A 56,778-nucleotide genomic window follows, 5' to 3' on the forward strand; every position below is an offset into this window, starting at 1 on the left:
GCCAGGTGTATGCGGTGCTCTGGCGGGTGGGCGTGATCGAGGTCAGGGCCTGAGCGCGATGCGCTAACGTCGACGAGTGGCCCGCACCCGCAAGCTCGTCGCAGCCCTCAGCCGCCGTGGCCCGCATCGCGTTTTGCGCGGTGACCTGGCGTTTGCCGGTTTGCCGGGGGTGGTGTACACGCCGGAGGAAGGGCTGAATCTGCCCGGGATCGCTTTCGGTCACGACTGGCTCACCAAGGCCGGCAACTATTCGGGTCTGCTCGAGCATCTCGCTTCGTGGGGCATCGTGGCCGGCGCTCCCGACACCGAGCGCGGGCTGGCCCCGTCCGTCCTGAACTTCGCCTTCGACCTCGGCACCGCGCTCGACATCGTGTCCGGTGTGCGGCTCGGGCCGGGCAAGATCAGCGTGCATCCGGCGAAGCTCGGCGTGGCCGGGCACGGTTTCGGCGGTTCGGCCGCGGTGTTCGCGGCGGCCGGCATGCCGAACAAACTGGCCGCGGCGGCGGCGCTGTTTCCCGCCGTCACCAGCCCCCCGGCCGAGGCCCCGGCGACGACGCTGAAGCTCCCCGGGCTGATCTTGACCGCTCCGGGGGATCCGCAGTCGCTGACGTCCAACGCCCTGTCGCTGTCGCGCGCATGGGACGCTGCCACGCTGCGCATCGTCAGCAAGGCCCAACCGGGCGGACTCGCGGAGGGCCGGCGGTTGACCAAGGTGTTCGGCCTGGCCAGCCCGCACCGGCGCACGCAGCGCACGGTCCGCGCACTGCTCACCGGCTACCTGCTCTACACGCTGGGCGGCGACAAGACCTACCGCGACTTCGCCGATCCCGACGCCCACCTGCCCAAGACGGATCCGCTGGATCCCGAGGCCCCGCCGGTCGCCCTGGAAGAGAAGATCGTCGCGCTGTTGAAGTGATGCGGTAACCGGGCACCTCGGCGGCTGAAGTTCCCGAGCCCGCGCGGCGCGCGGGTGCCGCCGTGGTATCTGTCGTGGATGCGCATCGGGATCGCTCTGGATTATTCGGGCGGCTTTCACCAGGCCGTGGACCGCGTCGTCGAACTCGAGAAGGCCGGCATCGACATCGCCGTGGTGGCCGAGGCGTACGCCTTCGACGCGGTGAGCCAGCTCGGGTACCTGGCAGCCAAGACGAACACCGTCGAGTTGGCCTCGGGGGTGTTGCCCATCTACATCCGCACGCCCTCGCTGCTGGCGATGACGGCCGCGGGGCTGGACTTCGTGTCCGACGGGCGCTTCCGGCTGGGAATCGGCACGTCCGGGCCGCAGGTGATCGAGGGCTTCCACGGCGTCGAGTTCGACGCGCCGCTGGGCCGCACCCGCGAGATCGTGGAGATCTGCCGGAAGGTGTGGCGCCGGGAACGGCTGCAGCACAACGGCAAGCACTACCAGATTCCGTTGCCGCCCGACCGCGGAACGGGGCTGGGCAAGGCCCTTCAGCTAATCAATCATCCTGTGCGCGAACGCATTCCCATCACGATCGCCGCGCTGGGCCCGAAGAATGTCGAGCTCACCGCCGAGATCGCCGAAGGTTGGCAGCCCGTCTTCTATCTCCCGGACAAGGCCGCATCGGTGTGGGGCGATGCGCTGGCGGCCGGTGCGGCCAAGCGGGATCCGGCGCTGGGGCCGCTGGACGTCATGGTGCACGCGTCGGTGGCCATCGGCGACGACGTCGACGAGCGGCTGGCGTGGGTCAAGCCGCAGCTCGGCCTGTACCTCGGCGGTATGGGCGCCAAGGGCCGCAATTTCTATCACGCCCTGGCGACGCGTTACGGGTTCGGCGAGGTCGCCGACCGCATCCAGGAGCTGTACCTGTCCGGCCGTAAGCGAGAGGCCATCGATACGGTGCCCGACGAATTGGTGCGCGGCATGTCGCTGGTCGGCCCTCGCGGATACGTCGCCGAACGCCTGGCCGCCTTCGCCGAGGCCGGGGTGACGACGCTGTTGCTCAGCCCGCTGGCCACCGACCGCGCCGAATCCTTGCGCTTCGTCGAGGACGTGCTGCGGCTGCGCCCGGCCTGAGCCGTCACTGCCCCGCCTGCGGCAGCTGGTCCGCGGCGATCTCGCAGGGCGTCTTCCCGTCGGTGGCCGGAGGCGAAGGCTCGCCCGTCGCTGGAGCGGCCACCGGTGCGGGTGCGTCGACCGGTGCGGGTGCGTCGACCGGCGGGGCAGCCGGTGGTGGCGGATCCGCGGGTGCCGACGCATCGACCGGCATCGGCGCGTCGACCGGTTGAACCGCCGCGTCGGGCTTGGCTTCCTCGGCCTCCTCGACATCTTCCGTTTTCGCGGGCTCGTCGTCCTTGTCGTCGGTGCCGTCCGTTTCGTCGGCCTCGAAGGGGTCCTCGTCGAACGTGGTTCCGTCGCCGAAGGGATCGGCGGCGCCCGCCTCGTCGCCGGCCGAGCCGAGCAGACCGCCGACCGCGTCGACGATCCTGCTGGCCAACCCGAGGAGACCGGCACCACCGCCGCCGAGCCCACCGCCCAGATCGCCCGCCGGCATGCCGGCGCCGTCCCCCAGCGCGGTGCCCCAGTCCGGCTGCGGCGCGGCCGGGACCGGAGCCGGCGCGAGCGTCGCCGCGGTCGGTACCGGATCCGCCGGCGGGCTCGGAGCCGGATCCGCCGGCGGGCTCGAAACCGCCACGGCCGCGGGCGTGACCGCGACGGGCGGGGCGCTGGACACGGACGGCCGCAACGGTTGATAGCCGGGCCCGAGATCACCGGGGGCTTCGAAGCGCGCCGCCGGCGCGGCGGCCATTCTGTCGGTGACCATGTCGTAGGAGGTCGCCACACCGTCGCGCGTCGAGCGCATCGTGGTCAGCCAGTCGTCGCGAATCTCATTGTCCACGTACGGCATTACCTGCCCGCGCACAACCTCTTCGGCGGCTTGGCGATCGCCCATCCCGGCCGTGACCGCGGCGGAGGCCGCCAACCACGCCGGTCGCTGCACCTGCGTGCGGTCGTCGATGGCGATGGTGGTCGCAACCTTCGTGTCGACCAGGTACCACAGGTTGTCGCGCAGGGATTCGCACCGTTGGGCCGCCGCACGCAGTTCCGTGGCCAGGGTGCTGGCCGTGTCGCAGTGGCGCTCCAGGAACCGCGCCGCGGCGTCCCCGCCCGGCCCGGTCCACGCCGCGGCCAGCTCGGCCGCCTGGGCGCGCTGTATCCGCAGGGCTTCCATGACCGCCTCGCCCGCCGACCGCAGTTCGGCGCAGTCGCGGTCGAGGGCGCGCAGGTCCAGGCCGTCTTCGGTGTCGTACCAGTCGCGGACCTGGGCGACGTGCGCCGTCAGGTTGGGATGGTGGTAGCCCACGACGTGGCAGGCCTGCACATAACTCTGGGTGTGCTCGACGGCGGGCAGACCCTCGGCGAGGCGTTCCGCGACGTCCAACCGTTCGGCCATGATCAAGCGATCCGCGCCACGGCATACCGTTCGGCGTCGGCGTAGCGGTCGGCGCTGACCCGCAGGGCCGCGGCGATCTCGACCGACGCGCGCGACCACTGCGCGACTTCGGTGGCCAGGCGCTCCAGCTCAACCCGCAGCGCCTCGCCGCGCGCGGTGTGCGCCCGCCCCGCGCTGGGCCCGCCGAAAGCCAATCGGCCCAGCTGATCGCTGAGGGCGCGGTCGATGATGTCGGCGGCGGTGCTGAACTGGTCGGCGATGCGGTGCGTCGCCGGGACGTCGATCTCGGTACGCGCCACGGTGGCCGGTCGTACTCCCCTGTCGAATCTCATGCCTAGTCCGACGCCCGGGAACGCCCGGTGGTTCCGGCCGCAATCAACGCACGCGCTGACCACCTCCGAGATGCGGTGGGCGCCGCGGCCTCGGGAGCTTCCACCGTGAAGCGATGAGGGGCTTGATTTTCAACGGGCGCAGCAGGATTCGGTGACTGGGTCGGCGTTGGCGGCTATCACGCGCGCGCCGGCCGGACGATACCAGCGCGATATCGAAATTGGTTGAGGCTGAGCAGGATTGACTGCCCTCCTCACGAATTCGGGCTGGGAGCCGGCCAGCCGGGAGACGGCGGCAGGGTGGGAAAGTCGGTGCGGGGATATTCACCGCCGCGGATGAGTTCGGGGTGTGGGGGCGCTTTGGAACGACAGGCATCAGTGTCCTGAGCGATACCAGGCCATTCAGCTGCGAGCCCGGATTCGGCGAAGTAACCACCCTGATGGCCGGTGATCCTCCAACCGCCGAACACATCGGTCGACGGGGCGCGAGCCGGTCCCTGTTGGGCGGGCATTTGCGGGCCGGTGGCGGGCGCCGTCATCGTGATTCGCATCGGGTCGATGCCCGAATCGGGGGGTGGCTGGGCAATGTTCGGGGTGTATCCGTGCCCCTGTGCCTGCGCGGTGCCGAACAGATATTCACAGACCACCACCGTCACGTCACGGCCAGATGTCCCGATGGAAAGGATATGGGCCTGTTCGGTTCCCACCCAGGGTTTTTCCGGCCTGCGGTCGGTCTTCGGCCACCGGAACCGGCTGCCGGTCGGGTTGTCGATCGACTTGTTGGGGTCTACCGCTTGCTTGAATCCCGGGTACAGGAATTTCTCGTCACCCGTGACGGAGGCCAGCAGGTAGGACTCGGTGTAGGCGCGGACCACCGCGGCGGGCGCGGTGGTGAGGTCGATACCCTGCTCCGCGCTCCACACCACGCTGAAGTCGTTCAGCGTCGGTGGCCAGCCGGCGGGCGTCGTGGACGTGGGCGACGCGGCCGGGCCGGGATGATTGCCCGAGGCGCAGCCGGTGACCAACGAGAGGGTTACCGTCGACAGTGCCGTGAAAGTGCGCAGTCCGCGCCGGATGCTCATCATTACTTCCCAGGGGGTTGCGGTACCCCGATGACGTTGTTGTAGCGATCGACCATGTATTGATCCGGCGACATCTTCTCATTCGGCGGCAGCTCAAGTGTCTGAGACAAGACGGGGCCGAGCACATTGTTGTATTGACCGGCGGTGAGATCGGGATGTTTGGCCTGCATCTCGTCGAGCGTCGCGATTCGCCCATTGGGGTGATCATGGTCGTAGACAAGATATTCGGGCGGCAATCCCGAGATGTGCTGGTTTGCCCCGAGCAGCGCATCGAGCATGTGTTCGTCGGCGTTCCCGATGTCCATGGGTTGGATCGGCGTTTGGCCCGGCGCTGTGGGCGCCGGCCCCAACATGTCGTTTTCGAGGTTATGCCCGACCATTCCGATCGTGGGTCCGGCGACTTTGCCCACCCCCGGGACCCAACCGCCGACCGTGCTGGCGGCCTGGACGCTGTCTTCGTAGGCCAGCTTCTTCGAGTCGTATTCCGAGAGTTGTTGGTGGTAACCGTTTTGTTCGTTCGCTTCGTAGGCATTGTGAGTCCCGACATCGACCAGCCCCCGCAACGTGGCGGCGTCGTAGAGCTGGTCGCTGTAACCGTCATGATGCGGATTCAGCGCGAACGAAGAGTCGTGCAGCAACGCCTGGGTGTACGCGTTCTTGTTGAAGTCCCGCGCCGCGGTGGGGTCGCTGTCCATCACCGAGAAGATGCCCTTGGCGAGAGGCAGTGCGCCGGAATGGACGTCACCGGTGCTGTCGAGCGGTTTACCGAATTCCGGCAGTCCATTGGATGTTCCGGCGATGTTGTTGACGTACGGGTCGAGGCCGTGGCCCATCGCTTGGACGAGGTTGGGGTTCACTTGCCCCAAGGTGTGGTTGCCCGGGAGATGCAGCAAGTCCGTGGACGCATGGTGGCCGACGTAATCCGCGTACGCGCGGGCGGTTTCACCGGCGATTTTGGCTTCCGGCCCCTGCGCGGCGTCGCCGGTCCAGGAGAACAGCGAACCGACCGCCTGGCCGTTGTCCTTCCAGGCGTGATGGGTCAGGTTCTGCAGGAACTTGTCGTGATCGCTGCCGGTCATGGTGTCGTGGACGACCTGGTGATCGGGCGACATCGCGGATAACACGTTGGACACCGTGGGGTCCATGGCGGGATCGCGCTCGACGTTTTGGCCCTGGCTGGCCGGGTCGTGCTGCCAGAGCGGGGTGTCCATCATGGCCCCGGCCTTGCGGACCATCGCCCGATCCAGATCGGTGTTCGTCTGGAAGGACTTGTCGCCGTCCTTGACGATGATGGCGATGTCGTTAGTTTGGCGCATGTATTCCAGGCCAGACGAATTCAGCGCCTGCTGAACACTTTCCGGCAGCTGCGCGGCCCCGCCTTTGACCGTGTCCGTCCCCTGTTTCGCACCGACCTGGAGTGGCGTCTTGGGGAACGTGAGGTTGGGGTTGCTCATCAACTGCCAGGAGTTGCCGATCATGCCCTTTTCGTCGCCGAGCCGTTGCTCGGCGGTGTTGAGCGCATCGATCGACATCCCGTGCTCTTGAGCTTGCAGCTGGCTCAACACCGACGCCTGCTCGGCGGTCAACGGCACCTTCCCGGCACGCTGGTCGGGCGTGATCGAGTTCAGCACCCCGTTCACGCGGGCGGCGGCCCCTTTATCACCCCCGAGCGCTCCCTTGACGTCTTGTTCGGCTTGCTCGGGCGTCTCGGCCTCGTGACCGTCGACACCGAGGACGTGGCCGGGGTCGTACCCGTCGTTCGCCAGGTTGGTCTGCGCCTGGTGTAGCGAGTCGGAGTAGTTGTGCCGTGTTGCCTGCAGCTGGTCGAGCGCGTCTTTGGTGTCGCTCACCGCGGAGGCTTTGAGCATCTTGATGATCGTGTGCAGCTCCTGCTGGCTCGCCGCGTCCGGGTGGTCCTGGAGATCTTTCATCGCCAGGTCGATCAGTTGATCGAGGTGCTCCAACTGGCCTTCCAAGGTGGCGATCTCTGCGGCGCCGCTTTTCTGCGCCTCGGCCAGCGCGGCGGCGATGTTTTCCAGGTCGGCGCCGATCTTGGGCAACTGTTCGGACTGGGCTCCCAGCGCCTGGGTCGTGCGCTGGACTTCGGCGGAGGCGTTGATCGGGTGATCCCCGTTCTGGCGATTCCAGGCCGCCTCGAATCGCTTGCGGGCTTGCTCGAAGGCATGGTCGGCCTCGGCAGTAGAGCGCCCGCCGCCATGAAAGGCGTTGGCCAGGTTGGAGATCTGCCCCGGCTGGCCCGCCTGCAGGGTCCGGTTGATCTCCCACGGATCACCGCCGGCCCCGGCCACCAGCTCCCCTTTGGTGAGATACTTCAGCTGCACCGCACCTCCACGCCGCGCCGCGATCGCCGGCCGACCGCTTTCTGCGCACGCCGACCAGCGAAGCGAACCCCGATTCGCCGCGCACCGCTACCGACGAGCATCCCCACCCCTTCCGCGCTGGCGACAAGATTACTGCCCCAGGCCTGGGGATCAATTCAGTCGAGATCGCCGGTGGCGTGGTAATGCACCCGGAGTCCGGCCGCAAGTCAGCGCGCGGAGCTGACCGCCTCGGCCACCCGATTCGCGACGCGCTGCGCGACGTCCGCCTCGGGGGCTTCCACCATGACCCGGATCAGGGGCTCGGTCCCCGACGGCCGCAACAGGATTCGGCCGGTGTCGCCGAGTTCGGCCTCGGCGTCGCCGACCGCGGTGCGCACCGCGGGCGCCGCGGCGGCGACGTCCTTGTCGGCGACGCGCACGTTGATCAGCACCTGCGGCAGCGTCTTCATCGGCGCGGCGAGCGTGGTCAGTGACGAGCCGGTCTGCACCATCCGGTTCATCAGGCGCAGCCCGGTGACGATGCCGTCCCCGGTGGAGCCCAGCGCGGGCATCACGATGTGGCCGGACTGCTCGCCGCCGAGGCTGTACTCGCCGGCCCGCAGTTCCTCGAGGACGTAGCGGTCACCGACGCCGGTGGTGCGCACGGTGATCCCGGCGGAGCGCATGGCAAGGTGCAGCCCGAGGTTGCTCATCACGGTGGCCACCAGCGTGTCCGAGGCCAGCTCGCCGGCGTCCCGCATCGCCAGCGCGAGCACGACCATGATCGCGTCGCCGTCGACGAGGTCGCCGTTGGCGTCGATGGCCAGGCAGCGGTCGGCGTCCCCGTCGTGGGCCAGGCCGAGGTCGGCCCGGTGCGCGATGACCGCCGAGCGCAGCGAGTCCAGGTGGGTGGAGCCGCAGTTGTCGTTGATGTTCAGCCCGTTGGGGTCGGCGTTGATCGCGATCACCCGGGCGCCGGCGGCGCGGTACGCCCGCGGCGCCACCGACGAGGCCGCGCCGTGCGCGCAGTCGACCACCACGGTCAGGCCGTCGAGCCGCAGCGTGCTGGCCTTGCTCAGGTGGCGCAGGTAGCGGTCGGCGGCGTCCTCGGCGTCGATGACGCGGCCGATGCCGGCGCCGACCGGGCGCAGCCCGGGTTCCGCCGTCACGAGCGCCTCGATCCGGTCCTCGGTGTCGTCGTCGAGCTTGCGGCCGCCGGGGCCGAAGATCTTGATGCCGTTGTCGGGCATCGGGTTGTGCGACGCCGAGATCATCACCCCGAAGTCGGCGTCATACGCGCCGGTCAGGTAGGCCACCGCCGGGGTGGGCAGCACCCCTACCCGCAGCGCGTCGACACCCTGGCTGGTCAGCCCGGCGATCACCGCGGCCTCCAGCATCTCGCCGCTGGCCCGGGGGTCGCGCCCGATCACGGCGACGCGCCGGCCCGGTCCGCCCGAGCTCGCCAGGTGCCGAGCGGCGGCGGCGCCCAGCGCCAGCGCCAGCTCGGCGGTCAACTCCCGATTGGCGACCCCGCGGACACCATCGGTGCCGAATAGTCGGCCCATGCGGACAAACCTCTCACAATCGACGGTTTAGCACCTAACGTGCCCGTTCTTTTCTGACCGAAACGGGGCGCGTTTGCGCGCAGACACGCCGAAGAAAGCGCGTGCCTTCCCCGTTTGAGGCCCCGTTGCGGCCAGAAAGTGATGGTTGATCAGCGCTTGCTGTACTGAGGCGCCTTGCGGGCCTTCTTCAGGCCGTACTTCTTGCGCTCGGTTGCGCGCGGGTCACGGGTGAGGAACCCGGCCTTCTTCAGCGCGGGCCGGTCCTCCGGCTGCGCCACGATCAGCGCCCGGGCGATGCCCAGACGCAGCGCACCGGCCTGGCCCGAGGGTCCGCCGCCGTGCAGCAGGGCGAAGATGTCGAAGCTCTCCGCCCGGTCGACCGTGACCAGCGGGGCCTTGATGAGCTGCTGGTGCACCTTGTTGGGGAAGTAGTCCTCCAGGCTGCGGCCGTTGAGGTCGAACTTGCCGGTGCCGGGGACCATGCGCACCCGCACCACGGCCTCCTTGCGGCGGCCGACGGTCTGGATGGGCCGGTCGAAGACGAAGGACTCGGCGGCCGCGGGGGCGGGCGCCTCGGCCGGAACGTCCGGGGTTTCCGGGGTGGCCGTGGTTTCCAGGGCCTCGGTCGTTTCGGTCACTGGGCCACCTGCTTGATCTCGTACGGAACCGGCTTCTGAGCGGCGTGCGGGTGCTCCGGGCCGGCGTAGACGTGGAGTTTGCGCTGGATCTGACGGCTGAGCTTGTTCTTGGGCAGCATGCCGACGATCGCCTTCTCGACGACGCGGTCGGGGTGCTTTTCCATCAGCTCGCCAGTGGTGCGCGAGTGCAGGCCGCCGGGATACCCCGAGTGGCGGTAAGCCAGCTTGTTCTGCAGTTTGTCGCCGGACAGGGCGACCTTGTCGGCGTTGATGACGATGACGAAGTCACCGCCATCGACATTGGGGGCGAACGTCGGCTTGTGCTTGCCGCGCAACAGGGTGGCTGCCGCGACGGCAAGGCGGCCAAGCACCACGTCCGTGGCGTCGATGACGTACCACGACCGCGTGGTGTCACCCGCCTTTGGCGCGTAGGTGGGCACAGCGCTTACCTTTTCTTTCTCGAGGTGGATCCCGGGTCGAGCCGGGTGCCGGTCAGGCGTTTGCGGTGGGGATATCTCGGCGACCGACATTGACCCGAGGCCCCGGCGTACCGCACGCCAACCGAGCAGCTTACCGACGGGTGTCCCCGCAGGTCAAAACGACTGTGTGGTCCCGACGGCTCTCCCCCACCGGGACCACACAGACGACTATGGGCGCGGCTACCCTCCCCAGACGTGGCCCGCCCGCCGATCGGCGTCCGCCACCTGGTCCGCGCCATCGCGCACCGCGTTTCCGAGATCTACCAATATCTCGTTGAGGGCGGTCGCGGCCTGGTGCCACTTCTGCTGCTCAACCTGGTAGGCGGCCGCAGCCTCACGGGTCCAGAGCTGCTGCAACGGGGCGATCTGCGACCTCAGTTCATCCAGCGCCGCGTTGAAGCGGGCCGATGTGGTGTGGATCTCCTGGCGAACCGAATACTCGATTTCGCCGAAGTCGTAGGAGAGCGCCGATTCCACGGATGGTCCTTTCGGTCAGAGTTGTCCGCCGGCGGCGGTGATGTGGCTTGCGTGGTCGTGGCCGGCCGCCTGCAGACTGGCCGCGTTGTGCCGAATGGTCTCGGCGATCGCGTGCAGGACGTGATAGAGCCGCAACGACTCGGCGTTCCAGCGATCCACCACGTCTTTGAACCGCCCAGCCGCGGCCCCGCCCCAGACCGATGGCGGCACTCCGCTCACGCGGCCGATGAACGCTTGCAGCATGGCCCGGATTTCCTCGTTGCGGGCGTCCGTCATGCCCGCAACGGACCGCATCAGGTCGAAATCGGCGTTTAGTGTGTTCGCTGCAGCCATATTGAGTTCGACCCTGACGACGCGCATTTGGTTCCACTCGATTCGCGATTCATCCGATGGCGTGGGCGGACCGCACGGCCTGCTCACAGGCCACCCGGACGGCGTCTTCCATCCCGGGCGGGCTCTGGCATCCGAGGCTGATCCGGACCGGGCCGTCCAGCAGCACCGTCCACCGCACGTGATGGCCGGCGCGGACCTCGCGGTACGTCACCGCCGTCCTGCCGGCGCTGGTCCCGGAGGGATTGAAATCGACAAACACACCTGCGGGCTCGGCGTCGATCGCGCGTTTCAACCGCTCGGCCGTGCCACTCAGCGTCTCGCCGACGACCGGCGACTGCGTGAGGTGCAACGCCACTTCGGGATCGGACGGGGAGGTGACCTGCACCCGCGCCGATCCCGGCCCGGCGACCACCCGCTGGGTGGGCCAATCCGCGGGCACCGTAACTGCGACCCGGCCTTCCACCAGGAATTTTGTCGGCACGGCTTCCGCCTGCGGCGGAATCACCGGGGCGTGCCGGTCCACGGTGACGACCGCCGGGGCCGCAGCGGCCAGCACCATGGCGGCCGCACCGAGGCCGCTCAGTGTCCGTGCGCGAGATCGGACACGATCGCCGGGTCCGCGCGACTCAGTCGGCTCGTCGTGATGGGACGCGACCGATCGGGCCAGCCGGGCCAGCCGGGCGTCGTCGATGCACACCACCGTCTGCCCGTTGCCGCGCGCGGCACCAGCGATCGACGCCGCAAGGGTCGCCGCCCCGGCCACGGCCCCAGGCGTGTCGATGAGGACAGTGACCGCGGGCGTGCCGGCGACGGTGGCCGCCACCTCGTCGGCGACAGGACGCGGTTGCGGCCGACGCGGTATGGCCACGACTTCGGCGCCACCGATCACCACCATCCGCTCGGTGATCTCCACGACCACCGTCGATTCCGCATCGGCACCGGCGGCCCGCGCCAGCAACCACGACCGGGGTCGCGCCAGCACGCGATCGAACACGGTCGCCGCTGCCGCGCTCACCATCCCGACACGCGACGACGACCACCAAGATGGATAGACCACGACGACGTCGTTGCCGCGCGCACAAGCCGCCGATCGCAGCGCGTCACGCCACAGCGAAGCAACGGCGACCGGGTGCTCGCCCACCACCGTGACCCGATCGTCTATGGCACCGAGCGCCGCCCCGACGATCTCGGACCTCTCGTGCTCGGCGACCGCGCTTGCCCCGCAACATAATCGGCGGACCGTGCCTGGCCCTGCTTCGATGACGATGCGATGTGCGTTCAAGGCGCACTCCAAGCCACCTGGACGAGCTGTTCGTCGCCCGCGCCGGTGTGCAGAACACCGCGTCCGGGCGGCAATAGCGCTGGGCGACCGGACCCGAACGGCACGTGCTCGCCGGGAGATCCGCTCATCATCAGTGTCGTGCAACCGAAATCACGTACGGCCGCGAGCAAGGGCTCGAATAACGCGCGCTCCGCCCCACCGCTGCGCCGCGTTATGAGCAGGTGCAGCCCCAGATCCGTCGCATACGGCAGATATTCGGTAATCGGCGCAAGCGGATTGCCTGCTGGGCCGGCGACCAGATCGTAATCGTCGACGACAAGGTAGATATCGGGCCCAGACCACCCCGACCCGGCTCGCGGCTGGGTCGGGGTGGCGTCGACCGGGGGCATTCGACGCCGCAACAGGTCGAGCAGGTCTGGCAGCATCCCGGCCAGGGAGCCCGGCGAGATGGCGTACGCCCCGAGATGCTCGGTCTCGACGACGCCGAGCAGCGAGCGCCGGAAATCGACGATCACGAGGTTCGCCTGCGCGTGGGTCTTCGTCCGGACTAACTCACGGCACAGTGTGCGTAATGTCGCGGTCTTGCCGCACCCCTTGTCGCCGAGCACGAGAAGATGGGCGTGCCGGTCGAATTCGCATGTCACCGGCTGCAGCCGATGCTCGTCGATGCCCAGGACGATGCGGTCGCCCACTCGGGTCACGACGGTGTCACGCTCTACTACCTTGGGCAGCACGGGTATTGGTGGCGCACGAAATTCGGTGGGACCGATCTCGGCCAGGGGTAAGGCCATCATCATGTGCGACCCGTCGCTGGAAAGACCGCGGCCCGGTTTGCCCTGGGGCACGTGTTGCGCCGCTTTTCGGTCCACCTCGGAATCGGCGGGATCACCTAATCGCAGCTCGATGCGGGTGCCGATTTGGTCCCGCAATGCGGGCCTGACCTCAGCCCACCGCGACGCCGACACCACCACGTGCACGCCGAACGAAAGACCCTGTGTCGCAATGGCGGTGACCGATGACTCCAGTATGGCGAATTGCTCACGTAGAGTCGCCCAACCGTCGACGAGAAGGAAGATGTCCCCGAAAGGATCGGTGTCGGGCGCCTTGCGCTGCGCCCGCAGCTGTCGGTATTCCGCCATCGACCCAATCCCGTGGACACTGAAGATGGCCTCCCGTGAACGGATAACCGACTCACATTCGGCAACGATCCGCGCCACGAGTCGCTGTTCGGCCCTTCCGGCGACCGCACCGACATGCTGGATTGTCCGTGTCGACGTCAGCGCCCCGCCGCCGAAGTCCAGGCAGTAGAACTGCACCTGCCGCGGGTCGTGTGTGGCTGCCAACGCTGTGATCAGCGTGCGCAGTGCCGTCGACTTGCCCGACTGCGGCGCGCCGACGACCGCCACATTGCCTGCGGCTCCTCGCAAATCGACCATCAGCGGTGTTCGGGACTGCTCGAAGGGCCGGTCGACGATGCCGAGCGGAACCGTCAGGGCTGCCGACCCGCGAGGAGCATCGCGAAGCACGGTGTGCAGCGCGGGCGCCGGGCCTAGCGGTGGCAGCCAGACTTGGTGCGCGGGCGGCCCGTGGCCGGACAACCGGTCCAGGACCGCGTGCACGGCCGTTCGCTCTGACGCCCCACCGGTCTCGATGGCGTGGATGATCTCGCCGACCCTCTGAGTCCCGAACGCGCGCACGGAAGGCTCAGACACGGGCGTCGCGGCCGGCGGACCGGCCGGCAGCGGTCCCGAAACGTATGCGGCGTGGAACCGGGTCAGCTCTCCGTCGCTCGTCCGCAGGTAACCCGCCCCAGGAATATTCGGCAGTTGATGGGCATCGAGTGTTCCCAGCACCGCGCGTGATTCACCGGCCGACAGGGTTTTCAGGCAGAGCCGATAGGACAGGTGGGCATCCAGCCCGCGCAGCCGACCCTCGTCGAGTCGTTGGCTAGCCAGCAACAGATGCATGCCCAAGGACCGGCCGAGCCGTCCGATCGCCACGAAAAGGTCGGCGAAATCCGGATGCTGGCTCAGCAACTCGGAAAACTCGTCGACAATGATGAACAAGGTAGGCAGAGTCGTCGATGCGGTGCCGTCCCCGCGCGCACGTTCGTACGCCGCGGCGCTGGCCACGCCCGACGCGCGCAAAAGCCTTTGCCGACGGTTCATTTCACCGGTCAAGGCGTCACGCATCCGGGCCACCAGCGGCGCATCGTCGGCAAGGTTGGTGATGACCGCCGCCACGTGCGGTGCCCGGGCGTAATCGAGAAACGTTGCTCCGCCCTTGAAGTCGACAAGCAGCAGATTGAGCACATCGGGCGGGTTTCGCGCGATCATCCCCAGTGCGATCGTGCGCAGTAGCTCAGACTTGCCCGACCCCGTGGCGCCGATGCAGAGCCCGTGTGGACCCATGCCGTTTTCCGCGGCCTCTTTGATATCTAGCTCCAGCCGCGCGCCATCAGCCCGGCTTCCGATCGGGACGCGGAGCCGATCGCGGTGGTCTTGGTTGTGCCACAATGCGACCGGATTGAAGCAGGACACCTCGTCGATGCCGATCAGGCTCGGCCAAGTCGCGGCGTTGTTGCCGCGAAAGGCCGTGCCGGCCCGGTACATCGCCAACCGGCGGGCACACACCAGCGCCTCCAAGGGGGCCAACCCGTCCGGCTCTGTCAGCGTCTGATCTTCACCTAACGGGCTTATCGTCACCGGTGCGCCGTCGCGGCCGCTACCGACTTCGACGACGGTCGCACCCGCGATTTCGGCGACGCTGTCACCCAGGTCGGTGATCACCACCGCGTGCGTCGACCGCACACCGGTGAGCGCGCTTCGCGCATCCCGCGCATTCCGATACACCATCCGCACGGCGCCCAACCCGTCGGCCGCGCTCGGGTGTTGGTTGTGCGGCAACCATTTCAGCCACTCCCAGTGCCTACGGTTCCGGTCGCTGATCGCGGCGACGATCAGCAACTGATCGGGAGGGTGCAAGACGGCAAGCTGGCAAATCATCGCCCGCAGCGTTCCCCGCGCCGCGGTCTCGTCGCCGTCGATCGTCACACGTGGGATTCCCCGCAAGCCGATCGCGACCGGTCCGACGATCGTGGAATGAGCGCGCAGGAAGCGTTGCAGGGCGGTGGTGGTGACCGGGTCGGCAGGTTCGCTGGTCGGCGGGGCTACCAGCCGGGTGGCCAGCGGCTGGGTGCTGGTGCCGACTCGGACTAGGCAGAAGTCGGGGTCGGTCGCTCGGCGCTCCCACATTCGGGGGCCGCCGATCAATGTCCACAGCGTGTCGGGGTCGGGGTGACTCCATGTCAGCGAGGAACGCTGTGCTTCAGCGGTTTCGGTGACGGTTGCGCGTAGCTGACTGAGGTATCCGAGGTAGCGGAGGCGTTCGCCTTCGATGCCGCCGCCCTGGCGGCGCCCGCGCACAGCCATCGCTGTCACCAGCGACGAGGCCATCATCATGATCGGGAAGCCCAGGAACATGGGGGTACGGTTGCCGCCCAGCCCCGACCCGAATGCCGCCGCCATCGCACTCATTCCGGCGACGGCCAGGAGGGCCGGCAACATGCGCAGCAGGCCCGGTGTCGGCGAAGACGGCGGGGCGGGCGGCGGATCGACAGGGAGGTCAGCGGTGGCTACTGCCGGTGGCTGGCAACGCGCCACGGGCACGAAAACTCGGGTCATCTCGTCCCCTCCCTCGCGCGACCGTAGGCAGCACCGAGGGCCACGACAAGTCACCTGTGGACAGTCAGATACCCGGCGGCCGAAACCTGGCTATTTTGGCGGCAATCCGACTGAAGGGGGCACCATTGCCTGCGACCGATCCGGGGCTGCGCCGGGTGTCAATCCATTCCGGCGCCACCGCCACCGACGTGTCCCTACCGGCCGAGATTCCCATCGCCATACTGACCCCGTCGATCGTCGACCTCCTGAGGGTCCGTGACGGCGACGAAGATCTGACCGCCAAGCGCTACCACCTTTCACTCCCTGGATACTCTGCTCTGGACCCGTCGAAGACGCTGGCGCAGAACGACATTGCAGATGGCGCAGTTCTGCTACTGAGCCAGCAGCCCGCCCCGCCACCCGTAACTCGTCACCACGACATCGCGGAGGCCGTGACGGAGGCGCTGGCGTCGGCTGCAGAACCTGGGACCGATGCCCGGAATCGACCGGCGGCCCGGCGCACCGGTACGGTCGCGGCGAGCTGCTCGATCGCCATCGGCGTGCTGGCGCTCATCCGAAATGCGCTCAGCGGCAACCCCGACCACGCGATCAACATGACGGTGGGCGTGGCGGCGGGCACGGGCCTGGTTGCGCTGCTGTCCGCTGTGGTTGTGCACCGGGCCTATCGGAATGCGGTCGCCGGGCTGGCGCTGAACGCGATGGCCACCGCGTTTGCGGCGCTCGCCGGTTTTCTGGCGGTACCCGGCCGCCCTGGCGTCTGCAATGTCTTGCTGGCCGCGACAGCGGCGACCATGACTTGCGTTTTGGCGATGCGGGCATCGGGTTGCGGAGTGGTCGCATTGACCGCCGTATCGTGCGTCACGACGGTGGTCGCCGTGGCCGCACTGGTGGGGCTGATCACCGCGGCCCCGCCGCGCGCCCTCGGCGCGGGCTCGGCGCTGGTGTCACTCGGCCTGCTTGGGGCCTCGGCGCGGGTTTCGATCGTGTTGGCGGGGTTATCGCCCCAGCTGTTGCCGCCATCGGACATGGACGAGGGCCAAGCAAGCGTGGCTCGCCTGACGGTGCAGGCGCGCCGCGCCGATGCGCGGTTGTCGAGCCTGCTTGCCGGATTCTCGGCATCGGCGGCCGTCGGTGCGGTCGTGACCGTGCTGGCCGGCGCATCGCGCCTGTCCTGCATGGCATTCGGCACTCTCACCGGCGCTTTGCTGCTCTTACGTGCGCGGTCCGGTGCCGGCATAAGGATGCAAACGTTCGCCATCGCGGGAATGGCGGTGGTGGGGACGACTTTCGGTGTGGCCGCCATGGGCACAACTGGCCACGGGCCGTGGGTCGCCGCCGCTGCGGCGACGCTGAGCGCCGCGGCGCTTTACCTCGGTTTCGCCGCTCCGACGATGTCGTTTTCGCCGATCGTTCGCCGCAGCTTCGATGCGTTGGAGTGGCTGGCACTGGTCGCGTTGGTCCCGTTGGCGTGCTGGATATGCGGACTCTATGGCGCAGTCCGGGAATTGAACCTCAAGTGAGGACGTCGCGCGTCGTCCGCCTCCTGCCGGTGTCTGCGCTGGCGTGGCTGACGGTGCTGGGGCTGCCAGTGGCCCAAGCGGTTCCGCCGCCTCAGGTCGACGACAGGTGGTTACCGAAGCCCGCACGGCCCGCACCCACGCGGCCGACGGTGCAACGCGAGGTTTGCGCGAAGTTGACGACGGGATCGGCGCCTGACCGGCTCGCTAACCTCCTCGATCTGTCGCGGGTCTGGCAGCTCACCCGCGGCACCGGCCAACGGGTCGCGGTCATCGACACCGGTGTCTCGCGGCATCCCCTGCTATCCGATGTGGTGCCGGGCGGGGATTATGTGTCCGGGGGCGACGGGACCCAGGATTGTGATGCGCACGGCACTCTGGTCGCCGGAATCATCGCTGCCACAGCGGATTCGGGTTCGGCTGGCGTTGCCCCCGGAGCCACCGTGATCAGCATTCGCCAGTCCAGCGCTAAGTTCTCCCCCGCCGATGACCGGTCCCGTGGGGGCGTCGGTGACGTCGACACCATGGCGAAGGCCGTCCGCACTGCCGCCGATCTCGGCGCCTCGGTGATCAACATCTCCTCGGTGGCCTGCGTTCCGGTCGCGTCGGCGCTCGACGATCGCGCACTGGGCGCCGCGCTGGCCTACGCCGTCGATGTCAAAAACGCCGTCATCGTGGCCGCGGCCGGCAACGCCGGCGGAGCTGCGCATTGCCCTCCCCAGCGCTCAGACGCCACCTGGGAGACGGCCACGGTTGCGGTCAGCCCGGCGTGGTACGACGACTTCGTGCTGACCGTCGGTTCGGTGGATCCTGAAGGGGCGCCGTCGGACTTCACCCTCGCAGGCCCCTGGGTGGACGTAGCGGCGCCCGGCGAGGCGGTGACGCCGCTCGGCTCGGAACCGGTGTCCGGCACCAGTTATGCCGCGCCAGTGGTCAGTGGGCTGGCCGCGCTGATCCGGGCGCGGTTCCCGGTGTTGACCGCGCGGCAAGTGATGCAGCGCATCGAGTCCACAGCCCATCACCCGCCCTCCGGTTGGGACCCGCTCGTGGGCAACGGCGCGATCGACGCGCTGGCGGCAATCAGCACCGATGCCGGTCCACCCGGGACCGTATCGAGGCCTGCCCCCGCGACGATCGCCGCGCCGCCGCCACCCGCGCCGCAGAACGCACACGCGCGGAACACCGCGTTGCGCGGCGTCGCGCTGTGCCTCGCCGCGCTGGGGGTTGCGCTGGCCGCCGGTGTGGCCAGGGGGCGACTACGGCACCCCCGCGACAACGTCACGGCCGATTGACGCCTTCTCTCTGCTCAGTTCCGGCCCGGCCGGAAGGGCCCCCAGTACGGGCCACGGCGCCGGGTTAGCCGCCGGTAGCCCGAGATCATGTGCGGCGTCGTCGTCGTGGATCGCGAACCGCACCCCGCTGTCGGTGACCAGGTACCGCGTACCGACTCGCACATAGGCGTTTCGGCCGGGCGGCATGTACACCGCGTCCAGTGCGGGGCCGGGGCCGTCGGCCTGGGACAACGTCACGGGTGCCTGACCGGCCGGTATCGGCAGCCGAGCGCCGGTCAGAAACGTGACGCCCGATCGGCCGGGTGGCGCCGGTTGCCACGAGACGCACAAAGCGCTGCCGTCCGACAGGGTGGGGGCCCGGTCGGGGAAGCCGGCGACCGGCAGCACATCGACGATCGGAGCGGCGCGAATCGCATCGGGCGCCACCGTGACGGCGTTAGCGGTGCCCTCGGAATTGCTGGAGCGCAGGAGGTCGGCGGCCACCTGTCCGATCCGCTGAACCCCGGCAGCGACCACCGCGTAATACTCGTCACCCCCAGACCGTGTGATGCGCACCACGCTGCCCACCGCGAAACCGGGTAGCGCGGACGCCTTGTCGCCGGCGCCTCGGATAAGGGGTGTCCTGATCGATGGGGCCTCGGGGATGGCGTTCAGCAACGCCGCGGAGACGCGTCGCGGTTTGCGGCCTTCCAGCCGAAGCGCGCGCACGACCCCGACGTCGGCGACGTCCACCACGGCCCGCTTCCCGTCGTAGAGCAGGTAGGCCGGCGAACCCGAGGCTGGCGCGACCAGTGCGGCCTGCCCGGAACCCAGTCGCCCGGCCGCCGCGTCGTCGGTGCGGCCCACAACAACCGTCGTCGTGCCGGCGCCGTCGGCGTCGCAGATCGTCCAGGCCGCTTCGTCCGCCGACAACGGATCACCGATGGAATGCGGCGCACCCGGGATACCCAGCAGCGGGCCGCGTTTGGCCCGGGCCAAGTCCGCTTCGGGCACCGGCCGGGGATTCGCCGCCACTGCCGCGATCAACCGCGCCGACGCCAGGTTCATGACGGGGTGCCAGGTATCGCCCACCCGTACGTACAGCGCCCCGGATTCTTGCCCCATCACCAGTTGGGCGCTGTCGAGCGCCGCCCGTGGCCGCAGCAAAGCAAGGAGCGCAGCCCCCGCGACGGCGACCGCCGCCAGCACGCACCCGATCGTCAGCGCCGCCGTCTGCGTACGCGAGCCGGCGCTGAGGGTGTGGATGTTCCCGCCCAGCAACGCGCACTCGACGCGACGCAGCAGGAATCGGTAGCCGCTGACGTGCAGCCACGTGGTGGGCTCACGCTGCACTGATTCCCCCAACCTGCGTAGTCGTTGCGCATACGCTAAATCGCCCGTCAGCGGGGGCGCTTAATTGATCCACAGGTCAGCGAACTTTCGAACCGTGCTTAGGGTAGGTAAAGTTACGGCGTGTTTTCCCACCGGTTAGGTCGCTGGGTGGGTCCGGGGGTTTCTGCAGTGGTTACCTCCGCCGGCCTGCTCTTGTCCCCCGCCGCGGCGCCGACAGCCTCCGCTTTCGACTGTCCGGACGTCGAGGTCATCTTCGCGCGCGGCACCAACGAGCCGGCCGGGCTGGGCCGCGTCGGTGACGCCCTGGTCGACTCGCTGCGCCAGCAGACCGGCCTGAACATCCTGCCCTACGGGGTGAACTACGCGGCCAGCAAGCTGCAGCTACACGGCGGGGACGGCGCTAACGACACCATCGACCGCGTCAAGAAGAGCGTGGAAACCTGCCCCAACACCAAGATCGTGCTGGGCGGCTACTCGCAGGGCGCGTCGGTGATGGACATCGTCGCCGGCGTCCCGATCGGCGGCATCAGCTGGGGCAACAAGCTCCCGGCGCAATACGCGGACAACATCGCCGCCGTCGTCACCTTCGGTGACGTGGCCGACCGCGCCGGCGGCACGCTGCCCACGCAGAGCACGCTGCTGGGTTCCAAGGCGCAGGACTACTGCAACCCCAACGACCCGATCTGCCACGCCGGCCCCGGTAACGAGTGGAGCGGGCACACCGAGGGCTACGTCCCCGTCTACACCACCCAGGCCGCGGCGTTCGTCGCCCAAAAGTTGGCCGCCGCCGGTCAGTCGAACCCCGCGTTCGGGCCGCCGCTGGGCCCGGTTCCGAACCAGCCCGGTGCCACGCCGTCGCCGGTCTACGGGCAGCAGACCCCGCCCGGGTCGCCGCCCTCGATCCACGGCGGAACCGGTCCGACGCCGTCGCCGGCCGCGCCGACCACGGTGACTCCGCAAGCACCTCTCGTCTGAATCGTTACCGGCGCGAGATCAACGCGCCCCTAACATCGTGGGGTGCGGCTCATTCCATTGACGCTGGGCGCCGGGCTGCTCGCCGGCGCCGCGATAGTGGTTGCTCCCCAACTGCTTCCGCAGGCCTTCGCCTCGTGCCCCGGCGTTGAGGTGGTGTTCGCCCGCGGAACCGACGAACCACCGGGCGTCGGCAAGGTCGGCGGGGCGTTCGTGAACTCGCTGCGCCAGCAGACCGGCAAAAGCGTTGGCTCATATGGGGTGAACTACCCGGCAAACAAGGACTTCCTGGCCGCCGCGGACGGCGCCAACGACGCCAGCAACCATATCCAGCAGATGGCGGGCAACTGCCCCAACACCAAGTTGGTGCTCGGTGGCTACTCGCAGGGCGCCGCCGTCGTCGACATCGTCACGGCCGCACCGATGCCCGGCCTGGGCTTTCGCCAGCCGCTGCCGGCCGCGGCCGCCGATCACGTCGCCGCCGTCGCCCTGTTCGGGAATCCGTCGAGCCGGGCGGGCGGGCTGATGAACGCCCTGACCCCGGAATTCGCCGGCAAGACCATCGACCTGTGCAATCCCGGCGACCCGATCTGCTCGGGCGGAAGCCGGTGGGCGTCCCACCTGAGCTATGTGCCCGGATTGACCAACCAGGCGGCCAGTTTCGTCGCGGCCAAGGTTTAACGGGTGCGCAGGTCCCGGGTGACCAGGTTGCGCGCCTCCAGCTGGTCATCGGGCGGATAGTCGACGCGGACCAGCGTCAGCCCGTGCGCCGGCGCGGCCGCGTAGTCACTGGAACGACTTGCGGCGGTGAGCAATTCACGACACCACGACACCGGGCGCCGGTGCTCGCCCACGGCCAGTAGCGCCCCGACCAGCGAGCGCACCATCTGCCAGCAGAACGCGTCGGCGCTGACATACGCGGTGATCAGGTCACCGTCGCGCGACCAGTCCAGGCGCTGCAGGTCGCGGATCGTGGTGGCGTTGGGCCGATGACGGCAGAACCCGGCAAAGTCGTGCAGCCCCAGCAGGTCTCGCGACACAGCGGTCATCGCGTCCACATCCAGGGGGCGCGGCCACGCGGTGACATAGCGGGCCTGCTGCGGCTCCACCCCGTAGGGCGCCGTCGACAGCCGGTAGACGTAATGGCGTCGCAGCGCCGAGAACCGGGCATCGAAACCCGCTGGGGCGCGGGCGATGTCGAGCACCCGGACATCGGTGGGCAGGAACCGCCCGAGCCGGCGCACCAGGGGCTCGAATTCCGTTTCCCCGACGCGCGACGAGCGCGGGTAGGCGTGCGGCAGCGCGGCCGGCGGCACGTCGACGTGCGCAACCTGACCGGTGGCGTGCACCCCGGTGTCGGTGCGCCCGGCCGCCCGCAGCCGCATGGGCGCACGGAAGACCGTCGTCAGCGCCTCGTCGAGCACTCCGGCGACGGTGCGCTGGCCGGACTGAGGTGCCCAGCCAGCGAATTCCGTTCCGTCGTAGGCGATGTCGAGCCGCAGACGGACGGCGTCGTTAACTCTCGTCAGCCTCGTCGGCCTCGGCGGCCTTCTCGGCCTCGGCCCTCGCGGCAACGGCCTTGTCGGCCTTCTCCTCGGCCTTGGCCTGGGCTTCGGTGGTCTCGCCGGACTCGGAGGACTCGGTGGTCTCGGCCGGCTCGGTCACCTCTTCGGCCGTCGGGCCGACGGCCTCCTCAGGCTCGACCGCCGCCTGAGGCGCCGCCGCTGCCGCCACGGGCGCGTCCGACTTCTTGGTCGCCTTCACCCGGCGTGCCCGGTCGGCCTCCGACGTCACCGTCTTCTCCAGCACCAGCTGGATCACCGCCATCGGGGCGTTGTCGCCCTTGCGCGGCTCCACCTTGATGATGCGGGTGTAGCCGCCGTTGCGGTCGGCGAAGAACGGCCCGATCTCGTCGAACAGCTTGTGCACGACGTCCTTGTCGCGGATCTTCTTGAGCACCTCGCGACGGTTGTGCAGCGTGCCCTTTTTCGCGTGCGTGATCAGCTTCTCCGCGTACGGACGCAGCGCGCGCGCCTTCGGCTCGGTCGTCTTGATCTGGTTGTGCTCGAACAACGACGTCGCCAGGTTGGCCAGCAGGGCCTTCTGGTGCGAAGACGATCCGCCGAGGCGGGGGCCCTTGGTGGGCTTGGGCATTGCACTATCTCCTCATCGGGGGCCGACCCCCGTATCAGGTAGGGCCGGGACGGACTTCTATTACAGCTGTTCGGTTTCCGCGTAGTCCTGGTCGTCGTAGGCGCCCTCGGTGGACCAGGTGCCCGTGGCCACGTCGTAGCCGGCGACCTGCGACGGGTCGAAGCTCGGCGGGCTGTCCTTGAGCGACAGGCCCAGCTGGTGCAGCTTGACCTTCACCTCGTCGATCGACTTCTGACCGAAGTTGCGGATGTCGAGCAGGTCGGACTCGGTGCGACTCACCAGCTCGCCGACGGTGTGCACGCCCTCGCGCTTGAGGCAGTTGTACGACCGCACGGTCAGGTCCAGGTCGTCGATCGGCAGCGCGAACGAGGCGATATGGTCGGCCTCGGCCGGCGACGGCCCGATCTCGATGCCCTCGGCCTCGACGTTGAGTTCGCGTGCCAGGCCGAACAATTCGACCAGCGTCTTACCGGCCGACGCCAGCGCGTCGCGCGGGGTGATCGAGTTCTTGGTCTCGACGTCGAGGATCAGCTTGTCGAAGTCGGTGCGCTGCTCGACACGGGTGGCGTCGACCTTGTAGGTCACCTTGAGCACCGGCGAGTAGATGGAATCGACCGGGATGCGGCCGATTTCGGCGCCGGAGGCCCGGTTCTGCACCGCCGGGACGTAACCGCGGCCACGCTCGACGACGAGCTCGACCTCGAGCTTGCCCTTGTCGTTCAGCGTCGCGATGTGCATGTCGGGGTTGTGCACCGTGACACCGGCCGGCGGGACGATGTCACCCGCGGTGACAGCGCCCGGACCCTGCTTGCGTAGGTACATGGTGACCGGCTCGTCCTCCTCGGAGGACACCACCAGTCCCTTGAGGTTCAGGATGATCGCGGTGACGTCTTCCTTCACCCCGGCGACGGTGGTGAATTCGTGCAGCACACCATCGATGCGAATGCTGGTGACGGCCGCGCCGGGAATCGACGACAGCAGCGTCCGGCGCAGCGAATTGCCCAGGGTGTAACCGAATCCGGGCTCCAGGGGCTCGATGACGAACTGCGAGCGGCTGTCGGTGAGGACTTCCTCCGACAATGTGGGTCGCTGAGAAATCAGCATTTGTTTCTTCTTCTCCTTCTCGGCACCCGCTATTTGATGCCGTTAGGTTTCCGAGCCGGGCGGCTCGAAAGTCCGTTACTTCGAGTAGAACTCGACGATCAGCTGCTCGGCGAGCGGCACGTCGATCTGCGCCCGCTCGGGCAGCTGGTGGATGAGGATGCGCTGACGCTCCCCCACCACCTGAAGCCAGCTCGGAATCGGGCGGTCGCCCGCCGTCTCCCGCGCGATCTGGAACGGCACCGTGTTCAGCGAGCCGTCCCGCACGTCGATGATGTCGTACTGCGACACCCGGTAGCTGGGGACGTTGACGTGCACGCCGTTGACGCTGAAGTGGCCGTGGCTGACCAGCTGGCGGGCCATCCGGCGCGTGCGGGCCAGCCCGGCGCGGTACACGACGTTGTCCAGCCGGCTTTCCAGGATCTTGAGCAGCTCCTCACCCGTCTTGCCAGACTGGCGGGTGGCCTCTTCGTAGTAGCGGCGGAACTGCTTCTCCATGACGCCGTAGGTGAAGCGGGCCTTCTGCTTCTCCTGCAGCTGCTGCAGGTACTCGCTCTCCTTGATCCGCGCGCGGCCGTGCTGGCCGGGCGGGTAGGGGCGCTTCTCGAACGCCTGGTCGCCGCCGACGAGGTCGGTGCGCAGCCGGCGCGATTTGCGGGTGATGGGTCCGGTGTAACGTGCCATGATTTCTCCTAGACCCTTCTGCGCTTCGGCGGACGGCAGCCGTTGTGCGGCTGCGGGGTGACGTCGGAGATCGCGCCGACCTCCAGGCCCGCCGCCTGCAGCGACCGGATCGCCGTCTCGCGGCCCGAGCCCGGGCCCTTCACGAACACATCGACCTTGCGCACGCCGTGCTCCTGCGCCTTGCGTGCGGCGTTCTCGGCGGCGAGCTGCGCGGCGAACGGGGTCGACTTCCGCGAACCCTTGAAGCCGACGTGACCCGACGATGCCCAGGCGATGACGTTGCCCTGCGGGTCGGTGATGCTCACGATCGTGTTGTTGAACGTGCTCTTGATGTGCGCGGCACCGTGCGGGATGTTCTTCTTTTCCCGCTTGCGGGTCTTCTGCCCCTTCTTGGGCGCAGAGGATGCCTTCTTGGCTGGTGGCATGGGCGATTACCTGGCCTTCTTCTTGCCTGCGATGGTGCGCTTGGGGCCCTTGCGGGTGCGCGCATTGGTCTTGGTCCGCTGGCCGCGCACCGGCAGGCCGCGGCGGTGTCGCAGGCCCTGGTAGCAGCCGATCTCGATCTTGCGGCGAATGTCGGCCTGCACCTCGCGGCGCAGGTCACCCTCGACCTTGAGGTTCGCTTCGATGTAGTCACGCAAGTGGGTCAGCTGGTCGTCGGTCAGATCCCTGGTGCGCAGGTCCTTGTCGATCCCCGTAGCTGCCAGGATCTCGTTCGACCGGGTACGGCCGACGCCGAAGATGTAAGTCAGCGCGATCTCCATCCGCTTGTCGCGCGGCAGATCGACGCCTACTAGTCGAGCCATAGGTGGCGTTTCCTCTTTTTCTCGGCGGAGGTCTTTTCCCAGCCCGTTCCCGCTTCGCGGGGCCCGGCCTCCGTCCGGGCGTGGGTGAACTGGCCCATATCTAGATATGCCAGCCGTTCAGTGGTGCTGGGAGGTCTGCATTCAGTTGTGTAGCAAGCGCTTAGCGGTTAGCCCTGGCGTTGCTTGTGGCGCGGATCGGAGCAGATCACCATGACCCGCCCATGCCGACGGATCACCCTGCACTTGTCACAGATTGGCTTGACGCTCGGGTTCACCTTCACGGCTGATCGATCCTGTTCTTTCTCGTTGTCAGATTCGGGCTTACTTGTACCGGTACACGATGCGGCCCCGGGACAGGTCGTACGGAGACAGCTCCACCACCACCCGGTCCTCGGGCAGGATGCGGATGTAGTGCTGCCGCATCTTGCCGCTGATGTGGGCGAGTACTTTGTGACCGTTCTCCAGCTCAATGCGGAACATCGCATTGGGCAGGGGCTCGACCACGCGGCCCTCGACCTCTATGGCGCCTTCCTTCTTGGCCATAACTTCTCGTCAAATCCTCGTCTTTGGTTTCGTATCCTTGTGTGCGCCTATACCGGCGCAGCATTCGCCCGACTAGAAACGTGAGCCAAGGGCAGGAAATTCCAGGAAATTCCTAAGACAGGGCACGCAAAAAGTCGGCGCGGATGACGCACCGTTGTCCCACGATACCTGGTCAGCGCCCTGACCCAAAATCGCTGGCAGCGAAATCCGACCGGCCGATAAACCGCCTCCTTGACCTGCCGCCAACGCCCTGACGAGGGCATACTTAATCCCGATGACGAGTCCCGCGAGCCCCGCAACCCTTTCAGTTCAGCCTCGCAAGCCGGTCCTGTTGACCGTCGACGACGATCCCTCGGTTTCCCGCGCGGTCGCCCGCGACCTGCGTCGCCAATACGGGGACCGGCACCGAATCGTGCGCGCCGAGTCGGGTCCCGACGCCCTGGACACGCTCAAGGAGCTCAAGCTGCGGGGCGAGACGGTCGCGGTGCTGATCGCCGACTACCGGATGCCGCAGATGAGCGGCATCGAATTCCTCGAGCAGGCGATGGACCTGTACCCGGCGGCGCGACGCGTGCTGCTGACCGCCTACGCGGACACCCACGCCGCCATCGACGCGATCAACGTCGTCGACCTGGACCACTACCTGCTCAAGCCGTGGGACCCGCCACAGGAGAAGTTCTACCCCGTCGTCGACGCGCTGCTGGACGCCTGGCGCGCGGCACCCGAACACCCCATCCCGCACACCAAGGTGATCGGGCACCGCTGGTCGGAGCGGTCCTGGCAGGTGCGCGACTTTCTGGCCCGCAACGGGCTGCACTACTCGTGGTTCATGGCCGACGACCCCGACGGCGAGCGGTTGCTGAAGGCCGCCGGTGAGGACGGCCTGCGGCTGCCCGTCGTCGTCACCGAACGCGGCGACACTCTGATCGAGCCCACCGACGCGCAGCTGGCCGACACCCTCGGCCTGACCACCACGCCGTCGCAGGAGTTCTACGACCTGATCGTCATCGGCGGCGGGCCGGCGGGTCTGGCCGCCGCCGTGTACGGCGCCTCCGAGGGGCTGCGCACGGTGCTCATCGAACGCACCGCGACGGGCGGTCAGGCGGGCCAGAGCTCACGCATCGAGAACTACCTGGGCTTCCCTGACGGGGTGTCTGGCGGCCAGTTGGCCGACCGGGCCCGCAGGCAGGCCGAGAAGTTCGGGGCCGAACTCATCACCGCCCGCACCGCCACGGCGCTCGAGGTCAACGGTCCCAAGCGCACCGTGCGGTTCGCCGACGGCGGTTCGGTCGACGCGCACGCCGTCATCCTGGCCACCGGAGTCGCCTACCGCCAGCTCCCGGCGGAGGGCTGCGGCGAGCTGACCGGGCGCGGCGTCTACTACGGGGCCGCCGTCTCCATCGCGTCGGAATGCGCGGGCGAGGAGGTCTACGTCGTCGGCGGGGCCAACTCCGCCGGCCAGGCCGCGATGTACCTGTCCCGCGAGGCCAAGTCGGTGACCATCGTTGTTCGGGCGCCGTCGCTGGACGCCTCGATGTCCTACTACCTCATCCAGCAGATCCGGCAGCGACCCAACATCACCGTGCGCACCTGCACCGAGGTGCGCCGCGCTGTCGGGGACGACCACCTGGAGCGGCTGACGCTGGTCGACAACCAGACCGGGGAGACCGAGGACGTCACCTGCGCCCGGATGTTCATCTTCATCGGCGCCGCGCCGCGCACCGAGTGGTTGGACGGGGTGCTCGCCCGCGACAACCACGGCTTCGTCCTCACCGGGCCGGACCTGCGCAACGTCTGTGGCTGGACGTTGGACCGCCCGCCCCACCACCTCGAGACGAGCGTGCCGGGCGTATTCGCCACCGGCGACGTGCGGGCCGAGTCCGCCAAGCGCGTCGCGGCCGCCGTCGGCGAGGGATCGATGGCCGTGATGCTGGTGCACCGCTACCTGGCGGAATCGTGACCGCCAAGACGCCGTGCGAGCCCGACGAGCTGCGCAGCCTGTTCCTGTTCGAGGCGCTCACCGACGAGCAGCTGGCGGTGTTGTGTGCCAACGGGCACATCGAGAACTACGAACCGGGCCCGATCTGCGTCGAAGGCGAGCCGGCGACCTGCTTCTACGTCCTCATAGAGGGCGAGCTGATGATGTCCAAGCTCTCCGGCGGCCAGGACATCGAAACCAACCGCACCTCGCAGCGCGGTGTGTATTGCGGGGCGTGGCGGGCGTTCACAGGCGGGAAGCAGAAGAGCTACGACGCCTCGGTGCACGTGACCAAGCCGTCGCGGTTCTTCGTGATGGACGCGCCGGTGTTCGCCCGGTTCATGAAGGACCAGTTCCCGATGGCGGTCCACCTGCTCGACGGCATCGCCGTCGGCACCGACCGGACCCGCCGGATCATCGACAACCGGGAGAAGCTGCTGGCGCTGGGCCGGTTGTCGGCCGGGCTGACGCATCAGCTGAACAATCCCGCGGCGGCCATCGCCCGTGCGGCGGCCGACCTGCGCGGCCGGGTCGCCGGCATGCGGGGCAAGCTGGCGATGCTCGCCGACGGCACGGTCAGTCCCGAGGCGCTCAGCGCGCTGGTCCACCTGCAGCAGGAGGTGGCCGAGCAGGTCGCCAAGTCGGCGTCGGAGCACCTGAGCGCCATGGAAACCGCCGACCGCGAGGACGCCGTCGGCGACTGGCTGGAAGACCACGGCGTCGAGGGCGGGTGGGACATCGCGCCGACCTTCGTCGAAGGCGGCATCGACACCGACTGGCTGGAGCGGATTTCCACGGTCAGTGAGGAACTCGCGTCGACCTCGTTGGAGGAGGCGATCCGGTGGATCAACTACACCATCGAGAGCGAGCTGCTGATGAACCAGGTTTTGGAAGCGAGCAAACGGATTTCGGCGTTGGTCGCCGACGCCAAGCAGTACTCGCAGCTTGATCGGGCCCCGTTCCAGGTGGCCAATGTGCACGAGTTGCTGCGCAGCACGCTGGTGATGTTCGCCGACCGGTTGACCAAGGACGCGAGCAAGGAGGCCGGCAAGCACCCCGTGATCACCGTGGCCAAGGACTTCGACCAATCGCTTCCCGAAATCCCTTGTTACCCAGGCGATCTCAATCAGGTGTGGACCAACATCATCGACAACGCGATCGCCGCGATGCGCGACACCGGCGGCACGCTGACCATCCGCACCTGCCGGGAGGGCGAGAACATGGCCCGCGTCGAGATCTGCGATACCGGGCCCGGGGTGCCCGAGGACGTGCGCGAGCACATCTTCGAGCCGTTCTTCACCACCAAACCGTTCGGCGAGGGCACCGGCCTCGGACTGGATCTGGCCTTCAACATCGTCGTCAAGAAGCATCGCGGGGATCTGCGCGTGGAATCGACGCCCGGCGATACCCGGTTCATCGTGCTGCTGCCGCTCGAGACGCCGCCGCCCGCGGAGGTAGACCTTCCGGAATAGCCGCACCACGCCCCCGGTTGGGAACAACCATGACCGATGCAGCGAGCAAGCCCAACCTCGGCCGGTTCGGATCGTTCGGACGCGGCGTGACGCCACAACAAGCCAAAGACATCGAATCCCTGGGCTACGGGGCCGTGTGGGTGGGCGGTTCGCCGCCGGCCGAGCTGGCCTGGGTGGAGCCCATCCTCGAAGCGACGACCACCCTGCAGGTGGCCACCGGCATCGTCAACATCTGGACGGCGGCGGCCAAGCCGGTGGCGGAGTCGTTCCACCGCATCGACAAGGCCTACCCCGGCCGCTTCCTGCTGGGCATCGGGGTCGGCCATCCCGAGGCGCACACCGAGTACCGCAAGCCCTACGACGCGCTCGCCGAGTACCTGCAGCAGCTGGACGACTACGGGGTGCCCGCCAACCGCCGGGTGGTGGCCGCCCTGGGCCCGCGCGTCCTCAAGCTGTCGGCCGAGCAAGCCGCCGGGGCGCACCCGTACCTCACCACGCCCGAGCACACCGCTCAGGCGCGCCAGTTGATCGGCCCGTCGGCGTTCCTGGCGCCCGAACACAAGGCGGTCCTGACCACCGACCCCGAGAAGGCCCGTGCGGTAGGCCGCAGGGCACTCGACATCTATTTCCAGCTCGCCAACTACCGCAACAGCTGGAAGCGGCTCGGTTTCACCGACGAGGAGGTCACCAAGCCGGGCAGCGACCGCCTGGTCGACGCGGTCGTGGCCTACGGCACGCCCGACGCGATCGCGGCCCGGCTGAAAGAGCACCTCGATGCGGGCGCCGACCACGTGCCCGTGCAGGTCCTGACGAAGGATGAAAACCTGGTTCCGGCTCTGGCCGAATTGGCCGGGCCGCTCGGCCTGAGCTAGCAGACGACGCACGAGGGGGACGTAGATGACCGAGCCAGTAGCACTCAAACCCGACCTGGGCCGGTTCGGCGTGTGGCTGCCCACCCGCTCCATCACCCCCGAACTGGCGGCGCGGATCGAGTCGCTGGGTTACGGCGCCGCCTGGATCGGCGGTTCACCGGATGCCGAGCTGTCGTGGGTGGAACCGGCCCTGGAGCGGACGACGTCGCTGCAACTGGCCACTGGGATCGTCAACATCTGGAACGCGCCGGCCCCGGCCGTCGCCAAGTCCTTCACGCGCATCGAAAACGCCCACCCCGGAAGGTTTTTGCTCGGCGTTGGGGTGGGACATCCCGAGCACACCCAGGAGTACGTCAAGCCGTACGACGCGCTGGTGTCCTATCTCGACGAGCTCGACGCGGCGATGGTGCCCACCAGTCGCCGGGTGCTCGCGGCGCTCGGGCCGCGCGTATTGCGGCTGGCCGCGCAGCGCAGCGCCGGTGCGCACCCCTACCTGACCACCCCGGAACACACCGCCAAGGCGCGCGAACTGATCGGGAACTCCGTGTTCCTCGCGCCCGAACACAAGGTGGTGCTCACCACCGACGCGGACGAAGCCCGCGCGGTCGGCCGCAGGTATGCGGACTTCTACCTCGACCTGAGTAACTATGTGAACAACTGGCTGCGCACAGGCTTCAGCGAGGCCGACGTCCGCAAGCCGGGCAGCGACAACCTCATCGACGCGGTGGTGGCGTACGGCACTCCCGAGGCCATCGCGCAACGCCTCAACGAACACATCGACGCCGGCGCCGACCACGTGGCGGTCCAAGTGCTCGACGCGGCCGACGACGACGAGGTGATTCGCGTGCTGAGCGAATTGGCCGGGCCGCTGGGGCTGACTGTCGCAAGCTGACCGACTCGCTCGGTTAGGGTTTGGGCATGCGGTTACTGGTCACCGGCGGCGCTGGCTTCATCGGCGCGAATTTCGTGCATAGCACGGTCCGGGAGCATCCGGAGGGTTCCGTGACGGTGCTCGACGCCTTGACCTACGCCGGCCGGCGGGAGTCGCTGGCCGACGTCGAGGACGCCATCCGGCTGGTGGTGGGCGACATCTGCGACGCCGAGCTGGTCTCGCGGCTGGTCGCCGAGTCCGACGCGGTGGTGCACTTCGCCGCGGAGAGCCACGTGGACAACGCGCTGGACGACCCGGGGCCCTTCCTGCACACCAACGTCGTCGGGACGTTCACCATCCTGGAAGCGGTGCGGCGCCACGGCGTGCGGCTGCACCACATTTCGACAGACGAGGTCTACGGCGACCTCGAGCTCGACGACGCCAACCGATTCACCGAGTCGACGCCGTACAACCCGTCGAGTCCGTACTCGGCCACCAAGGCCGGCGCCGACATGCTGGTCCGGGCCTGGGTGCGCTCCTACGGAGTGCGCGCGACGATCTCGAACTGCTCCAACAATTACGGGCCCTATCAGCACGTCGAGAAGTTCATCCCGCGCCAGATCACCAACGTGCTCACCGGCCGGCGGTGCAAGCTGTACGGCAGCGGCGCCAACGTCCGCGACTGGATCCACGTCGACGACCACAACAGCGCCGTGCGACGGATCCTGGAAAAGGGCGAAATCGGCCGCACGTACCTGATCAGTTCCGAGGGCGAGCGAGACAATCTGAGCGTGCTGCGCACGCTGCTGAAGATGATGGGCCGCGAACCTGATGACTTCGACCACGTGACCGACCGCGTCGGGCACGACCTGCGCTACGCCATCGACCCGTCGATGTTGTACGACGAACTTTGTTGGGCCCCAAAGCATACCGATTTCGAAGAGGGATTGAGCGCCACCATCGACTGGTATCGTGCCAACGAATCATGGTGGCGCCCTTTGAAGGACGCTGCGGAAGCCCGATACGAAGAGCGTGGTCAGTAGATGAAGGTTCGCGAACTCGACATCCCCGGCGCCTGGGAGATCACCCCCGCCATTCACGGTGATTCCCGTGGACTGTTCTTCGAATGGCTCACCGACCACGGGTTCACCGAGTTCGCCGGTCACCGCTTGGATGTTCGGCAAGCGAACTGTTCGGTTTCGTCGGCCGGTGTGTTGCGCGGCTTGCACTTCGCCCAGCTGCCGCCAAGCCAAGCCAAATATGTGACCTGCGTGCGTGGCTCGGTTTTTGACGTCGTGGTGGACATCCGCGAGGGTTCGCCGACGTTCGGGCGATGGGACTCGGTGTTGCTCGACGACCAGGACCGCAGGACGATTTACCTCTCCGAAGGCCTGGCGCACGGCTTCCTTGCCCTCCAGGACGATTCGACGGTGATGTACCTCTGCTCCACCGAATACAACCCGCAGCGCGAGCGCACCATCTGCGCGACCGATCCGGCGATCGGGGTCGACTGGCCGCTGGTGAACGGCGCGGCTCCCAGCCTGTCCGACCGCGATGCCGCGGCCCCCAGCTTGGAAGAAGTCCGCGGCGCTGGTCTTTTGCCCAGCTGGAACGACACGCAGAAGTTTATCGACGGGATGCGCAGCAAATAATCGGCACGGGCAACCGGCGGCGACCAAGCGTTCGCTTGGTTATCTCCCTTGCGAAAAGCACAGATCCAATTTTGGCAAAGTAGCCCCTGTCCGCCCCCGGTAAATGATGGAATCGGTGATGCGGGGGGCGTGAATCCACCTTTGTGGTGGTCAGAAACGATACGATGGCGTCGAGCAATGGCGCTCGGGCGAAGGGGGCCGATGAAGTTAGAGCAGGTCTTCAATCCGCGGAGCAACGCATTGAACGCGTGGCGCCTGCTGTTGGCGGCCGAGGTAATCTTCATTCACTCCTGGGGCGTTACGGGCCGTAACCCCACGAACAAGCCGGTTTACCAACTCCTTCTTTGTGTGGGCGTTGACGGGTTCTTCGCCATTTCGGGATTCCTCATCACCGCCAGTTGGCTCGGCAATCCTCGGGTCCGCGACTATTTCGCGGCCCGGGCACTTCGCATCCTCCCGGGCTTCTACGCCTGCTTGATCGTTACCGCGTTTGTCTTCGCCCCGCTCGGAGTGGCGATGCAAGGCGGCTCGGTCACCAAACTCGTATCGTCCGGCGCGCCATTGGAGTTCGTCTTGGAGAACGGCGCGGTGGCGCTGGTCAAGTTTGATATCGGCGGAACACCGCAAGGGGTCCCGGTCGCGGGCGTCTGGAACGGGTCACTGTGGTCCCTCATTTGGGAAGTGATGTGCTACCTGATCGTTGCCGTCGTCGGCGTGGTCGGACTTGCCAGCCGCCGGTGGGTTTCTCCCGCCATACTGATCGCGGCGCTGATCGGGGCGTCGTTATTGCCGCCCCTGACCTCTCCGGAGGAATTGGCTCATCAGCAAGGCAATGCGCTCGTCCCCCTCATTTTCTTGGCCTGTCGAACCGCCATCATGTTTTCGGCCGGCGCGCTCCTGTACCAGTGGCGAGACAAGATCCCCGCTCGATGGTCCCTCGTCGCGGTGAGCTTGGTCATCGTCGCGGCGTCCAGCCTGCTGCCCGACTACCGTATGGTGGCCGCCCTTCCGCTCGCTTACGCCATAATCGTGTCGGGTGCCTTGATCCACAACCAACGGCTGAGATTACGCACGGACCTGTCCTACGGCGTCTACATTTACGCATTCCCGATCCAGCAGCTGCTGGTCATCGGCGGCCTGAAATGGCTAAACCCGTTCGCGTTCTTCGTCGTTGCCACGGCAGCGACCCTGCCGCTGGCCGCGGCAAGCTGGTTCTTAGTCGAGAACCCCGCGCGGTCTCTCAAACGTCGTCTCAAGCGGGAGTCGCCCGCCCCCCGAGAGCAGACAAGTCATACGGTGCTCGTGCTGCCGACGGAGGTTCGAGGTACCGCGCTTCCTCCGGAATTCCGGGGCACCGCCTAGTCACGGCCGATACGATGACGCCGACGGCGCTGGGTATCGACGACAGGCGGAGGCGGATGAAGCTCGGAGTGGTATTCGATCCGCGGAACAACGCGCTGAACGCATTCCGGTTGGCGCTGGCGGCAGAGGTGATGCTCTTCCACTCCTGGCCGATCACGGGTCGCATGCCGCCCGCGGCGATACTTCAGCTGTTCTTCTCGGTGGGTGTTGACGGTTTCTTTGCGATCTCAGGATTTCTCATCACCGCCAGCTGGCTCAACGACCCACGAGTCCGCGACTATCTCGTCGCTCGAGCCTTGCGCATCCTTCCCGGGTTCTACGTCTGCTTGATCGTGACCGCGTTCGTCATCGCCCCGATAAGCGTGGCGATTCAAGGTGGCTCGGCCGTCAAACTGCTCCTGTCCAGCGACCCGATCGAGTATGTCTGGAAAAACGCTGCGGTGGCCTACCTTCATCAGGGTGTCGGTGCCACCCCGAGCGGGATTCCGGATGCGGGGAAATGGAATGCTTCCCTGTGGTCCCTGGTCTGGGAATTGATGTGCTACCTGGTCGTGGCTGTAATCGGTGTCATCGGACTCGCCAATCGCCGTTGGGTGTCCCCTGCAATTTTGGTCCTGGCGGTGCTTGGGGCGTTGTTGTTGCCGCCGCTGACATTTCCCGGGGTATGGACCATCCCCCAGTTGGCCGTGCGATCGGCGATCATGTTCGCCGCCGGCGCGGTCCTCTATCAATGGCGAGACGTGATTCCCGCCCGGTGGTCACTGGTCGCGGTGAGCGTGGTGATCGTCGTGGCGGCCGGTCTATTGCCCGATTACCGTGTGGTGGCTGCCCTTCCGCTGGCGTATGCCGTGATCGTGTCGGGTGCGTTGATCCACAACCAACGGCTGAGATTACGCACGGATCTCTCCTACGGCGTCTACATATACGCGTACCCAATGCAGCAGTTGCTGGCGGTCTGTGGGCTTATCTGGCTGCATCCGATTGGGTTTTTTCTCGTTTCGGCGCTGGCCACCCTGCCTCTGGCGGCGTTGAGCTGGTATTTGGTCGAGAAGCCCGCGCAAAACTTGAGGTCTCGTCTCAAGCGGAAGTGGTCTGTCCGCGACCTTGCTGAAGTTGCCGAACTCCCCGACCCCGCGCAGTCGCCAGATCCCCCGCCCACAGCAGCACCGTCAACACCTCCGCGGTCACACTGATCGCGGCATGGGGCGCGGGCTGCCAGCCCTGCTCCGAAAAGCCCATAATCCCAATCGTTCTCGATAGGCCGAACGCGATCAGCGAGCCGCCCGCCACGGCCGCGCCAGCCCAACGCAGCCAGCCGGGACCGCCCAGGAGGATCAGCAGGGCTATGGCGAACGACGCACTGGCCTGAATCAGGAAGGCGGCGCCGATATCCGGGATGTGTCGGTAGCCGTGCACGTAGAGGTAGGCGTGGCTGGAGGCGCTGATCACCAGTGACGTGGCCAGGCCGATGCGAAGCAGAAGAGTCATTGCAGCGCCTGCTCTTTCAACGCCAGGGCGGCCTCGCCCCGGGTGTAACTGACCTCGCGGATGCCGAGGGCGTCACGGAGCTTGCCCGCGGGCAGGGTGACCGGCTTGGGCGCCGGCCCGTCACCGGGCCGCGGCAGCGGGTACGCGGTCGTCGTCCCGCTGTAGAACGTCACGTTGCCTTCCGTCTTGGAAAACAATTGGTGCACATGGCCGTTGAGGCAGGTGACGGACGAGAACCGGCGCAGGTAGCTCAACGCCTGGGCCGCGTCGTCGGTGCCCCAGCCCCAGTTGGGGTACATCGCGAACAACGGGATGTGGCTGAACACGATGATGGGGGTATCGCTCGACAGCCGCGCGACGTCCTTCTCGACGAACTCCAACTGGTCGGCGCCCAAATGTCCGAGCTTGTGCAGGTTCAGCGTGTTGACCAGTGCGATCACGTGCACACCTGCGATGTCGAAGCTGTACCAGCCGTCGCCGACGGATCCCGCACCGAAGGCGCTTCGATACTTCTGGCCCGCGTCGTCGACCGAGTCGTGCTCCCCGGGCACGGTGAAGACGTGCGGCGTCTTCAGGGCAGTCATCATCTGCTTCACCTGGTCGAACTGCTCAGGACTGGACAGGTGCGTCAGATCGCCGGTGTGCACGACGAAATCCGGTGTGTAGCCGAGATTGTTGACCTGATCGATCGCATGGGTGAACGTGCCGGCGACGTCCGGGTTGGGCGCGCCGGTGAATCCGATGTGGCTGTCGCTGATCTGGGCGAACCGCAGGGAGGGCCGGGCGTGCGCATGCTCTGCCGCCGCGGTACCCGCGACATGCGAAATTACTTCGCCGCCAACCACGGCGAAACCCACCGCCGCCCCGAACCACGCCGTGTGTCGCATCAGCTGGCGGCGACTCATGTTCGGGTTCATCGCGTCACCACCACGCTCCCGCGCATCATCGGGTGAATGGAGCAGACGTAGTCGAAAGTTCCGGCGTCGGAGAAGGTGTGGGTGAAAGTGGCCCCTGTCCCCATCCCGGGTGAGTGGAAAGAACCGTCGGATGCGGCCACCGTATGCGGTTCTTCGTCGCGGTTGGTCCACGTGACGGTGGTGCCCACAGGGACCGTCAGCGTGGCCGGCGCGAACGCGAAGCCGTCGATGTTGACCTGATTGCCGCTCACCGGAGCCGCGGGCGCCGTCACTGAGCCCATGGGCATGCTGGTACCGGTAGCGCTGCCGGTGGCCGGTCGCGAGGCCGAGCAACCCGCCAGGAGGACTGCGGCGGCCAGGGCGACCGCCGAATGTTTTCGAAGCATCATGCCCAGGAATAGGGCGGCGGGTTACACCAATCAGGCGGGCTGGTCGGGACGCGCCGGCGCGAACACCTCGATGACGCCGTCGATCTCACGAACCAGCAACGCCGGCAACGGCTTCGGGGCGATCGGCAGTTGGTGGGTGAGCACCTGCCCGGTGGGCGAGAACGACGTCGAGTGGCAGGGGCAGCGCAGCCTGTCGTCGGGCGCGTCGAACCACAGCCGGCACCCTTGGTGGGTGCATACCCCGGAGACCGCCTGCGGCTTACCGTCGACGCGGCGGACGAATCCGCTCACCGAACCCAGGTCGAACGGATGCATGACCCCGTCGGGTACCTGCGAACTGGCCGCCACCCGCTGCCATGTCCCGGCGTTGGGCGTGAGCGGCGCGTTGTCGGCGGCGGGAACCCCGCCGGGGTGGCCGGTGATAACGGCTCGGTCGATGGACACCGCGGTGACCGCGGCGGCCGCCGCTGCCGACGTGCCGACGATGACCTGGCGGCGGGTGCTGCTGTGCTTCTGCGCCGCTTGGGGTCCCGCGTCGGACATCTGCTCGGCGAGGCGATCATGCAGCTCGTCGAGGAATTCCGGGCGCGGGGCCTCGCCCCGGCGCCCGGCCGCGCGCAATTCGATCGCCGTGCGCAGCTGTGCCGCCTCGAAGTCGTCGGGGGCGAACGGCCTGGGCCGCCGGCCCCGCAACAGGTCGTCGACGTATCGGCGCAGCCCTCGCGCGTTCATGGTGAGCCCCCATCGTTGACCTGCGCCGCCAACCGCAGCGCGCGATGCTGGAGCACCTTGGCGTTGGCGACGCTGACCCCGAGTTCCGCGGCGGAATCCTTGATCGAATGCCCTTGCAGGAAGCGTAATTCCAGGATATGCCGATAGCGGTCCGGCAGGTTGTCCAGAACCCGGGCGACACGCTGCGGCGCGGTGCTGATCGCTTCCTCGCTTTCCGGTGGTTGTTCGATGTCGTCGATCGAGGTTATCTCCCGGCCCAGGGTCTCCCGCCAATGCGCGGCCAGCACCGTTCGCGCGGTGACCCGCAGGTAGGCGCGCACCTCGCCGACGCTCGCGGTCAGCCGCAGCGGCCGCAGCGCGGCGAGGAAGACCTCGGCGGTGAGGTCCTCGGCGTCGGCCCGGTTGCCGACCCGGGCGAACAGCGTGCGGTAGACCCAGGACGCGTTGTCCTGGTACACCGCTTCCCAGTCCGGATAGCCATCGTCAAAGCCGCTGTCGGGCACCGCCCGCAGCGGCCGTTTGACGGGTTCGCTTTGTGCCGCCACGTGCCTCCTCCACCCGATGAATATCGAGCCGGGTTACACCGGTTATCACGGTGCCGCAAGCGAGGTTTGTTCACTGAGCAGCTCGTCGAGTTTGGTGGCGGTGGCCGAGAACACCGACTTGGCGATGCTCAGCAGCCGGTCGCGTACGCGGGGCTTCGCCGAAGCCGGCGGCAGCAGATGACCGACCAGATGACCGAACAGGTCCAGGCGCGCCGCGGACAGCCAGGCGGTCAGGTCCGGATCGTCGAGCCAGCGCAGCTGATTGCTGTAATCGGCCAGCGCCAACCGCAACCAGTCCACATCGGTGTCCGGGTGGGGCAACGGCACGCACAGCCCGTTCTTCAGCCGGTCGTCGGCATACGCGGCTTCGACGTGGGCGATCAGCGCGGCGCTGAAAATCTGCTGGCATCCGCGCACGCTTTGCAGCGTGATCCGGCCGGCGTCGAAAATGGGTGTTGCCGGGCGCTTTTCGGCACCGTCGGCGGTGCAGTCGATAAACAGGGCGTCGCCTTCGCGCGCCACCGCGCCGTCCTCGAGGATCATTCGGTCCGCGTCGACGCGCAGCAGGTGCCCCTTGCGCACCACATCGCCGATGCGTCGCAGCTGTTCGAGTTCGGCCCGGGTGACGGTCGCGCAGCGATACATCGTCGGCCGGATCGCCGGATCGATCCGCAACACGCTGCCGGCCTCCTCGAGGCGGGAGAACAAATCATCAACCGACGCGGCATCGTTGATCGCGCGCAGCTGCGCGATGAAGCCGGCTTTGATCTTCTCGGCGAACAGCGGTCCCGGCTGCATCGTCGCGCGATCCAGCAGCCAGGAGTCACGGGGCATGATCCAGGTCAGCCGGTCCGGCGCGATGCCCTGGCCGAGCAGCCACAGGCAGGTGTCGATGCCGGTCTTGCCCGCGCCGACGATCACGTAACGCTCGTGCGCTCCCAGTTTCGGCAGGTCGTTGGGCGGCACGCAGGTGATGCCGGGCGCGACGGCGTAGGGCGCCGGCCGCATGGCGGGCACCGTGACGTGCATGTAGGTGGCGTCGACGATGCGGCGCGCGACGGTGACGGTGTGGTCGGCGCCGGCGAGCGTGGTGAAGCGGCCGTCACCGCGGTATTCGCTCATCGGGAAGTAGGAGACCCGGCCACTCGCCAACAGCTGCCGGCGCATCACATGGTCGTAGTAGGCGCACACCTCCCCCGCGGTGGCCAACTCGTAAAGCCCTTGATTCCAACCGAATTCGTCGATGGAGTCGCTGCCGAGGCGCAGCGAATTGACGCCGTAGAACGCCGAGGGCTGGTGCAGCCGCACGAATGGGTAGGCCATGTTCCAGTGCCCGCCCGGCTGGTGGTTGCGGTCCACCAACACCACGCGGGCGTCCGTCTCGGACACCAGCGTGTCGACGAACGCCATGCCCATGGCGCCCGCGCCGACCACCAGGTAATCGGCCTCGATGGTGCGCATACGCCTGAAGGCTAGCCTGCTCAGCCGAGGTCGACCGCCGCGGCGCGGAGGTCATCCAACGCTTTGCGAGCCAGTTCGGCAAGGTCTAGCTCATTCTCTGCGGCAACCCATTCGGCGTAGGCCTCCTTGAACGCGAGCACCCCCAGCTCGGCGGCCAGGGCCGCGGGCCGGCCCGGAACCCCCCGTGCGTGCAGCGCGTCCGCCATCGCCGCGGCCAGGCCGACCTGTTTGAGCGCGTCGCGCTCCTGCAACTCGGTGCTGGTGGCGATGACCGCTTGCACCCGGGGACCGAGTTCGCGATTGAACGGCGTCATCGGCCCGGCAGCCCGCTCCAGCCCGGCGGCCACCGCGGCGAGTGGGCTCGCCCCCGCGGGCGCCGAGGCGATGCCGTCCGTCAGGAGTTGCGCCAGCGTCTCCTGACCGGCCGCCAGGACCTCCCGCTTATCAGGGAAATACCGGAAAAAGGTGCTCCTGGTCAGGCCGGCCTGATCGGCGATCTCGGCGACGGTGGTCCGGTCGTAGCCCTGCTCGGAAAACAGTTGCAGCGCGGCGACGACCAGCCGTGCTCGCGCATCCGGTTCCCATCGGGGCATGCCGTCATCGTAGCGATGGGACTTTTGTCCCATCACTCTGCTAGCGTGATGAGACATCAGTCCCATCACTCGGAGGAGTTGCTCATGCGGGTTTTCGTCACGGGTGGCACCGGCGGCATCGGCTCGGCCGTCGTGCCCGAGCTGACCGGCGCAGGCCACCAGGTCCTCGCGCTGGCGCGCTCCGACGCGTCGGCACAGGCCGCCCAGTCCATGGGAGCCGACGTGCTGCGCGGCGACCTCGACGACACGGACAGCCTGCGCCGGGGCGCCGCGGAGGCCGATGCCGTTATTCACCTCGCCTTCCTGCACTTCGACGACTTCGCCAAGGCGGTCACCCAGGAGTCCGGTGCGGTCGAGGCGTTCGGCGCCGCCCTCGAGGGAACCGGCAAGCCGTTCGTCATGGCCTCGGGGACACCGGTGGTGCCCGGCCGTGCGTCCACCGAGGAGGACCCGATGCCGACCGACGGACCCATCCGCGGACGCGGCCGAAACGCCCGGGCCGCCCTGGACCTGGCCGACAAGGGGGTCCGGTCTTCGGTGGTCCGCCTCCCCCGGTCCGTGCACCGGGCGGCCGGCCCGTGCGGGTTCGCATCCCTGCTCATCGAGACCGCTCGACGCACCGGGGTGTCGGGCTATGTCGGCGACGGCAGCCAGCGCTGGCCGGCCGTGCACGTCCTCGACGCCGCGCGGCTGTTCCGTTTGGTTCTCGAGGAGGCCACCGCAGGCACGGTGGCGCACGCGGTTGCCGATGAGGGGGATCCGATGCGCGCGCTCGCCGAGACCATCGGGCGCGAACTCAACGTGCCCCCGGCGCCGGTCCCGGCCGACCATTTCGGCTTCCTCGGTGCCGTCTTCGAGGCGGACCAACCGGCTTCGAGCGAGTTGACCCGCCGGCGATTCGGTTGGCGACCCACCCATCCGAGCCTGCTCGAAGACCTGGCGGCCGGCGGCTATCCGGCGTGAAAACCGGTGTCCTTGCGGCGCCCGTCCGCGGTTACTAGGATATCCAAGTATCCGCCTCTCACGCGCGTACAACTCGAGGACACCATGACCACACAAATCCCCCACTTCATCGATGGGGAGCGCACCGCCGGCCAGTCCACCCGCACCGCCGACGTCTTCAACCCGAGCACCGGCGAGGTGCAGGCGCAGGTGCCGATGGCCGGCAAGGCCGAAATCGACGCCGCGGTGGCCTCGGCCGTCGAGGCGCAGAAGGGTTGGGCGGCGTGGAATCCGCAGCGGCGCGCGCGCGTGCTGATGCGATTCGTCGAACTGGTCAACGACCACATGGACGAGCTCGCCGAGCTGCTGTCCCTCGAGCACGGCAAGACGCTGGCCGACGCGCGCGGCGACGTCCAGCGCGGCATCGAGGTCATCGAGTTCGCCATCGGCATCCCCCACCTGCTCAAGGGCGAGTACAGCGAAGGCGCCGGTCCGGGCATCGACGTCTACTCGCTGCGCCAGCCGCTGGGGGTGGTCGCCGGCATCACCCCGTTCAACTTCCCGGCCATGATCCCGCTGTGGAAGGCCGGGCCGGCCCTCGCATGCGGCAACGCCTTCGTGCTCAAGCCCAGCGAGCGCGACCCGTCGGTTCCGGTGCGACTGGCCGAACTCTTCCTGGAAGCGGGCCTGCCGCCCGGTGTGTTCCAGGTCGTGCACGGCGACAAGGAGGCCGTCGACGCCATCCTGCACCACCCCGACATACAGGCGGTGGGTTTCGTCGGCAGCTCCGACATCGCCCAGTACATCTACGCCACGGCCGCGGCCACCGGCAAGCGGTCGCAGTGCTTCGGCGGCGCCAAGAACCACATGATCGTGATGCCCGATGCCGACCTGGACCAGGCCGTCGACGCGCTGATCGGGGCCGGGTACGGCAGCGCGGGCGAACGGTGCATGGCAATCAGCGTCGCGGTGCCCGTCGGCGAGCGGACCGCGGAGCGGTTGCGCGCCAGGCTCGTCGACCGGATCAACAACCTGCGCGTCGGGCACAGCCTGGACCCGAAGGCCGACTACGGCCCGCTGGTCACCGAAGCCGCGCTGGCGCGGGTGCGCGACTACATCGGCCAGGGCGTCGAGGCGGGCGCCGAATTGGTGATCGACGGCCGGGAGCGCGCCAGCGACGACCTGACATTCGACGACGCCAGCCTCGAGGGCGGATTCTTCATCGGCCCAACGCTGTTCGACCACGTCACTGCCGACATGTCGATCTACACCGACGAGATCTTCGGGCCGGTGCTGTGCATCGTGCGCGCCCACGACTACGAAGAGGCGCTGCGGTTGCCTTCGGAGCACGAGTACGGCAACGGTGTGGCGGTCTTCACCCGCGACGGCGACGCGGCCCGTGACTTCGTCTCCCGGGTGCAGGTGGGCATGGTCGGCGTGAACGTGCCGATCCCGGTTCCGGTTGCCTACCACACCTTTGGCGGTTGGAAGCGCTCCGGTTTCGGCGACCTCAACCAGCATGGCCCTTCGTCCATCATCTTCTACACGAAGACGAAGACGGTGACGTCGCGGTGGCCGTCCGGCATCAAGGATGGCGCCGAATTCGTCATCCCCACAATGGATTAGGGCCCTATGTTCACCCTGAACGACGACGAGCGGGTCATCACCGAGACGGCGGCCGCGTTCGCCGCCAAACGCCTGGCCCCGCACACCCTGGAATGGGATGCCGCCAAACACTTTCCGACGGACGTGTTGCGGGAGTCCGCCGAGCTCGGCATGGCCGCGATCTACTGCCGCGAGGACGTCGGCGGCAGCGGCCTGCGCCGGCTCGACGGGGTCCGGATCTTCGAGCAGTTGGCCATCGCGTGCCCGACCATCGCGGCGTTCCTGTCCATCCACAACATGTGCGCGTGGATGATCGACAAGTTCGGCACCCCCGAACAGCGCAAGGAATGGGTGCCTCGGCTGGCCGCGATGGACGTCATCGCCAGCTACTGCCTCACCGAGCCGGGCGCGGGCTCGGACGCCAGCGCCCTGAGCACCCGAGCCATCCGCCAGGGTGGCGACTACGTGCTCGACGGCGTCAAGCAGTTCATCTCCGGCGCCGGGGCCTCGGACGTCTACGTGGTGATGGCTCGGACCGGCGGTGAGGGTCCGCGCGGAATCTCGGCCTTCATCGTCGAAAAGGGCGCTCCCGGGCTCAGTTTCGGGGCGCTGGAAGAGAAGATGGGCTGGCATGCCCAGCCCACCGCACAGGTGATCCTGGAGGGCGTGCGGGTACCCGCCGAGGCCATGCTGGGCGGCCCAGAGGGCGAAGGCGCCGGATTCGGCATCGCGATGAACGGCCTCAACGGCGGTCGGCTCAACATCGCGGCGTGCTCGCTGGGCGGCGCCCAGTCCGCCTTCGACAAGGCGGGCGCCTACGTCCGCGACCGGCAGGCGTTCGGCAAGGCACTGCTCGACGAGCCCACCATCCGGTTCACCCTGGCCGACATGGCCATCGGGCTGGAAACGTCGCGAATGATGTTGTGGCGGGCCGCGGATGCGTTGGACAACGACGACCCCGACAAGGTCGAGCTGTGCGCGATGGCCAAGCGCTACGTCACCGACGCCTGCTTCGAGGTGGCCGACAAGGCCCTGCAGCTGCACGGCGGCTACGGGTATCTGCGTGAGTATGGTCTGGAAAAGATCGTCCGCGATCTGCGGGTGCATCGAATCCTGGAAGGGACCAACGAAATCATGCGGGTGGTCATCGGCAGGGCCGAGGCCGCGCGCGTGCGGGCGAGCGCGTAGAAAGGTCGGCGATGACCGAGCACCTGACGGTGGCTTTCCTGGGTCTGGGCAATATGGGCGGGCCGATGTCGGCGAACCTTGTTGCCGCCAAGCATGCGGTGCGCGGGTTCGACCCCGTGCCCGCCGCCATCGCCGCGGCGGCAGGCAACGGGGTCACGACGTTCGACAGCGCGGCCGACGCGGTGACGGGGGCCGACGTCGTGATCACCATGTTGCCCAACGGCGACCTGGTCAAGCGTTGCTACGCCGATGTGCTGCCGGCCGCCCGGTCGGGCGCACTGTTCATCGACAGCTCCACGATCTCGGTCAACGACGCCCGCGAGGTGCACGCGCTCGCGGAGTCGCAGGGGGTTGCGCAGCTGGATGCGCCCGTCTCCGGCGGGGTGAAGGGCGCCGTCGCCGGGACGCTGGCGTTCATGGTCGGCGGTGACGAGGCCGCCCTGGAGCGCGCCCGGCCCGTGCTGGAACCCATGGCGGGCAAGGTGATTCACTGCGGCGCGGCCGGGGCCGGCCAGGCGGCCAAGGTGTGCAACAACATGGTGCTGGCGGTGCAGCAGATCGCCGTCGGTGAGGCGTTCGTGCTGGCCGAGAAGCTCGGGCTTTCGGCGCAGTCCCTCTTCGACGTCATCACCGGCGCGACCGGCAACTGCTGGGCCGTGCACACCAACTGCCCGGTGCCGGGACCGGTGCCGACATCGCCGGCCAACAACGACTTCAAGCCGGGTTTCGCGACCGCACTGATGAACAAGGACCTCGGCCTCGCCATGGACGCGGTGACCTCGACCGGGTCCGCGGCGCCGCTGGGCAGGCACGCCGCCGAGATCTACGCCAAATTCGCGGCCGACCACGCCGACAAGGACTTCAGCGCAGTGATCGAATTGCTGCGCGACAGCTAGATCGGGCACAGCGGCGCGCCGAGCGTGTACTCACTGCGAAATAGCGCGGGAAAAATCGCACTCAGTGCACGTTCGGCGAAGGATGGCCTTCTTCTCGTTCAATCCGCGAAGTCGCCCGCGTCGCGGCGCAGCGTCTCGATCGATGAAACCAGCGCCCGCGCTTCGGTTTCGGACATGCCGATATCGGCGAACACTTGCTCGTTGAGCGTTACCGTGGCGTCCTCGACCGTCGAGCGGCCCAGGTCGGTGATCTGCACCAGAGTGGTGCGCCCATCGGTGGGGTGCGGTACCCGTTGCACCAGCCCGTCGGCTTCCAGCCGGCGAATCGCGTGCGTCACGCTGGTGACGTGGACCTGCAACCGGTCGGACGCCTTGGTGATCGGCAGCGCGCCGGTCCGGCTGAACGCCAGCAGGCGCAGCAACTCATACCGGGAGAAACTCAGGTCGTAGGGACGCAATGCCGTCTCGACGCGGGCCAGCAGGATCTGGTGCGCCCGCATCACCGACGTCACCGCGACCATGCCCTGGGCCACGTCGCTCCAACCGGAGCGCTCCCAGTTGTCGCGCGCCGCGGCGATCGGATCACGCTTCGGCGGTCGTGAGGCAGCCACGCCCCTTCATACCGCACTTGGCGCGCGGGCGTGGGCTTTCCCCAGCGCCGAGAGCACCGCCAGTGTCGAGGCACGATTGCCCACGGTGATCCGCGCGCCGCCGTCCGGGTAGCACCGCACCCGTAGCCCGTCATCGGCAAAGACCTCATGCCACCGCGCACCCCGCCCATCCTTTTTGGCGGGCAGGTACATGAAGTTTGCGTGCGCGTCCGTCGTGTAGATCCCCAGCGCGCTGAGGCGCATCCGCAGATAACAGCGTTCGGCGTTGATCAACCGGACCCGCTGCAGCAGTTGGTCTTCCGCTGCGTACGACGCGGCTACCGCGACCAGACTGGTGATCGGGGCGCCGAACGGCAGCTGATGGGACCACAGTTTTGAGGCCAGCTCCTTCGAGGCCACCCCATAACCGATCCGCAGCCCCGCCAGCCCGTACGCCTTGGAGAAGGTCCGCACCACCACCACATTGGGGAAGCGAGAGACCAATGCCGACACGGCGATGCGGTGCTCGGGCGCGGTGAACTCGATGTACGCCTCGTCGAGCAGGACGACTGTGTCACGCGGCACGCGGCGCAGGAACGCCGAAACGGCGGCAGCGGATTCCAGCGTTCCGGTGGGGTTGTGCGGCCGGCACAGGACGACCACCCGGGCATCGGCGGCGGCGCGGGCCAACCCGTCGAGGTCGTGGTGACCATGCGCATCCAGGGGAACTGTCCGTGTCTTAAGCCGCGCCATCCGCGTGAGGATCGGGTAACCGTCGAAGGTGGGCGTCGCCATCGCCACCGTGTCGCCCGGAGCGGTCAGCGCCTGCAGGGCCAGCAGCACGACACCCGTCGCGCCGGCGCCCGGCACCACCCGGTCGGCCGGCACCCCGATGTGGTCGGCGATCACACCGCGCAGCCGCTCGGGCAGGAACTCGGGGTAGCGGTTCACGGCGTGGACGGACCGCATCAACGCCGACCGGACCGCCGACAGCGGCGGGAAGGGATTCTCGTTGAGCGACAACGCAAACGGATCCGCCGCGTCGGGCAACGCATCGAAGCCGTCGCCGGCCAACGGGCTCGGGGCGGGCTGCATCACCCTCGCCCACCCCAGCGCACCGCAGCCGCACCGGCGAAGTCGCCGGCGTGCGCGAAGGCGGCCATCATGACGACATCCCCGGCCTCGGCCTGCCCATCGGAGATCGCGCGATCCAGGTTGATCGGAATCCCGGCGCCGAACAGGTTGCCACACTCGTCAAAGGTGTCTCGATGGCGTTCGGGCGGCAACTCGAGCGCCTCGCGCCAGTTGCGCAGGAAAACCCGGTTCGGCTGGTTGGTGACGAGCAGATCGATGTCCTTGGCGCGCAGGCCTATTCGGTCGCACACCGCCAGCGCCACCTCGGGGACCTGCCGGTTGCCGCGGGCCAGCACCTTGGTGATCTTGCTCTCGGTGAAGCCGATGCTGCCCTCGCCGGCCCCGGCCTGCCACCACTTGCGGGGCGGGTCGTAGGACAGCGTCATCTCGCCGGCGTATTCACCGTAGGTGCGGCACTCGACGTCGAGGATGGGTGATTGGTCGCTGAGCGTGACCAGACCCACGGCCGCACCGTCCCCGGGCACCGCGGACTGCGCCTTGCGGCGGATGGTCGGCTGATCGAAGAACTGTCCGGCCGCGTTTTGGGCGATGGCGATCAGCGCGGTGTGCCCGTTGCCGGAGGACAGCAGTTTGCGAGCCACGTTGAGCGCCAACACGAACGCCGCGCAGCCGCCATTGTTGAGGTCGAGCACCCAGGACGGTCGCATGCCCAGGCGGTGCGCGATGCCGCCGCCTTGCCCGTAGAAGGCCATGTCGGGCACCTGGGTGTGGGTGATGAGCACGTCGGCGCCCTCGACCACGTCGTGGCCGTGCCGCTCGATCAGGCCCTGCGCGGCGCACTCGATCATGTCGATCGAACTCTCGTCAGGCCCGACGTGGTGGCGAAACTTCGGGGCGCGGAACATCACGTGCTCGCGCAGGTCGTCGGACTCGGCGAATTGCGCGTAGTAGTCGGCGCCGATCGGTTCGCCGGGCAGATAGGTGGAGACGTCGATCAGGCTGACGTTCGGTTGGCTCATGTTGCTACCTCATCCATTTCGGCGTCACCGGCAGGCCGTTGCGGTGCCGGTATTCGGCGATCGCCTTGAGGTTCTGCAGCTCCAGCGCGTGGCCGGCGCCGAACATGTCCCAGAAGTCGCCCACCCACACCGGCCGCTGCGTCGGCGCCGCCTCCGGGTACGGGTTGTTGTCATAGAACGGGTGGTGGCAGTTCGTCCACAGCACAACCGATCCCGGCTTGTCCAGGACCACCTGTGCGTCGACGACGCGCATCAGATAGACCATCCACAGGTGTTTGCCCTGATCCCACGCGCAGTGGTAGTCGACGGTCCGCGCCGCCGCGTTGGCGATGGTCCGGGTGTAGATCTCGGTCTCCGAGCCGAGCCGATCGTAGGCCAGCCACAGGCCGGGTTCGTCGGTCGGCGTGAAACCGCGCAGGCTGTACGTCCACTCCTCGAGGCTGCGGGTGTCGGCCAGGTACTCGTACAACTCATCGGGCGGGCACGCAACGTAATCGTTGACCGTGCAGTACTCCCCGAAGACCTCATCGTGCGGGTAGACCGACCGCATCATGTCCATGATGATCGGGGTTGCCTTCTCCCGCGGGCTGGTTTCGATTCGGACCACCCCGTCGATGGGAGTGGGGATATCCTCAAGCGCTGGCAGCGACATCGGCCTGGTTCTCCTTCGCGGTCGGAACCTGTTCTGTGACAGCCGCACTGCCTGAGAGCGCGGTGAGAAATGGAGCGAACGGCGGGATTTCGTCGGCGTTGCATTCGACGCTGACCACCGCCGGGCCCTCGATTTCCAGCGCCACCCGAAGCGCCGCGGCAAGTTGGGCGGGGTCGCTGACATCGACCGATGTCAGCCCGGGAAACATCGCCGCCAGACCGGTTCCCAGCGCGCTGGGCCGGAAGCGGTTGTAGCTGTAGCGGTCCCCGTAGAACAGCTGCTCACGGGTCACGCACATCGCGTGGGCGTTGTTGTTGAACAACACGAAGGTCACGGGAAGCCGGTACTGCACTGCGGTGTGCACCTCCAGCCCGTGCATGAAAAAGGCGCCGTCCCCGGCGATCACCACGGTGCGACCGCCCGGCCGGCCGCCGTTCGCCCGTCCGAACGCCATCCCGATCCCGGCCCCGAAGCTGTAGCCCATGCCGCCCATCCCGAGCGCGGCGACGAACCTGCCGCCGCGCCGCGCCGGCAGGTAGTGGATCGCGGCCGCGCCGGTGTTGCCGGCGTCGACGACGATGTCGGCCCCGTCGGGCAGGGCACGGTCCAGCACCGCCATGGCCTCGCGGTACCGCACCCCCGGCCCGTCGCAGTCCTTGGGCGTCAGTTCGGTGCGCCGCACCTGGTCGGGCACCCGCACGCCGTTCGGACGTCCGTGACCGCGCAGCGCCTGGGTCAGCAGGCGCAACGAGCCACGCAGGTCGTCGGTGTGCACGTGCGTGCAGTGCAAATAAGGCCGCGCCGACCCGATCGATACGGTTCGCACCGCCGCCAGCGCGTCGTCCAGGCCGCCGCGCGCGGTTACCGTGAGCCGGGTGCCAACGATGAGGCACAGGGCGCTCGCGGCAAGCGTTTCGGCCACGCTCGGGTGGCCCATGACGCCGGTCACGCCGAGCGCCGACGACGATCCGAAACCCGGTGTGCCGGCGACGTCTTTGGCGTCGGGGACGGTGGCCACCCGCGCGCGCAGCAGCGCACGCAAGTCCTCGAGCTCGGCCCGGGCGTCGTCGCGGGCCACCTGCTCGCCGGCGATGATCGTGACCTGACCGGTCGTCTGGCGCAGTTCCCGGGCGATGAGATGCGGGCTGCCGATCGACGCGCTGAAACCGAAATGCTCGGGGCCGCCGTCGACGGCGATGAATGCCTGCTGAATATCCTTGGGCAGCAACAACACCGCCGGGCCACCGGCACGCGCAGCGCAGATCGCCCTGGGCAATGCCGAGACGATGTCCGCCGGCGAAACCAGCCGCTCGCAAAACACCGACACCGCCGAGAACAGTGCCCGGGCATCCAGCGATCCATTGCGGCCGCTGGTGTCCTGGAAGCTGCCCCGGCCGTCCATCGTGGTCGCGGGCTGGCCAACCAGGGCCAGCACCGGAACCCGGCTCGCGAACGACTCGCCCAGGCCGGCGACGAGGTTCAGCGCTCCCCCACCGGACGTCGCCGCCACCACGCCCAGTCCGGCGCCGCTGCGGCTGTATCCGTCGGCCATGGTGGCCGCCGAGAACTCGTGCTTGGCCAGGACGGCGGTGACCTCCGGCCGGAAGTGCGCGGCGTCGTACAGATCCTCGATGTTGGCGCCGTCGACACCGAAGACGTGGTCCATCCCGAGCGACGCGAGTTGCCCGACGATGTGATCGACCACCCGGTGCTTGCCGAACATGTCTTCAGACACGAGCCCGGCACTTGATCGGTTCACCCCGCCGGTGAACCACGTGCCGCCGGCATTCGTGGTGTCTAGATGACCATCGAACTGCGCGACGTGGTGCGCGAGTATCGGGTCGGCGGTCAAACGGTCCGGGCGCTCGACGGGATCAGCCTGCGCCTCGGGGGCGGTCAGTTCGTGTCGGTGGTCGGACCCTCCGGTGCGGGTAAGAGCACGCTGCTTCACCTGCTCGGCGCGCTCGACTCTCCCGATTCCGGCTCGATCACGTTCGACGGCGAGGAGATCGGCCGCCTGGGCGACGAGCAGCAATCGGAGTTCCGCCATCACCGGGTGGGTTTCATCTTCCAGTTCTTCAACCTGTTGCCGACCTTGTCGGCGTGGGAGAACGTCGCGGTACCCAAACTGCTCGACGGTGTCCGGCTGGGCAGGGCCAAACCTGATGCGATTCGATTGCTGGACCGCGTCGGGCTCGGCAACCGGACCGAGCACCGGCCGGCGGAACTGTCCGGCGGCCAGATGCAGCGCGTCGCGGTGGCGCGCGCGTTGATGATGGACCCGCCGCTCATCCTCGCCGACGAGCCCACCGGCAACCTCGACTCCGCGACCGGCGCCGCGATCCTGCAGCTGCTTGCCGAGGTGGCACACGAAGACGGCCACCGCCGGCTGGTGGTGATGGTGACCCACAACGCTGAGGCCGCCGCGGCGACCGATCGGGTGATCACCCTGCAGGACGGTCGGGTCGGTTCGGACATGCCGGCGGTCCCTGCGTGAAAATCACGGCGGCGGCCAGCCGACTGCGCGTGTTCAGCCTGCGTGAGCTCGCAGTGCATCGCCGTCGCACGCTAGCGTCGATCGCCGTAATGGCCGTTTCCGCAACGTATCTGGTCGCGATATTCGGCATCTTCGGCTCGATCACCGGATCGGTCAACCGGCTGGCCGACGGGATCGCCGGCGTGGCCGCGCTCGAGGTATCGGGCATCACCGACGCCGGGTTCCCCGAAACGATACTGGCCGACGTCGCCGCGGTACCGGGCGTCGCCACCGCGGCGCCGATGATCCGGACCTCCGCATCCACCGCGACGGGGCCGGTGTTGCTGCTCGGCACCGACGCGAGCGCCGCCGCACTGGGCGGCGCACTGAAGGACGCGGTCGCACGACCGGTGCAGGTGCTGTCCTCGACACCCAACGGCGTCCAGGTGGGGCCGCGGATGGGATATGCGAAAGGACAGTCGCTGCAACTGGGCTCGGGTTCGGTCACGGTGAGCGAGGTGCTCGCGGACAAGCAGTTCGCGGACCTCAACGGCGGGCACTACGTCCTGGCCCCACTGGCGTTGGCGCAGAACGTCACCGACCGCCCCGGACAGCTCGACTCGATCCTGATCACCACCAGACCGGGCGCCGACGCGGACACCGTCCGCGCCGCGGTCACCGCCGCGGTGCACGGCCGCGCCATCGTCGCCGCCCCGAGCCTGCGGGCCGGCCGGGCCGGCGACGGCGTCAAGCTGATGAACTACATGGCCCTGCTGGGCGCGGCGGTCGCGTTGGTGGTCGGCGCGTTTCTGATCTACACCACGATGACCATGGCGATCACCCAGCGCCGGCCCGTCATCTCCATGCTGCGCGCGATCGGTGGCCGACGCGTCACCATCGTCGGCGACATGATCGGGGAGGCGGCTGTCCTCGGGCTCCTCGGCGGTGCCATCGGAGCGGGCATCGGAATCCTGGCCGGCCGCATGGCAATTGGCCGCCTGCCTCCCGCGATGACCCAGGGGCTCGAGGCCCGAGTCCAGTACTGGCTGCCCGGCTATGCCATCCCGCTGGCCCTCGCGGCCACGGCGCTCACCTGCGTGGTCGCGTCGGTGATGGCCGCACGCCAGGTGTACAAGGTCGCGCCGATCGAGGCGCTGGCGCCGGTCGGTGCGTCGGCGGCGGACGTCGTGCCCCGATGGCTGCGGGTCGTTGTCGGGGTTGGCGCCCTCGCGGTGTTCGCGGTGTCCATCTGGGTGGTCCTCGGCCAACACGGCACCTTCGCGTTCGCCGCGATGGCCGCTCTGCTGAGCGCCGAGATCGCACTCGGCTTCGCGCTCACCGCACCGATCGTCAAGGTCACAGCCGCGGTGGCCCGCGTCTTCGGGCCGTTCGGGGCGCTCGCGGCGGCCACCATCGAACGCGCGCCGCGGCGGGTGTGGGCCACCGTGATGACCGTGCTCATCGGGGTCGTCACCACCGTGGTGATCACCGGCACCAACGCCGACATGATCCGCTCGGCCCGCGCCATGTTCGCTCCCGCCGCCGCCGTCGACGTGTGGGTGAGTGCGAACCCTCCCGACAGCTATCCCACCGACGCGCTGCCGCAAGGCCTTTCGGAAAAGGTGGCCGCGGTGCCCGGGGTGGCGCGGGTGACCGAGGGCGCGCTCGGGTTCGTCGTCGTCGGCGGCACCCGCGTCCTGCTCGACGGCTTCTCCGACGGGAGCCACGATTCGCTGTTCCGCGCGGTCGACGAACGCGTGCGCGCCGACGTTCTGGCCGGCCGCGGCGTGGTCCTCACGCAGAATCTGGGCGCCACTCTGCACGTCCGCGCCGGCGACCGGCTGCAGCTGCAGACGCCACACGGCCCGCGGCAGACACCGGTGCTCGCCCTGGTGCCCTTCTTCTCGACCGTGATCGGAACGGTAGGAATCGATCTCGGGCACATGCGGGCGTGGTTCGATCGCCCGGCGGCGACGACCCTGCAGATCACCGCGGCCCCGGGGGTAGACCGGCAACGCCTGTTGACCGAGGTGCGCCGGGTGGTGCCCGAACCCAACCATGTGTACGACGGCCGCGCCGCACTGGCGGGGCTGGAAGCCCCGCTGCATCAGAGCATGTTCATCGCCAACGCCGTGTGGGTCATCGTCGTGGCCGTGGCCGCCGTCGCGCTGCTCAACACCCTGACGTTGTCGGTGCTGGAACGCCGCCGCGAGATCGGCGTGCTGCGGGCCATGGGGTCCAGCCGCCGGTTCACCCTGCGGATGGTGCTGGCCGAGGCGGCCGGGATCGGTTTAGTCGGCGGCGTTTTGGGGCTGCTGTTCGGCCTGACCGACCAGTGGCTGTTCAGCCTCATCAGCGGGGAGATCATGAATTTTCAGGTCGGCTTCGGCCTGAGGCCGATGTCCCTGGCCTTCACCGCAGGCGCGCTGGCGATCTGCCTGCTCGGCTCGCTGCCACCCGCCCGGCGGGCCGCGCGGCTGAACATCATCGAGGCCGTCAGCGTGGAGTGAGGATGGCGAACCCCTGCAAATGGGGTTTGCACGGGAACGGCACCGGGGTGCGCGGGATGGTGCGCAGCGCCGTCGTGTCGAACCCGGCGGCGGCGATGGATTCCAGGGTTCGTCGGTTCGGCTCACAACCGGCGGCCAACCACGACCACGGTTTGGCGACCAGGTCCTGGAGCCGCCCGGTCGCGCCGTCCCCGCGCACATGCTCGAGGACCACCAGCCTGCCCCCGGGTGCGAGCACGCGCCGGATCTCGCCGAGCGTGGCGGCCACGTCGTCGACCGAGCAGAGCACCAGCCCGATGTGTACAGAGTCGAAGGCGTTGTCCGGGAAGGGAATCGATTCGCCGGTTCCCTCGACGATGTCGACGGCGACGCCGTGGCGACGGGCAAGCCGCGAAGCCATCCGCCGGAACGGCGCCTCCGGCTCCACGGCCGCGACCGACGTCACCGCGGCGGGCAGGAACCTCAAGTCAGTGCCCGGACCCAAGCCCAGCATCAGCAGCCGGCCCGTCGCGTGGCTGAGCGCCTCGCGGCGATAGCGGTGATAAAAGAGCCGGTCGAAGACCGGCTGGCCGAATCTGTACACGTACGGGAAGTAGGGATTACGGCGCGTCACTGATACCCAAATCCATTCGGAACGGCGGGTATTCGTCACGCATAAGGGACACGTACACGGCCACCCGATATCGCCATCGGACGATGCCCAGCAGAAGATCGAACATGCCCGCGGGGGTGGTCCCCGTGCACAACAACGACACCGCGGCGATCACGCACAACACCTGTAGGAGCGGCTCCATCGACCAGCAGAGCAGCACCTGAGGGATGGCCAACAGCCACTTCACCAGCACGGCCCAGTTCCTCAGCCGCTCCGGGTAGTCGACCTGCAGATCACCGGGATAGTCGGGCCGCGACGCGAGCGTGAAAGGCGGGTACCTGTCCGTGCTGTTCATCGGGAACCGGAAATTCATCACGCGCCACGACCAGCGCAGCACGCCGACGTTGAAGTCGAAGATGGGCCGCGGATACCGCCCGGTGAACAGGATGGCGACGCCGGCCACGACGGTCGACAGCGGATATAGCAGGTAGAGCCCGATCAAGATCGGGTAGTGCGGGAACGCCAGCACGCACCACTTCACCAGCCAGAGCCAGCGTGAGGGCGCATCGAGTTCACCTCGCACCCTGATGAATTCGTCGCTCATGGGCTGGATCGGCTGGTCGTCGCGGCCCCCAGTTCTCGGCTGATCTCCGCGGACATCCGCGGGTGACTCGTCCAGCGCAGAAACATCGTCAGTGCGCGGGCCTGCAGCCGGTCGGGGATCAAAGCGGCCGGCCGCAGCACGAACTCACCGTGCGAGACCGGCAGTGACGCCGCCCTGGACACGGCCATCACCTTGTGCCGGCGGGTCTTCTCATACCAGCGCAGTGCGCTCGGCACGTCGCCTTTGGAGGCGCTGCCCTGAAGACCCGACAGCGCCTTGCACAGCACCATGGTGTCGAGCAGCGTCTGGTTGGTCCCCTGCGCCAGGGTGGGCGGCATCGTGTGGGCGGCGTCGCCGAGCAACGTCACCGGGCCCCGGCCCGCCGGGGGTATCGGATGCCGGAAATGCGGATACGGCGAGTGCGCCAGATCATCGTCGGTCAGGGCCGCCAGCACCCGGTCGACGGCTTCCGACCATCCGGCGAAGTGGGACCGGATCGTTTCGATCGGACGTTGCGGCCGCACGAAGTCGTAGGACCACGGGAGGTCGAACCACCACTGCACCTCGGAACCCCCGGCCGGCCACAGGCCGAGGTTTCCGTTGTCGCCGATGACCATCAGTGCGGTGTCCTTGTCCGAGAGCTCCGCCAGGGCGATGAGCCCCTGCCAACTGCACCAGCCGGTGGGTTTGGCCTGCCGCCCGCCGACGCTGTCCCGGACCATCGAGTGCAGGCCGTCGGCGCCGATCAAGAGGTCTCCCTGGGCGCAGCTGCCGTCGTCGAACTCGACCCGCACGGCGTCGCCCGTAGCGGCCAATGCGATCGCACGGGCCCCGCATCGAATGCGGTCGGCCGGAAAGCCGTCCAGCAACCGTTCCAGCAGCACCCGGCGCGGAACCATCCGGACGGGCGCGCCGAGCCGATCCGCCATCGCGGACACGTCAAGCGTGGCAAGCGGATGGCCCGTGGCCGTCACGGCCCGCACGGTCGACAGCAGCTGACCGGCCCGGTCCATGTCGACGCCCAGCTGCCGAAGCACCGTCTCGCCGTTGGACCAGATCGTCACCGCACCGCCGGCCGCCCGCACATCCGGCCGACGCTCGAAGACGGTCACGTCGTGCCCGTCCCGCGACAATCCGCGGGCAACCGCGATCCCGCCGACACCGGCGCCCACCACCAGCGCCCGCAGTGGACGCTCGTGGCCAGACACCGCAGCCCCCGACCCCTAGAGCGAACGCTGCAACAGAACCTGGCCGCTATCGGCGGCCACCACCTGTACGGCCGCGATCTGGTCGACCGGCGTCGAGATGCTGCCCGCGGGCGTCGCGGTGTGGCCGGGTACGGCCACCCAGGTCGCCAGCCGGGTCTGGCTGCCGTCGCGACCCACCACGACCATCGCCAGCGTGTCGTGGTGCGCGTTGAGCGGGGCCAGGCACACGCACCGCAGGTTGATGGCGGTTCCCCAGTGCTGGCTGGACAGCTCGACCGTCGACGCCAGCAGGGTGGTGCCCACCTGCGCCATCGGCGCCGAGGACGCGGTCACCTGTTGCGACGGGGACGAGGAATACCCCTGCACCCCGACGAACACGCCGATCGCCAGCACCACCGCCGCGGCCGACGAGGCCACCCAGGTCACTATCCGCGTGCGGCGCCGGCGCCAGTGCACCTTGGCCAGCAACGACGTCAACAGCTCCGGCGACATCTCCGGTGTCGCCGACAATCCGGCGGCCGGACCGGAGTCGTTGATCGCCGCCACCTCGTCCGGGCCGAGCTGCGAGAGCAGCGCCGGCACGCCGCTCAGGTCGGCGACGGCCCCCCGGCACGCCGGGCAGTACGCCAGGTGCGCCTCGAATTCGCGTCGCTCCGCGGCCGACAACGAACCCAACACGTATGCGGCATCCCACATCACGTAGGGATCGTCCGGCGGGCCGATGCCCCGCAGCGGCGTCTTCATCTCATCCATTTCCTCAGCACCCTTCAAGCTTCGGAGCCCCTCAGCGGGTAACTCCAAGTTCCTGCAGAGTGAGTCGCAACGCCCGCACGGCGTAGTGTAATCGCGACTTCACCGTTCCTTCGGCGATCCCGAGGTCGGCAGCAATCTGCGCGGTGGTCCATCCGCGGTAGTACGACCGGTCGATCACGGCCCGGTGCTCGGCGGACAGCTGCGCCATCGCGTCGGCGATCAGCAGCTTGTCCAGCGCCGCGTTCACCTCGTCCGGCGTCGACCGTTCGGGCGCCCCCGCCTCGTCCGTCGACCCGACGACGTTGCGGAA

57 protein-coding genes and 2 pseudogenes (2 of these 59 running past the window's edge) are annotated in these 56,778 nt (G+C 68.2%); 22 read left to right on the forward strand and 37 right to left on the reverse strand.

The annotated features are described in order from the left end of the window. The 3 genes from A5756_RS01330 to A5756_RS01340 form a co-directional block, all read left to right on the forward strand. Positions 1–53 carry the final stretch of an Rv1535 family protein gene (locus A5756_RS01330; RefSeq protein WP_066945672.1) on the forward strand. 163 nt of this gene lie to the left of the window's left edge, so 53 of the gene's 216 nt are visible here — the last part of the coding sequence; its start codon lies beyond the left edge, outside the window; the stop codon is at positions 51–53. Between the two features lie 23 nt (positions 54–76). Next, positions 77–916 carry an alpha/beta hydrolase gene (locus tag A5756_RS01335; RefSeq protein WP_066945675.1) on the forward strand — a complete coding sequence of 280 codons (840 nt, stop codon included), beginning with the start codon at positions 77–79 and terminating at the stop codon, positions 914–916. Positions 917–994: 78 nt separating this feature from the next. After that, positions 995–2,038 carry an LLM class F420-dependent oxidoreductase gene (locus A5756_RS01340; RefSeq protein WP_066945950.1) on the forward strand — a complete coding sequence of 348 codons (1,044 nt, stop codon included), beginning with the start codon at positions 995–997 and terminating at the stop codon, positions 2,036–2,038. Between the two features lie 4 nt (positions 2,039–2,042). Here the strand turns inward: A5756_RS01340 and A5756_RS01345 are convergent, their stop codons facing one another. The 11 genes from A5756_RS01345 to eccCa form a co-directional block, all read right to left on the reverse strand. Further along, positions 2,043–3,416: a hypothetical protein gene (locus A5756_RS01345; RefSeq protein ID WP_066945678.1), complete on the reverse strand. Its 1,374-nt coding sequence runs from the start codon at positions 3,414–3,416 to the stop codon at positions 2,043–2,045. 2 nt (positions 3,417–3,418) lie between these two features. Continuing rightward, positions 3,419–3,748 carry a type VII secretion target gene (locus tag A5756_RS01350; RefSeq protein ID WP_066945683.1) on the reverse strand — a complete coding sequence of 110 codons (330 nt, stop codon included), beginning with the start codon at positions 3,746–3,748 and terminating at the stop codon, positions 3,419–3,421. A gap of 251 nt (positions 3,749–3,999) precedes the next feature. Beyond that, positions 4,000–4,827: a hypothetical protein gene (locus A5756_RS01355; protein ID WP_369817386.1), complete on the reverse strand. Its 828-nt coding sequence runs from the start codon at positions 4,825–4,827 to the stop codon at positions 4,000–4,002. Positions 4,828–4,829: 2 nt separating this feature from the next. Continuing rightward, positions 4,830–7,169 (reverse strand): hypothetical protein, encoded by a 2,340-nt coding sequence (locus A5756_RS01360; RefSeq protein WP_066945686.1) that lies wholly within the window; start codon positions 7,167–7,169, stop codon positions 4,830–4,832. Positions 7,170–7,375: 206 nt separating this feature from the next. Continuing rightward, positions 7,376–8,713 (reverse strand): phosphoglucosamine mutase, encoded by a 1,338-nt coding sequence (gene glmM / locus A5756_RS01365; RefSeq protein ID WP_066945689.1) that lies wholly within the window; start codon positions 8,711–8,713, stop codon positions 7,376–7,378. A gap of 149 nt (positions 8,714–8,862) precedes the next feature. Beyond that, positions 8,863–9,330 (reverse strand): 30S ribosomal protein S9, encoded by a 468-nt coding sequence (rpsI, locus tag A5756_RS01370; RefSeq protein ID WP_369817388.1) that lies wholly within the window; start codon positions 9,328–9,330, stop codon positions 8,863–8,865. A 17-nt stretch (positions 9,331–9,347) separates the two neighbouring features. Further along, positions 9,348–9,791, reverse strand: coding sequence for a 50S ribosomal protein L13 (gene rplM / locus A5756_RS01375; protein WP_066945695.1), 444 nt, complete (start codon positions 9,789–9,791; stop codon positions 9,348–9,350). Positions 9,792–10,010: 219 nt separating this feature from the next. Continuing rightward, a complete protein-coding gene (locus tag A5756_RS01380; protein ID WP_066945698.1) occupies positions 10,011–10,307 on the reverse strand; it encodes a WXG100 family type VII secretion target in 297 nt (98 codons plus the stop codon). 15 nt (positions 10,308–10,322) lie between these two features. Further along, positions 10,323–10,640 (reverse strand): WXG100 family type VII secretion target, encoded by a 318-nt coding sequence (locus A5756_RS01385; protein WP_066945961.1) that lies wholly within the window; start codon positions 10,638–10,640, stop codon positions 10,323–10,325. 49 nt (positions 10,641–10,689) lie between these two features. After that, positions 10,690–11,922, reverse strand: coding sequence for a type VII secretion-associated protein (locus A5756_RS01390; RefSeq protein ID WP_066945958.1), 1,233 nt, complete (start codon positions 11,920–11,922; stop codon positions 10,690–10,692). Continuing rightward, positions 11,919–15,605, reverse strand: coding sequence for a type VII secretion protein EccCa (gene eccCa, locus A5756_RS01395; RefSeq protein WP_066945701.1), 3,687 nt, complete (start codon positions 15,603–15,605; stop codon positions 11,919–11,921). Before eccCa ends, A5756_RS01390 begins: the two co-directional genes overlap by 4 nt. Before the next feature lie 125 nt (positions 15,606–15,730). Between eccCa and eccD the strand changes: the two genes are divergently transcribed. Further along, positions 15,731–17,125, forward strand: a complete 1,395-nt coding sequence (eccD, locus tag A5756_RS01400; protein WP_232005300.1) for a type VII secretion integral membrane protein EccD — start codon at positions 15,731–15,733, stop codon at positions 17,123–17,125. Then, the gene (mycP, locus tag A5756_RS01405) at positions 17,122–18,414 is read left to right on the forward strand and encodes a type VII secretion-associated serine protease mycosin (RefSeq protein ID WP_066945704.1); all 1,293 of its coding nucleotides are present in this window, start codon (positions 17,122–17,124) and stop codon (positions 18,412–18,414) included. Before eccD ends, mycP begins: the two co-directional genes overlap by 4 nt. Here the strand turns inward: mycP and eccB are convergent. Next, positions 18,379–19,746, reverse strand: coding sequence for a type VII secretion protein EccB (gene eccB, locus A5756_RS01410; RefSeq protein ID WP_066945707.1), 1,368 nt, complete (start codon positions 19,744–19,746; stop codon positions 18,379–18,381). The genes mycP and eccB overlap by 36 nt on opposite strands. 120 nt (positions 19,747–19,866) lie before the next feature. Here eccB and A5756_RS01415 point away from each other — a divergent pair, with 120 nt between their 5' ends. Both A5756_RS01415 and A5756_RS01420 read left to right on the forward strand, forming a co-directional pair. Beyond that, positions 19,867–20,721 carry a cutinase family protein gene (locus A5756_RS01415; protein WP_066945710.1) on the forward strand — a complete coding sequence of 285 codons (855 nt, stop codon included), beginning with the start codon at positions 19,867–19,869 and terminating at the stop codon, positions 20,719–20,721. A gap of 57 nt (positions 20,722–20,778) precedes the next feature. Further along, entirely contained in the window at positions 20,779–21,399 is a 621-nt protein-coding gene (locus tag A5756_RS01420) for a cutinase family protein (RefSeq protein WP_066945968.1), read from the forward strand. Here the strand turns inward: A5756_RS01420 and truA are convergent. From truA to infA, 8 genes are all read right to left on the reverse strand, one after another. After that, entirely contained in the window at positions 21,396–22,247 is an 852-nt protein-coding gene (gene truA / locus A5756_RS01425) for a tRNA pseudouridine(38-40) synthase TruA (protein ID WP_232005303.1), read from the reverse strand. The genes A5756_RS01420 and truA overlap by 4 nt on opposite strands. Beyond that, positions 22,234–22,872: a 50S ribosomal protein L17 gene (rplQ, locus tag A5756_RS01430; protein ID WP_066945713.1), complete on the reverse strand. Its 639-nt coding sequence runs from the start codon at positions 22,870–22,872 to the stop codon at positions 22,234–22,236. The genes truA and rplQ overlap by 14 nt, the downstream gene beginning before the upstream one ends. A gap of 60 nt (positions 22,873–22,932) precedes the next feature. Beyond that, positions 22,933–23,976 carry a DNA-directed RNA polymerase subunit alpha gene (locus tag A5756_RS01435; RefSeq protein ID WP_066945716.1) on the reverse strand — a complete coding sequence of 348 codons (1,044 nt, stop codon included), beginning with the start codon at positions 23,974–23,976 and terminating at the stop codon, positions 22,933–22,935. Positions 23,977–24,051: 75 nt separating this feature from the next. Further along, positions 24,052–24,657, reverse strand: coding sequence for a 30S ribosomal protein S4 (gene rpsD / locus A5756_RS01440; protein ID WP_066945719.1), 606 nt, complete (start codon positions 24,655–24,657; stop codon positions 24,052–24,054). A gap of 8 nt (positions 24,658–24,665) precedes the next feature. After that, positions 24,666–25,082, reverse strand: coding sequence for a 30S ribosomal protein S11 (gene rpsK / locus A5756_RS01445; RefSeq protein ID WP_066945725.1), 417 nt, complete (start codon positions 25,080–25,082; stop codon positions 24,666–24,668). A 6-nt stretch (positions 25,083–25,088) separates the two neighbouring features. After that, positions 25,089–25,463: a 30S ribosomal protein S13 gene (gene rpsM / locus A5756_RS01450; protein ID WP_007167900.1), complete on the reverse strand. Its 375-nt coding sequence runs from the start codon at positions 25,461–25,463 to the stop codon at positions 25,089–25,091. Between the two features lie 167 nt (positions 25,464–25,630). Then, positions 25,631–25,744, reverse strand: a complete 114-nt coding sequence (rpmJ, locus tag A5756_RS25175; RefSeq protein ID WP_003879483.1) for a 50S ribosomal protein L36 — start codon at positions 25,742–25,744, stop codon at positions 25,631–25,633. Between the two features lie 40 nt (positions 25,745–25,784). Continuing rightward, a complete protein-coding gene (gene infA, locus A5756_RS01455; RefSeq protein WP_046182346.1) occupies positions 25,785–26,006 on the reverse strand; it encodes a translation initiation factor IF-1 in 222 nt (73 codons plus the stop codon). 274 nt (positions 26,007–26,280) lie between these two features. Here infA and A5756_RS01460 point away from each other — a divergent pair, with 274 nt between their 5' ends. The 9 genes and pseudogenes from A5756_RS01460 (at position 26,281) to A5756_RS01495 (ending at position 35,406) form a co-directional block, all read left to right on the forward strand. Beyond that, a complete protein-coding gene (locus A5756_RS01460; protein WP_066945728.1) occupies positions 26,281–27,966 on the forward strand; it encodes an FAD-dependent oxidoreductase in 1,686 nt (561 codons plus the stop codon). A gap of 182 nt (positions 27,967–28,148) precedes the next feature. After that, positions 28,149–28,274 (forward strand): annotated as a pseudogene (locus tag A5756_RS26660) (hypothetical protein); the annotation flags it as partial. Positions 28,275–29,114: 840 nt separating this feature from the next. After that, positions 29,115–29,456: pseudogene (locus A5756_RS26665) on the forward strand (sensor histidine kinase); the annotation flags it as partial. A gap of 29 nt (positions 29,457–29,485) precedes the next feature. Further along, the gene (locus A5756_RS01470) at positions 29,486–30,328 is read left to right on the forward strand and encodes an LLM class F420-dependent oxidoreductase (protein ID WP_066945733.1); all 843 of its coding nucleotides are present in this window, start codon (positions 29,486–29,488) and stop codon (positions 30,326–30,328) included. 25 nt (positions 30,329–30,353) lie between these two features. Beyond that, a complete protein-coding gene (locus tag A5756_RS01475) occupies positions 30,354–31,220 on the forward strand; it encodes an LLM class F420-dependent oxidoreductase (RefSeq protein ID WP_066945736.1) in 867 nt (288 codons plus the stop codon). Between the two features lie 26 nt (positions 31,221–31,246). Then, complete coding sequence (gene rfbB / locus A5756_RS01480) at positions 31,247–32,242, forward strand: dTDP-glucose 4,6-dehydratase (RefSeq protein WP_066945738.1); 996 nt, start codon at positions 31,247–31,249, stop codon at positions 32,240–32,242. Continuing rightward, positions 32,243–32,851, forward strand: coding sequence for a dTDP-4-dehydrorhamnose 3,5-epimerase (gene rfbC / locus A5756_RS01485; RefSeq protein ID WP_066945742.1), 609 nt, complete (start codon positions 32,243–32,245; stop codon positions 32,849–32,851). Positions 32,852–33,052: 201 nt separating this feature from the next. Continuing rightward, the gene (locus A5756_RS01490) at positions 33,053–34,213 is read left to right on the forward strand and encodes an acyltransferase (RefSeq protein ID WP_066945745.1); all 1,161 of its coding nucleotides are present in this window, start codon (positions 33,053–33,055) and stop codon (positions 34,211–34,213) included. A gap of 56 nt (positions 34,214–34,269) precedes the next feature. Beyond that, positions 34,270–35,406 carry an acyltransferase gene (locus A5756_RS01495; RefSeq protein ID WP_066945748.1) on the forward strand — a complete coding sequence of 379 codons (1,137 nt, stop codon included), beginning with the start codon at positions 34,270–34,272 and terminating at the stop codon, positions 35,404–35,406. On the opposite strand, the gene A5756_RS25180 is transcribed toward A5756_RS01495, so the two are convergent. Genes A5756_RS25180 through A5756_RS01525 form a run of 7 tightly spaced genes read right to left on the reverse strand, consistent with a single transcriptional unit; the run spans position 35,291 to position 40,338 of the window. Next, positions 35,291–35,701 (reverse strand): hypothetical protein, encoded by a 411-nt coding sequence (locus A5756_RS25180; RefSeq protein ID WP_156659125.1) that lies wholly within the window; start codon positions 35,699–35,701, stop codon positions 35,291–35,293. The genes A5756_RS01495 and A5756_RS25180 overlap by 116 nt on opposite strands. Further along, entirely contained in the window at positions 35,698–36,618 is a 921-nt protein-coding gene (locus A5756_RS01500) for a metallophosphoesterase (protein ID WP_066945751.1), read from the reverse strand. Before A5756_RS01500 ends, A5756_RS25180 begins: the two co-directional genes overlap by 4 nt. Beyond that, positions 36,615–37,007, reverse strand: a complete 393-nt coding sequence (locus tag A5756_RS01505; protein ID WP_066945755.1) for a cupredoxin family copper-binding protein — start codon at positions 37,005–37,007, stop codon at positions 36,615–36,617. Before A5756_RS01505 ends, A5756_RS01500 begins: the two co-directional genes overlap by 4 nt. A gap of 30 nt (positions 37,008–37,037) precedes the next feature. Continuing rightward, on the reverse strand, positions 37,038–37,739 hold the full coding sequence (locus A5756_RS01510; protein ID WP_066945760.1) for a Rieske (2Fe-2S) protein: 702 nt from the start codon (positions 37,737–37,739) through the stop codon (positions 37,038–37,040). Further along, positions 37,736–38,284: an RNA polymerase sigma factor gene (locus A5756_RS01515; RefSeq protein WP_066945763.1), complete on the reverse strand. Its 549-nt coding sequence runs from the start codon at positions 38,282–38,284 to the stop codon at positions 37,736–37,738. Before A5756_RS01515 ends, A5756_RS01510 begins: the two co-directional genes overlap by 4 nt. A gap of 45 nt (positions 38,285–38,329) precedes the next feature. Next, the gene (locus tag A5756_RS01520) at positions 38,330–39,745 is read right to left on the reverse strand and encodes an NAD(P)-binding protein (protein WP_066945766.1); all 1,416 of its coding nucleotides are present in this window, start codon (positions 39,743–39,745) and stop codon (positions 38,330–38,332) included. Positions 39,746–39,765: 20 nt separating this feature from the next. Next, positions 39,766–40,338: a TetR/AcrR family transcriptional regulator gene (locus tag A5756_RS01525; RefSeq protein WP_066945974.1), complete on the reverse strand. Its 573-nt coding sequence runs from the start codon at positions 40,336–40,338 to the stop codon at positions 39,766–39,768. 84 nt (positions 40,339–40,422) lie between these two features. Here A5756_RS01525 and A5756_RS01530 point away from each other — a divergent pair, with 84 nt between their 5' ends. From A5756_RS01530 to mmsB, 4 genes are all read left to right on the forward strand, one after another. Further along, a complete protein-coding gene (locus tag A5756_RS01530) occupies positions 40,423–41,301 on the forward strand; it encodes an SDR family oxidoreductase (RefSeq protein WP_066945769.1) in 879 nt (292 codons plus the stop codon). Between the two features lie 84 nt (positions 41,302–41,385). After that, on the forward strand, positions 41,386–42,906 hold the full coding sequence (locus A5756_RS01535; RefSeq protein WP_066945772.1) for a CoA-acylating methylmalonate-semialdehyde dehydrogenase: 1,521 nt from the start codon (positions 41,386–41,388) through the stop codon (positions 42,904–42,906). A gap of 6 nt (positions 42,907–42,912) precedes the next feature. Beyond that, positions 42,913–44,073, forward strand: coding sequence for an isobutyryl-CoA dehydrogenase (locus A5756_RS01540; protein WP_066945775.1), 1,161 nt, complete (start codon positions 42,913–42,915; stop codon positions 44,071–44,073). Positions 44,074–44,084: 11 nt separating this feature from the next. Continuing rightward, on the forward strand, positions 44,085–44,969 hold the full coding sequence (gene mmsB / locus A5756_RS01545) for a 3-hydroxyisobutyrate dehydrogenase (protein WP_066945778.1): 885 nt from the start codon (positions 44,085–44,087) through the stop codon (positions 44,967–44,969). A gap of 98 nt (positions 44,970–45,067) precedes the next feature. Here mmsB and A5756_RS01550 read toward each other — a convergent pair whose 3' ends face one another. From A5756_RS01550 to A5756_RS01570, 5 genes are read right to left on the reverse strand one after another with little or no spacing between them, the layout of a single operon-like run. Beyond that, positions 45,068–45,580 (reverse strand): MarR family transcriptional regulator, encoded by a 513-nt coding sequence (locus tag A5756_RS01550; RefSeq protein ID WP_066945783.1) that lies wholly within the window; start codon positions 45,578–45,580, stop codon positions 45,068–45,070. 6 nt (positions 45,581–45,586) lie between these two features. After that, the gene (locus A5756_RS01555; protein ID WP_066945981.1) at positions 45,587–46,654 is read right to left on the reverse strand and encodes a histidinol-phosphate transaminase; all 1,068 of its coding nucleotides are present in this window, start codon (positions 46,652–46,654) and stop codon (positions 45,587–45,589) included. Beyond that, the gene (locus A5756_RS01560) at positions 46,654–47,673 is read right to left on the reverse strand and encodes a 3-oxoacyl-ACP synthase III family protein (RefSeq protein ID WP_066945786.1); all 1,020 of its coding nucleotides are present in this window, start codon (positions 47,671–47,673) and stop codon (positions 46,654–46,656) included. Before A5756_RS01560 ends, A5756_RS01555 begins: the two co-directional genes overlap by 1 nt. Before the next feature lie 4 nt (positions 47,674–47,677). After that, positions 47,678–48,325 carry a hypothetical protein gene (locus A5756_RS01565; protein WP_066945789.1) on the reverse strand — a complete coding sequence of 216 codons (648 nt, stop codon included), beginning with the start codon at positions 48,323–48,325 and terminating at the stop codon, positions 47,678–47,680. Further along, on the reverse strand, positions 48,306–50,048 hold the full coding sequence (locus A5756_RS01570) for a thiamine pyrophosphate-binding protein (protein ID WP_066945978.1): 1,743 nt from the start codon (positions 50,046–50,048) through the stop codon (positions 48,306–48,308). Before A5756_RS01570 ends, A5756_RS01565 begins: the two co-directional genes overlap by 20 nt. 78 nt (positions 50,049–50,126) lie before the next feature. On the opposite strand from A5756_RS01570, the gene A5756_RS01575 reads away from it, so the two are divergent. Further along, positions 50,127–50,822: an ABC transporter ATP-binding protein gene (locus A5756_RS01575; RefSeq protein WP_066945793.1), complete on the forward strand. Its 696-nt coding sequence runs from the start codon at positions 50,127–50,129 to the stop codon at positions 50,820–50,822. Between the two features lie 89 nt (positions 50,823–50,911). Next, positions 50,912–53,311 (forward strand): ABC transporter permease, encoded by a 2,400-nt coding sequence (locus A5756_RS01580; protein WP_232005301.1) that lies wholly within the window; start codon positions 50,912–50,914, stop codon positions 53,309–53,311. On the opposite strand, the gene A5756_RS01585 is transcribed toward A5756_RS01580, so the two are convergent. The 5 genes in view from A5756_RS01585 to A5756_RS01605 are tightly spaced (at most 40 nt apart) and all read right to left on the reverse strand, a layout consistent with a single transcriptional unit that may run on beyond the window. Further along, positions 53,298–53,924, reverse strand: coding sequence for a class I SAM-dependent methyltransferase (locus tag A5756_RS01585; protein ID WP_066945799.1), 627 nt, complete (start codon positions 53,922–53,924; stop codon positions 53,298–53,300). The two genes, A5756_RS01580 and A5756_RS01585, sit on opposite strands and share 14 nt — an antisense overlap. Beyond that, positions 53,911–54,486, reverse strand: a complete 576-nt coding sequence (locus A5756_RS01590; protein ID WP_066945984.1) for a DUF4389 domain-containing protein — start codon at positions 54,484–54,486, stop codon at positions 53,911–53,913. Before A5756_RS01590 ends, A5756_RS01585 begins: the two co-directional genes overlap by 14 nt. Before the next feature lie 17 nt (positions 54,487–54,503). Next, complete coding sequence (locus tag A5756_RS01595; RefSeq protein ID WP_066945802.1) at positions 54,504–55,715, reverse strand: NAD(P)/FAD-dependent oxidoreductase; 1,212 nt, start codon at positions 55,713–55,715, stop codon at positions 54,504–54,506. A gap of 15 nt (positions 55,716–55,730) precedes the next feature. Continuing rightward, positions 55,731–56,459: an anti-sigma factor gene (locus tag A5756_RS01600; protein WP_156659135.1), complete on the reverse strand. Its 729-nt coding sequence runs from the start codon at positions 56,457–56,459 to the stop codon at positions 55,731–55,733. A gap of 40 nt (positions 56,460–56,499) precedes the next feature. Further along, positions 56,500–56,778 carry the 3' portion of a sigma-70 family RNA polymerase sigma factor gene (locus A5756_RS01605; RefSeq protein WP_082948336.1) on the reverse strand. 267 nt of this gene lie beyond the right edge of the window, so the window shows 279 of its 546 coding nt (coding positions 268–546); its start codon lies off the right edge, out of view; it ends in the stop codon at positions 56,500–56,502.

Source organism: Mycobacterium sp. 852002-53434_SCH5985345 (assembly GCF_001667155.1).
Classification (GTDB): Bacteria; Actinomycetota; Actinomycetes; order Mycobacteriales; family Mycobacteriaceae; genus Mycobacterium.

Bases quoted from the DNA above. Each gene is read 5' to 3' on its own strand.
- eccCa (WP_066945701.1), bottom strand. From the start codon at position 15,605: ATGACCCGAGTTTTCGTGCCCGTGGCGCGTTGCCAGCCACCGGCAGTA.
- A5756_RS01340 (WP_066945950.1), top strand. From the start codon at position 995: ATGCGCATCGGGATCGCTCTGGATTATTCGGGCGGCTTTCACCAGGCC.
- A5756_RS01565 (WP_066945789.1), bottom strand. From the start codon at position 48,325: ATGTCGCTGCCAGCGCTTGAGGATATCCCCACTCCCATCGACGGGGTG.
- rfbC (WP_066945742.1), top strand. From the start codon at position 32,243: ATGAAGGTTCGCGAACTCGACATCCCCGGCGCCTGGGAGATCACCCCC.
- A5756_RS01530 (WP_066945769.1), top strand. From the start codon at position 40,423: ATGCGGGTTTTCGTCACGGGTGGCACCGGCGGCATCGGCTCGGCCGTC.
- A5756_RS01460 (WP_066945728.1), top strand. From the start codon at position 26,281: ATGACGAGTCCCGCGAGCCCCGCAACCCTTTCAGTTCAGCCTCGCAAG.
- A5756_RS01495 (WP_066945748.1), top strand. From the start codon at position 34,270: ATGAAGCTCGGAGTGGTATTCGATCCGCGGAACAACGCGCTGAACGCA.
- A5756_RS01345 (WP_066945678.1), bottom strand. From the start codon at position 3,416: ATGGCCGAACGGTTGGACGTCGCGGAACGCCTCGCCGAGGGTCTGCCC.
- rplQ (WP_066945713.1), bottom strand. From the start codon at position 22,872: ATGCCCAAGCCCACCAAGGGCCCCCGCCTCGGCGGATCGTCTTCGCAC.
- A5756_RS01355 (WP_369817386.1), bottom strand. From the start codon at position 4,827: ATGAGCATCCGGCGCGGACTGCGCACTTTCACGGCACTGTCGACGGTA.
- A5756_RS25180 (WP_156659125.1), bottom strand. From the start codon at position 35,701: ATGACTCTTCTGCTTCGCATCGGCCTGGCCACGTCACTGGTGATCAGC.
- rfbB (WP_066945738.1), top strand. From the start codon at position 31,247: ATGCGGTTACTGGTCACCGGCGGCGCTGGCTTCATCGGCGCGAATTTC.
- infA (WP_046182346.1), bottom strand. From the start codon at position 26,006: ATGGCCAAGAAGGAAGGCGCCATAGAGGTCGAGGGCCGCGTGGTCGAG.
- A5756_RS01570 (WP_066945978.1), bottom strand. From the start codon at position 50,048: ATGTTCGGCAAGCACCGGGTGGTCGATCACATCGTCGGGCAACTCGCG.
- A5756_RS01475 (WP_066945736.1), top strand. From the start codon at position 30,354: ATGACCGAGCCAGTAGCACTCAAACCCGACCTGGGCCGGTTCGGCGTG.
- A5756_RS01470 (WP_066945733.1), top strand. From the start codon at position 29,486: ATGACCGATGCAGCGAGCAAGCCCAACCTCGGCCGGTTCGGATCGTTC.
- A5756_RS01600 (WP_156659135.1), bottom strand. From the start codon at position 56,459: ATGAAGACGCCGCTGCGGGGCATCGGCCCGCCGGACGATCCCTACGTG.
- A5756_RS01575 (WP_066945793.1), top strand. From the start codon at position 50,127: ATGACCATCGAACTGCGCGACGTGGTGCGCGAGTATCGGGTCGGCGGT.
- A5756_RS01350 (WP_066945683.1), bottom strand. From the start codon at position 3,748: ATGAGATTCGACAGGGGAGTACGACCGGCCACCGTGGCGCGTACCGAG.
- mmsB (WP_066945778.1), top strand. From the start codon at position 44,085: ATGACCGAGCACCTGACGGTGGCTTTCCTGGGTCTGGGCAATATGGGC.
- A5756_RS01520 (WP_066945766.1), bottom strand. From the start codon at position 39,745: ATGCGCACCATCGAGGCCGATTACCTGGTGGTCGGCGCGGGCGCCATG.
- A5756_RS01505 (WP_066945755.1), bottom strand. From the start codon at position 37,007: ATGATGCTTCGAAAACATTCGGCGGTCGCCCTGGCCGCCGCAGTCCTC.
- A5756_RS01500 (WP_066945751.1), bottom strand. From the start codon at position 36,618: ATGAACCCGAACATGAGTCGCCGCCAGCTGATGCGACACACGGCGTGG.
- A5756_RS01510 (WP_066945760.1), bottom strand. From the start codon at position 37,739: ATGAACGCGCGAGGGCTGCGCCGATACGTCGACGACCTGTTGCGGGGC.
- A5756_RS01385 (WP_066945961.1), bottom strand. From the start codon at position 10,640: ATGGCTGCAGCGAACACACTAAACGCCGATTTCGACCTGATGCGGTCC.
- A5756_RS01435 (WP_066945716.1), bottom strand. From the start codon at position 23,976: ATGCTGATTTCTCAGCGACCCACATTGTCGGAGGAAGTCCTCACCGAC.
- A5756_RS01540 (WP_066945775.1), top strand. From the start codon at position 42,913: ATGTTCACCCTGAACGACGACGAGCGGGTCATCACCGAGACGGCGGCC.
- A5756_RS01560 (WP_066945786.1), bottom strand. From the start codon at position 47,673: ATGAGCCAACCGAACGTCAGCCTGATCGACGTCTCCACCTATCTGCCC.
- rpsM (WP_007167900.1), bottom strand. From the start codon at position 25,463: ATGGCTCGACTAGTAGGCGTCGATCTGCCGCGCGACAAGCGGATGGAG.
- A5756_RS01535 (WP_066945772.1), top strand. From the start codon at position 41,386: ATGACCACACAAATCCCCCACTTCATCGATGGGGAGCGCACCGCCGGC.
- A5756_RS01555 (WP_066945981.1), bottom strand. From the start codon at position 46,654: ATGCAGCCCGCCCCGAGCCCGTTGGCCGGCGACGGCTTCGATGCGTTG.
- A5756_RS01580 (WP_232005301.1), top strand. From the start codon at position 50,912: ATGGCCGTTTCCGCAACGTATCTGGTCGCGATATTCGGCATCTTCGGC.
- A5756_RS01525 (WP_066945974.1), bottom strand. From the start codon at position 40,338: ATGCCCCGATGGGAACCGGATGCGCGAGCACGGCTGGTCGTCGCCGCG.
- rpsD (WP_066945719.1), bottom strand. From the start codon at position 24,657: ATGGCACGTTACACCGGACCCATCACCCGCAAATCGCGCCGGCTGCGC.
- A5756_RS01490 (WP_066945745.1), top strand. From the start codon at position 33,053: ATGAAGTTAGAGCAGGTCTTCAATCCGCGGAGCAACGCATTGAACGCG.
- rpsK (WP_066945725.1), bottom strand. From the start codon at position 25,082: ATGCCACCAGCCAAGAAGGCATCCTCTGCGCCCAAGAAGGGGCAGAAG.
- glmM (WP_066945689.1), bottom strand. From the start codon at position 8,713: ATGGGCCGACTATTCGGCACCGATGGTGTCCGCGGGGTCGCCAATCGG.